We start from the raw sequence: 54289 nt of genomic DNA on the forward strand, positions 1-54289 counted from the left end.
TTGATGACGTAGTCCGCGGCCACGTTGAACAGGAACGGGTCGCGCCCGCCCCGGCGCTCGCCGTGGCGCAGGGCGGCGTGCAGCATCTCGTGGCCGAGGATGAAGCGCCACTCCTCGTCGGTGTGGCGGCGCAGCGGGTTGACGTAGATCTCGCCGGCGGAGGCGTCGACCGCGGCCACCGAGATGTCGTACGTGCGGGCGAGTTCGGCGTCGGCGACGACGGTGAGGCCGGCCGCGATCCCGCCGAGCAGCGGGTAGCTGGAGACGAACCAGTTGAGCGCCCTGGTCCACGGCCGTTCGGGCAGGCGCACACCGGCCTCGTCGACCCGGCCGCCGGCCTGGTCCATGGCGACGGACATGGCGCGGGTGAGCGCCGCGGCGAAGATCGTCTCCCAGTCGTCCGGGGGGTGGGCCTGGTCGCGCCACTCGACCAGCAGCTGGTCGCAGGCGCCGGCGCCCGCGGTGCCGGCCGTCCCGGCCTCCTCGGCGGGCGGCAGCCCGTCGCGGCGCCAGCGGTCGGCCAGCTCCTCCTCGTCCCCGCCGGGGAAGTTCTGGGGGAGCGGGACGGGAGAGCGGCCGACCTTGAAGGTGGCGAGGAAGCGGTTGACCACCGCGCAGCGGGCGGCGGCCAGTGCGGCGTCCGGCTGGGTGCGGGTGCCCCGGGCGGCCGGGACGTGCCCGAAGCCCAGGTGCAGCAGGCAGTGCGCCAGGGCCCAGGCCCACTCCTCGGGTTCGGCGCGGCGGTGGGGGTTGACGTGCAGGGTGCCGCTGGAGCTGATGGTCACCCAGCCGTCGGGCGGGTAGTGGGCGCAGTCCCGCTCCCGGCAGTAGGTGGCCTTCAGCGCGGCCAGCGCCGGGTTGCCGAGCAGCAGCCGGACGCCGTCGGTGAAGGCTTCGAGCGTGTGGTCCTTGGCGGGCGCGTCCTTGCTGTTCTGGCTGTTCTGGCTGTTCTGCTTCTTCGCGGGGCGTTTCACCGGCGGGCCTCGACCAGCCGGGGCATGTCCCGGGCGGCCTCGATCAGGAACCAGGCCGGCAGCACCGGGTTCCCGTCCGCGCCGTCCGCGATCACCGTCTGGGCCACCTCGACCGAGATCTCGGCCAGCTGCACCAGCAGCGACTTGGCCCGGAAGGCCGTCTGCCGCTGCGCCCCGGAGGCGTGCTCCTTGCGGGCGGGCAGCTCCTTGACGAGCCGGCCGCGGAAGGCGTCGGCCAGGTAGTAGAGCAGGTCGCGGTCCTCCAGCCGGTGCGGCCAGCGGGCGTCGCCCTTGAGGATCGCCTCCAGCCCGTAGGAGTTGCGGACGATCTTCGCGTAGCCGCAGAAGGCCACCGCGTGGTGGGGGGAGAGCAGGCCGTGGGCGACCACCTTGAGGGTGGCCTCGTCCACGGTGGGCCCGAAGGAGTGCAGCGCGTCGGAGAGCATGTGCCAGGCGCGCGGGGTGGAGAACGGCTCCTCGGACTTCGGCGGGGCGGACCACAGGTGGTCGGGCCGGTCGGTGAGGTGGTCGACGATCCACGGGTGGATGCCGGCCCCGGCCGCCCACAGCAGCCAGTCCCGGGCGCTGGCCCGCAGGTGGACGTGGACCAGGCGGTTGACCAGGGCGGAGGCCATCGGACGGGCGAGCGCGCCGTCGGTGGCGCGGTTCCCCGCGCCGATCACGATCGAGCCGGGCGGCAGCTCGTAGGAGCCGATCCGGCGGTCCAGGATCAGCGAGTAGAACGCCTTCTGGACGTCGGGCGAGGCCGCGTTGAGCTCGTCCAGGAACAGGCAGTACGGCTCGTCGCGGGCGATCTGCTCGGGCGGGCAGAACCGCGAGCGGCCCTCGGGGGTGAGCTGCGGGACGCCGATCAGGTCCTCCGGGGCGAGCTGGGTGCCGACCAGGCTCACGCACTCCAGGCCGAGCGACTCGGCGAACGCCCTGACCAGGGAGGACTTGCCGATACCGGGCGCGCCCCAGAGGAACACGGGGCGGACGGTGGCGAGACCGAGCAGCAGCTCGGGGATCTGGGCGGGCGAGACGCTGACTGCACCCTGCAAGGGGGTTCCTCCGGAATTCTTCGTCGAGTGACCGGGCCAGTGTGCTGCGGGAGTTGACGGTCGCGCACCCGGATTTCCGGTGGCCGCCGCAGCCGTGGAGGCCGTACGGTCCCGGGTATGAACGCGAAGCGCCCGCTGATCGCCGTGCTCACCGGCGCGGGCATCTCCACCGACTCAGGCATCCCCGACTACCGTGGCCCGCAAGGGGTTTGGCGCAAGGACCCGGGCGCCGAGGAACTCGTCACCATCGGCCCGTACCGGGACGACCCCGAGGTGCGCAGGCGCGCCTGGCGGATGCGCCTGGAGATCGGCGCCCTGGGCGCCGAGCCGAACGCGGGGCACCGGGCTCTGGTGGACCTGGAGCGCTCCGGGCTGCCGCTGCGGGTGCTCACCCAGAACATCGACGGGCTGCACCAGAAGGCCGGTTCGTCCGAGCGCAAGGTGCTCGAACTGCACGGCAACACCCGGCAGACGCAGTGCCTGCGCTGCAAGGTGGTCGGGGAGATGGCCGAGGCGCTGGAGCGGGTCGAGGCGGGGGAGGAGGACCCGGACTGCCGCGCGTGCGGCGGGGTCCTCAAGCCGCGGATCGTGATGTTCGGCGAGAACCTCGACCCGGAGGTGCTCGGGAAGGCCGACGACATCGCCCGGGCCTGCGACGTGTTCATCGCGATCGGCACCAGCCTCCAGGTGTTCCCGGTGGCCGGGCTGCCGTACAACGCGGTGCGGACGGGCGCGAAGCTGATCATCGTCAACGCCGAGGAGACCCCGTACGACGTGGCCGCGAGCGAGGTCATCCGGGAGCCGATCTCCACCGCGCTGCCCGCCCTGGTGCGGCGGCTGGTCATGGAAGGGGCCTGAACCGGAAAGGGGCTCAAGGACGGACGTACCGTCTGCGTACGATGATCCTTCCGGCTACCCCCTCACGGCCTGGAGTGATCGAGCGATGACGACGGCGAAGTTCGACCCCTGGTCGGCGGAGTTCGTGGCCCACCCGTACGACGCGTACGACGACCTGCGCGCCGCCGCGCCGGTGACGTACTTCGAGCCGACGAACCAGTGGCTCGTCCCGCGCCACGCGGACGTCAGCGCGCTGCTGCGCGACCGCCGCCTCGGGCGCACCTACACCCACCGGTTCAGCCACGAGGAGTTCGGCCGGCCCGCGCCCGACCCGGCGCACGAGCCGTTCCACACCCTCAACGACCACGGGCTGCTCGACCTGGAGGCCCCCGACCACACCCGCATCCGCCGGCTGGTCTCCAAGGCGTTCACCCCGCGCATGGTCGAGGGCCTGCGGCCGACCGTACGGCGCCTGGCGGGCGAGCTGGTCGACGCCCTGGTCGCGGACGGCGGCGGCGACCTCATCGCCGCCGTCGCCGAGCCGCTGCCCGTCGCCGTGATCGCCGAGATGCTCGGTGTCCCGGAGGCCGACCGGCACCTGCTGCGGCCCTGGTCCGCCGACATCACCGGGATGTTCGAGCTCAACCCCAGCGAGGAGACCGCCCGCCGGGCCGTCACCGCCAGCATCGAGTTCTCCGACTACCTGAGGGCCCTGATCCGCGAGCGCCGTGCCGCGCCCGGCGAGGACCTGATCAGCGCGCTGATCCAGGCCCAGGAGGGCTCCGACGCGCTCAGCGAGCAGGAGATGGTCTCCACCTGCGTGCTGCTGCTCAACGCCGGCCACGAGGCGACCGTCAACACCACCGGCAACGGCTGGTGGGCCCTGTTCCGCAACCCCGCCGAGCTGGCCCGGCTGCGCGCCTCCGTCGACGAACTGCTGCCCACCGCCGTCGAGGAACTGATGCGCTGGGACACCCCGCTGCAGATGTTCGAGCGGTGGGTGCTGGAGGACGTCGAGATCGGCGGCGTCACCGTGCCGCGCGGCGCCGAGATCGCCCTGCTCTTCGGCTCCGCCAACCGCGACCCGCAGCGCTTCGCCGACCCCGACCGGCTCGACCTCGGCCGCGCCGACAACCCGCACGTCACCTTCGGCGCGGGAATCCACTTCTGCCTGGGCGCGCCGCTTGCGAGACTGGAACTCACCGAGTCCTACGGCACGCTGCTGCGCCGGGCCCCGGGGCTGCGGCTCGTCCGCGAGCCCGAGTGGAACCCCGGGTACGTGATCCGGGGGCTCAAGGAACTGCTGGTCGAGCTGTAGCGGAAGAGGGGGGACGGCCGTGGGCAAGGCGACGGGGGCACTGCTGGGGCTGGCGATCGGGGACGCGCTGGGCAAGCACACCGAGTTCCAGGAGGTCGAGGAGATCGCCTGGAACTGTCCGGACTGGCGTCAACTCCCGCTGCCCAGACCGGCGTTGGTCACCGACGACACCCAGATGACCCTCGCCCTCGCCCGGGGCCTGCGCACCGCCCTGGAGCGCGGTCCGCTGACCCCGCTGCGGCTGGAGCGGCCCGTCCGCGAGGAGTTCGTCGAGTGGTGGCGCTCCCCGGAGAACAACCGCGCCCCCGGCATGACCTGCATGCGTTCCTGCTGGCGGCTCAGCGTCCCCGAGAAGCGCTGGCAGGACGCCAGCGACGCCAACTCCAAGGGCTGCGGCGCCAACATGCGCGTCGCCCCGATCGGGCTGGTCCGCGACCTGGACGCCCGCCAGCTCTCCGGCGCCGCCCAGCTGCAGTCCGCGCTCACCCACGGCCACCCCACCGCGCTCGCCGCCAGTGACCTCACCGCGTACGCCGTCCGCCGGCTCGCCGAGGGGGTCGCCCCGGCGGCGCTGCCCGCCGTGCTGCGCTCCTACGCGCTGGCGAGCCGGCACCGGTACGACGAGTTCTGGCTCGGCGACCTCGCCGCGCACTGGCAGGACCCCTCCCCGCAGGCGGCCGTCGAACGCGGCTGGGCGGAGTGCCTCGGCGTCCTCGACCGCCTGGACGCCGCCCTCGCCGCGCCCGACGTCGAGGCCGACCCCTGCCTGGCCACCGGCGAGGGCTGGATCGCCGAGGAGGCGTTCGCCACGGGCCTGCTCTGCTTCCTGCTGCTGCCCGACGACCCGGTGGCCGCCGTCCGCCGGGCCGCCTACTCCAGCGGCGACTCCGACTCCCTGGCCTGCCTCACCGGCGCCTTCGCGGGCGCCCACCACGGGGAGTCGGTCTGGCCGAAGGAGTGGGTGGAGCGCATCGAGCACCGGGACGAGTTGCTCGCGTTCGGGGCGCTCTGGGACTGACCCGTCAGGCCTCGCCGCGCAGGCGGCGTGCCACGGTCTCGACCAGCGTGCGGAACGCCGGCACCGGTGCCATCGCCGAGCCGCCGAGCCCGAGCGCGCCCTCGGGCAGGAAAGCGACATGGCAGCGCCGGCACAGGTAGGTGGCGCTCCAGGCCGTGGCCAGCGACGGCTGGACCACCGAGTACTCCTGGAACTCCCGGCGGAGGCGACGCCGCTCCTTGGCGCGCTTGAGGGTCAGGGCCACGGTCGCGATGAGGAACGGGCCGCCCAGGAGGCCGAAGACCAGCAGCGAGCTGCGGAGGGCATCGGGCTCGTTGGACGTCAGCAGCGCCGGCAGCACGATCACCGCGGCCCCCAGGACGAACGCGACCAGAATGGCGAGCCCGCACCCTCCGCCGGGTCTCGCCAGCCGCGGCACCGGCGGCGGGGCGATCTGGTCCGCCAGCCGGCTGCTGGTGGAGCCGGAGGTGTAGACGGTCGACCTGCCGAAGGTCGAGACGGGACCCACCCCGCGCGCGTACCCGACCCCGGAGCTGAAGCCCGTGCTCTGCCCCGAGTAGGTGCTGGTCTGTGACTCGTAGACGCTCGGAACGCTGCTCACCTGATCAAGCGTCCCGCACTGCGGGCAGTCGATTCTGCTCATGATCCCTCCCCCGGGGCCGGTCCTGCGGCAGCTGATCATGGCACAGCTCGGCGGCGGGGGAACCTCCTGGGCATCCGTCACGTCGAAGGGCCATGACGAACAGCAGCACCTCCGTACGCAGCGCGGCCCGCCGCCGCCCGGCGGCCCTGCTCCTGGCCGCCGCCCTCGCCGCGCCGCTGCTCACCGGCTGCGGCAGCACCGGAGCCGCCGCACCCCCGGTGGTGCGCGTCTCCGCGCCCAAGGACCGGCCGGCCGTCGACCCGGCCCGGAAGGAGGCCGTCGCCAAGGCCACCGACGCCTTCGGCCTCGACCTCCTGCACACCCTCGCCGCCGACCCCGCGGGCAGCGGGCGCAACATCGTCATCTCGCCGTCCGGCCTGGCCACCGCCCTCGCCATGCTGCTCCCCGGCGCCCGCGGCGCGACCGCCGAGGAACTCGCCAAGGCCCTGCACACCGACCTCGACCCCAAGCAGTACGCCCTGGCCACCGGCGCGCTCAACGCCCCCGTCGCGAAGACCGGCAAGACCCTCCTGCGCCAGAGCGACGACCTGTGGATGCAGAAGGACCTGGCCGTCGAACCCGACTACCTGACGACCCTCGCCACTGCCTTCGACACCGGCGTGCACACCGTCGACTTCCGCAAGAACCCGCAGGACGGCCGCAAGCAGATCAACGCGGCCGTCGAGAAGGCCACCGAGGGGCGGATCAAGGAGCTCTTCAACGACCAGCAGATCACCGACACCACCAGGCTCGTCCTCACCGACGCCCTCTACCTCGACGCGAAGTGGGCGTCCCCGTTCAAGCCCCAGGCCACCGCCGACCGCACCTTCCACAAGCTCGACGGCACCGGCCCCTCCGTCCCGACCATGAGCCGCCTGGACACCCTCAGGTACGCGGACGGCTCCGGCGGCATCGTCGGCGAGCCCTGGCAGGCCGTCGAACTGCCCTACGCGGACAGCACCCTGGTGATGGACCTGATCGTCCCCGCCCAGGGCGGCTTCGCGGCCTTCACCAAGGGGCTGGACCAGCCGCAGCTCGACCGCATCCTCGGCGCCCTCACCGAGCGGTCCGTCGACCTGCAGTTGCCGCGCTTCCACTTCGACACCGCCAACGAGCTCACCCCGGCGCTGCGGGCGCTCGGGGTGAAGGCGGCCTTCGACGACGCGGACCTGCACGGCATCGCCAAGGAGCCGCTCGCCGTCGGCACGGTGGTGCAGAAGGCCACCGTCCAGGTCGACGAGGACGGCACGGTCGCGGCCGCCGGCAGCGGCGTCGGGATCAAGGCCGCGGGCGCGCCCGCACCGCAGCAGCGCGCCGAGCTGCACATCGACCGGCCGTTCCTGTTCCTGATCCGGGACGCCTCCGGCGGGCGGCCGCTGTTCCTCGGCCAGGTCACCGACCCGCAGGCCGCCAAGTAGGCAGGCCGCCGCTACCAGGCCGCCCGCTACCAGGCCGGATAACGCCCGCCCAGCGCCGGGTGGTTCGGGTCGCGGCTGCCGAACAGCACCAGCAGGTCGTCCGCGACCGTCAGCAGCTCGGCCCGGCCCTCGATCGCCCCGACCCACTCCTCGGGCAGCGCCGAGGCGCCGTACGCGGCCCCGACCAGGTTGCCGCAGACGGCCCCGACCGAGTCGCTGTCCCCCGAGTGGTTGACCGACAGCCGCAGCGCGGTGCGCACCGGGTCCGGGTCCAGGGTGGCCGCCAGCAGCGCGTACACCGCCATCGCCAGGCACTCCTCGGCGACCCAGCCGAGCCCGACCCGCTCCACCGCCTCCGCCGAGGGCTCCGACTCCTGGGCGATCCGCACCGCCCGGGCCAGGGCCTGCACCGTCTCCTTGGAGGCGGGCAGCTCCCGGATCTGCTCCACCGTCCCGCCCACCGCCGCCCACGGCTCCACACCCTGCGCCAGCCGCTCGACCAGCGCCGCGAAGGCCCCCGCCGCCAGGTACCCGGTGGGGTGCCCGTGGGTCAGCTGGGCGCACTGCACGGCCAGCCCGAAGGACTGCTCCACACCCAGCCGGGCCAGCCCGAACGGCGCCGAACGCATCACCGTGCCGCAGCCCTTGGAGCCCGGGTTGATCGGCCCGGGCCGCCCGATCGCCGCCGGCGCCTCGAACTCCGGATGCTCGGACACCCCGCTCAGGCAGGCGTTGCCCGGCGCCCGGCGCGCGTACAGGAACGGCTGGCGCAGCAGCCAGCCGTCGTACGGGCGTTGCTGCGGCTCGGCGTCCGGCTGCGGCTGGTACTGCGTCCGCAGCCAGCGCCGGTAGGCGCCGTGGACGGCCTCCGGCACCGAGCCGCCGCCGCCCGACCAGCCGCGGACGAAGCCGCGGATCAGGCCCTCGGCGGTGAACAGCGTCATCTGGGTGTCGTCGGTGACCTCGACCGGGCCAGGCCCGGCGGGCAGCTCCCGGACCCCGTCCGGCCCGAACTTCTCCTGGATCTGGTGCAGTTGGAGGAACTCCACCGGCCAGCCCAGGGCATCGCCGATCGCGCCGCCGAGCAGCGCCCCGCGCACCCTGTCCCGGTGGCCTGAATCCGGATGGGCTGAATCCGGATAGGCCGACTCCGCCGTCAGGTCCGTCACGTCGAATCCCCCTTCGTTCGCGGCGGTGTACGTTCTACCAGGTTCAGCGCCTGATCTGCCCGGCGCGCCCGTGCAGGGCCGCCCGGTCCGCCGCCGCCCGTCCGGCCGCCCAGCCCCCGCCGTCGCTCACCCGCACCCGCTGCGAGACCAGCTTCGGGAACATCCGGTCGACCTGCTCGTCCACCGCCTCCGAGCGGGCCGCCAGCGCGGGCAGCAGCCGCTCGTCCGGCAGCAGCTGCTCCTCGGTGCCGTCCTCGCGCAGGTGCCGCCCGGCCGCCGCCGCGCGCGTCGCCCGCTCGGTCGCGGCGGTCAGCCGCTCGCGGATGCGGGCCGCGTACGCGACCAGGAAGGACTGGCGGAACGCCTTGCTGCGCGAATCCTTGCGCGAGCCCGCCTTGTTGAGCGCGTGGGTGGCCTGCACCAGCAGCGAGGTGTAGAGCAGTTCGACGCCGTCCAGGTCCCCGTCGAAGCCGATCACGGTGCAGAAGCCGAACTCCTTCGCCCACACCACCCGGCAGCGGTTCGCCGCCGCGACGGCGTCCAGCAGCATCGTCTTGGGGCCCTCGTACGGGTTGTCCACCCCGATGCGCACCGCCGCCGGGGCGTCCCGGTCGGCGCCCGCACCGGCGGCCGCGAGCAGCGCGTCGTCGATGCTGTGCTGGGCCATGAGCTGCTGCGCCTTCGCGGTCAGCGCCTCGGCCTCCTCCGGGAACTCGGTGGACTCGGCCTTCGCCAGCAGCGCCCGGATGCGGGCCAGCATCCGGGGCTCGCCCGTCACGGGCTCGGACGCGCGCCGCGTCCCGGAAGCCTGCCCCGGCGCCGGACCGACCGGGGCGATCGGAGGCAGCCGGCCCCAGGTCCGCAGCAGCTCCAGGGCGGCGGTGGCCAGCGCGAAGCGGTCCAGCCGGTGCCGCAGGGCGAAGGCGGCCAGGTACTCCCCGTCCTCGGACCACCACACCTCGACGGCCAGCTCGCGCAGCTGCTCCTGCCAGCGCCGGTCCAGGCCCGCGGCGCTGTGGCGGCGGCCCTCGGCGGCGATCAGGTCCACGGCCAGGGCCAGGTGGACGGGCTTGAGGTCCCGCCGCACCACCCGCACCACGTCCGCCGGGCGCCATCCGGCCGACCAGCAGCGGCCCACGGCGGTGTCCGCGAAGCCGAGCAGCGCCCGGGCGACCTCCGGCCACCGGTCGGCCGAGGCCGCCAGCGAGGAGGCCCCGGTGTCCAGCGCCACGTCCAGCATCTCGTCGGGCGCCGTCAGCACCGCCCGCACGGCCGTGTCCAGCAGCGCCCCGGCGCCCTCGTCCTGCTCCGCCCGCCTGCTCACGACCTGCCTCAGCTCTCCTCGACGACCCGTTCCATGATGCCGGAGCGGCCGGGGAGCCGACGGGGACGCCGGAACGCCCGGCCCCACCGAGGGGGCCGGGCGTTCCGTGGGGCGGGTGTCAGCGCTCGATGGCGCGGGCGAGGATCTCCGGGGTGCGCAGCAGCAGCCGGGTGGCGGCGAAGCGGATGCCGAGGGTGGCGATGAGCGCGCCGTAGAGGGGCCCGGCCAGGAGCAGGGGCCAGGTCGGGGCGTCGGTGCCGAGGGCGATGCCCAGGTAGGCGATGCCGGGCAGCGCCAGCACGCCGACGCCGAGCATCGAGCCGAACTGGTTGAGCAGGACCAGCCCGCTCTGCCCCGGCGCGGCGTTGCGCATCGGGCTGCTGTCGGCCGGCATCGCGTACGGCGCCAGCACGCTGAACACCGCGCCCAGGGCGACTCCGCAGCCGAGCAGGCACAGCGCCAGCCCGATCGCGGAGGGCAGGCCCGCCCAGTCGCCGGTCACGGCGGCCAGGACCAGCCCGAGCACCAGGACGACCGGCACGGCGTACGAGAGCACCGCGTACGCGCGGCCGCGCAGCTCGTCCCGGGCGTCGGCCGGGGTCCGCAGGGTGCTGGCGACGATCCAGAACGCGGAGCCGTCCATGCCGAACAGGTTGAGCATCTGGAGCCCGAGGAACACCCCGGTCATCGCGAGCAGGTAGACGCTCGACCAGCCCTGGACCACGGACATCACGCAGATCACCAGCGTCATGCCGATGCTGGTGAACACCGCGGCCTTGGCCCTCGGCTCCCGCCAGGCGTACCGCAGGTGGCGCTGCATCACCGCGCCGACGCGGCCCTCGGGCAGGAAGCGCCAGCCGCGCGACCGCTGCACGCCGCGGGCGACGTCCAGGGTGGAGGAGTCGCCGGTGACCATCAGCTCCTGGAGGCTCCGGCGCCACCAGCGCAGCAGCAGGAGGAGCAGGGCCGCGGTCGCGGCGAGCTGCAGCAGCGCGAGCCCGTACCGGCCCTCGCCGGCGGTGCGGCCGGCGTCGGTGGCGCTGATCGGCGGTATCCAGCGCAGCACCGAGGCGATCGGTTCGAGCGGGCTGAGGTCGAGGGTCCCGTCCTTGCCGGGGCGGCCGAAGATCGTCTGGGAGCCGAGGTTGGCGACCTGGACGAGCAGGGCGAAGGCGAGCCCGCCGAAGATCGCGAAGTCCTTGCCGCGCCGGCTGGAGAGCATCCGGGCGTTCCCGGCCGCGACGGAGCGGGAGAGCGTGACCAGGCAGAACAGGGTGAGCGGCACGCCGACCACCGCGAACACCGCGGAGGCGCCGCCGCTCGCGCCGGACAGCGCCGCGCCGGTCACCAGCACCAGGTTGATCACCGGCCCGGGCCCGACCAGCGCGGCCAGCAGCGAGCCGCGCAGCAGCGGGCCGGGCCGCAGCGGCAGCATGGTGAGCCGGGTGGGGTCGGCGCTCTCGTCGCTGGAGAACAGGAACAGCGGCAGCGCGGCCCAGCCGAGGGTCATCGTGCCGAGCAGCATCACCCCGGTGTCCCCGGAGCCGTCGAACTTCCCGTTCATCATGGCCATCGCGAAGGCGATGCCCCCGGCGAAGGCCAGGCCGACGAGGCCCCCGATGACGAAGACGGCGGTACGGCCGGGGCTGCGCCGCAGGCCGTTGCGCACCAGCCGCAGCTTGAGCGCGACCAGGGCGCGGACGACGGTCGGCCCGTCCGGCACCTGGTGGCGGTCGGCCGGGGCGGCCGCGCCCGGGGCCGCGGTCACTGCCCGCCCCCGAGCCAGCCGAGGGCCTGACCGTCGTCCTCGCGCACGCCGATCAGCCCGAGGAACGCCTCGTGCAGGCTGGTTTCGCCGCGGACGGCGTCCAGCGGGCCCTGGGCGATGACCCGGCCGGCGTTGACGACGGCGACCCAGTCGCAGAGCTGCTCGACGAGCTCCATCACGTGGCTGGAGAAGACGACCGTGGAGCCGGCGGCCGCGTACCGCTTGAGCACGCCGCGGATGGTCTGCGCGGAGACGGGGTCGACGCCCTCGAAGGGCTCGTCGAGGAAGAGCACGTCGGGGTTGTGCAGCAGCGCGGCGGCCAGGCCGATCTTCTTGCGCATGCCGGTGGAGTAGTCGGCGACGAGCTTGTCGGCGTCGCGCCCGAGGTCGAGGACGGTCAGCAGCTCCTCGGCCCGGCGGTCCACCTCGGCGCCGGGCAGGCCCCGCAGCCGGCCGACGTACTGGAGGAGCTCGCGCCCGCTGAGGCGCTCGAACAGCCGCAGGCCCTCGGGCAGGATGCCGATCCGGGCCTTGACGCTCACCGGGTCCGCCCAGACGTCGGTGCCGTGGACGAGCACGGTGCCCTGGTCGGGCCGGAGCAGCCCGGTGACCATGGACAGCGTGGTGGTCTTGCCCGCGCCGTTGGGGCCGACCAGCCCGATGAACGCACCGGCGGGCAGCTCCAGGCTGAGCCCGGCCACGGCGGCCTGGCTGCCGAAGTGCTTCCACAGGCCCTGGATGCTGACGGCGGACGGGGTGCCCGGCCCGGGCGGGTTCGACGACTGCGGCGCTGACGCCTGCATGGCTGCCTTCTTCTTCTTTTTCGTTGACCGCATTGACGGTGTCGACCGTGTTGACTTCGGTTCTGACCTGGTGTGACCGTATCCGTCGGGGTGACCGGTTGTCGTCCGAGTTGAGCGACATCGGAGCTTGCCGTCCGGCGGGTGACGGAGGAGCGGAAGCGGGATGTCCGTTTCTGCGGTGGTGAATTGGCAACTACTCAGCCGGGCCGTTCGTCCTGCACTATGAAACTCAGCGAGCACACGACCGCGACTGCGGTGCCGGAGGTGGCGGATGTCCGTTCAATCGTGGGGAGACCCCGGTTCCCAGCAGCCCGCAGGCCAGCACGGGATGCGCGCCGGGCACGCGGACCGGGACCGCACGGTGGACGTGCTGAAGGCGGCCTTCGCCGAGGGCCGGCTCTCCGTCCAGGAGTACGAGCACCGCCACGAGGCCGCGGCCGCCGCCCAGACCTACGGCCAGCTGGCCGCGCTGATCGCCGACCTGCCCTCCGGCCCGGTGCCGGGCCCCGCCCCCGCGGTGCAGAACGTCCCGTCGACGTTCCTGCCGCCCCCGATGCCCATGCCCATGCCCATGCCGATGCACATGCCGCGGCCCACCAACGGGCTGGCGATCGCCTCCTTCGTGTTCGCCCTGACGGGCATCGGCGCCCCGGTCGCCGTGATCGCCGGCCACATCGCCCGCGGGCAGATCCGCGAGCGGCACCAGGACGGGGACTGGGCGGCGGTCACCGGGCTGATCCTCGGCTACCTGGGCCTGGCGTTCTGGGGGCTGATCATCCTGCTGGGCATCGTCGCCGTCGCGTCCAGCGGCTCGCACCCCAGCCCGGGCTACTAGGCCCTGTCCGGGCGATCTTGCCGGGCGCGCGACGCCGGATCATCCCGCCTGGACGCACGGCCGAACCGCCCAAGTACGTCCAGTACGAGGGCGGTCCGGCCGCACGCCCAGCCGGGCGCCCGACGCCGCGCGCTGATCCGACAAGATCGCCCGGACAGGGCCTAGGCGCTCCTTCCCCGGGTGGCGGCCGCCACCCGGCTGTGGTAGAGCGGGTGAGAGGCGGTCCGACACCGCCCCGTCGCGTGGGGGACATCCCCGTGACACCCGCCCGAGGGCCGCGACCTGCGGCGTTGCATTTGTTTTGACCGCGCCCCATGCGCTAGGTACGCTCTGACCTTGTGCCTGGGGTGTCCCCGGGTCCTTGTGCGTGCATGCACACCGGTCGCCGCGCCGAGCCGGAGCGCCTCCAAGCTCTCCGCGCGTTGAGCGCCGTCGCTGTACATCAGCTCATGGGATTCCGTGCCGGAATAAAACCCAACACACCCGACCGCGTGGGTCGACCACGGGGCCGTGTGCGAGGGAGATGTCCGGATCACCGCAGGTTAGTTCCACCAAGCCTTGGCACACAGAAAACGGAGAAACGGTGCCTACGATCCAGCAGCTGGTCCGAAAGGGCCGGCAGGACAAGGTCGAGAAGAACAAGACTCCCGCGCTGAAGGGTTCCCCGCAGCGCCGTGGGGTCTGCACGCGTGTGTACACGACCACCCCGAAGAAGCCGAACTCGGCTCTCCGCAAGGTCGCCCGTGTGCGCCTCACCAGCGGGATCGAGGTCACCGCTTACATCCCGGGCGAGGGCCACAACCTGCAGGAGCACTCCATCGTGCTGGTTCGCGGTGGTCGTGTGAAGGACCTTCCTGGTGTCCGCTACAAGATCATCCGCGGTTCGCTCGACACCCAGGGTGTCAAGAACCGCAAGCAGGCCCGCAGCCGCTACGGCGCCAAGAAGGAGAAGTAAGAATGCCTCGTAAGGGCCCCGCCCCGAAGCGCCCGGTCATCATCGACCCGGTCTACGGCTCCCCGGTCGTCACGCAGCTGGTCAACAAGATCCTGCTGCACGGCAAGCGTTCCACCGCCGAGCGGATCGTCTACGGCGCCCTCGAGGGCGTCCGTGAGAAGACCGGTTCCGACCCGGTCGTCACGCTCAAGCGTGCGCTGGAGAACGTCAAGCCGGCCCTCGAGGTCAAGTCCCGCCGTGTCGGTGGCGCGACCTACCAGGTTCCGGTCGAGGTCCGTCCGGGCCGCGCCAGCACCCTGGCGCTGCGCTGGATGGTCGGGTACTCCCGCGCCCGTCGCGAGAAGACCATGACCGAGCGCCTCATGAACGAGATCCTCGACGCCAGCAACGGCCTGGGCGCTTCCGTGAAGCGTCGCGAGGACACCCACAAGATGGCCGAGTCCAACAAGGCCTTCGCGCACTACCGCTGGTAGTCCCTACCCCGTCACTAGACAGAGAGAGAACGAGCCACCATGGCTGCAACCTCCCTTGACCTCGCCAAGGTCCGCAACATCGGGATCATGGCGCACATCGACGCGGGCAAGACCACCACCACCGAGCGGATCCTGTTCTACACCGGTGTGTCGTACAAGATCGGTGAGGTCCACGATGGCGCTGCCACCATGGACTGGATGGAGCAGGAGCAGGAGCGCGGCATCACGATCACGTCGGCCGCGACGACCTGTCACTGGACGGTCGACGACGCTGACCACACCATCAACATCATCGACACCCCGGGTCACGTCGACTTCACCGTCGAGGTGGAGCGCTCGCTGCGCGTCCTCGACGGTGCCGTGACCGTGTTCGACGGTGTCGCCGGTGTCGAGCCCCAGTCCGAGACGGTGTGGCGTCAGGCCGACCGTTACGGCGTCCCGCGCATCTGCTTCATCAACAAGCTGGACCGCACGGGCGCGAACTTCTTCTTCTGCGTTCAGACCATCGTGGACCGCCTCGGCGCGACCCCGCTGGTCATGCAGCTCCCGATCGGTGCCGAGTCGGACTTCCAGGGCGTTGTCGACCTGGTCCGCATGAAGGCGCTGGTCTGGTCGGCCGAGGCCGCCAAGGGCGAGATGTACGACATCGTCGACATCCCGGCCGAGCTGCAGGAGCAGGCGGACGAGTACCGCGAGCAGCTGATCGACACCGTGTCCAACGTCAGCGACGAGATCATGGAGCTCGCCCTCGAGGGCGAGGAGATCCCGGTCGAGCTGCTGCAGGTCGCGATCCGCAAGGGCACCCTGAACTCGGACTTCACCCCGATCTTCTGCGGTACCGCCTTCAAGAACAAGGGCGTTCAGCCCCTGCTCGACGCGGTCGTCAAGTACCTCCCGTCGCCGCTGGACATCGAGTCCATCGAGGGCACCAAGCCCAACGACCCGGAGACCAAGATCTCGCGCAAGGCGTCGGACGAGGAGCCCCTCGCCGCCCTGGCGTTCAAGATCATGTCCGACCCGCACCTGGGCAAGCTCACCTTCGTCCGGATCTACTCCGGCCGCCTGGAGTCCGGCACCTCGGTGCTGAACGCCGTGAAGGGCAAGAAGGAGCGCATCGGCAAGATCTACCGCATGCACGCGAACAAGCGTGAGGAGATCGAGTCGGTGGGCGCCGGCGACATCGTCGCCGTCATGGGCCTGAAGCAGACCACCACCGGTGAGACGCTGTCCGACGAGAAGAACCCGGTCATCCTGGAGTCCATGGACTTCCCGGCCCCGGTCATCCGCGTCGCGATCGAGCCCAAGTCCAAGGGTGACCAGGAGAAGCTGGGTGTCGCCATCCAGCGTCTCGCCGAGGAGGACCCGTCCTTCCAGGTCAACACGGACGAGGAGACCGGCCAGACCATCATCGCGGGTATGGGCGAGCTGCACCTCGAGGTGCTGGTCGACCGTATGAAGCGTGAGTTCAAGGTCGAGGCCAACGTCGGCAAGCCGCAGGTCGCGTACCGCGAGACGATCCGTCAGGCCGTCGAGCGCATCGACTACACCCACAAGAAGCAGACCGGTGGTTCCGGTCAGTTCGCCAAGGTGCAGATCGCGATCGAGCCGCTCGAGCAGGCCGAGGGCTACGAGTTCGTCAACAAGGTCACCGGTGGCCGCGTTCCGCGCGAGTACATCCCGTCGGTCGACGCCGGCTGCCAGGAGGCCATGGAGTTCGGTATCCTCGCCGGCTACCCGCTCCAGGGTGTCCGCGTGAGCCTGCTGGACGGTGCGGCGCACGACGTCGACTCCTCCGAGCTCGCGTTCAAGATCGCCGGTTCGATGGCCTTCAAGGAAGGCGCGAAGAAGGCCAAGCCGGTCCTTCTCGAGCCGATGATGGCCGTCGAGGTCACCACGCCCGAGGACTACATGGGCGACGTGATCGGTGACATCAACTCTCGCCGTGGCCAGATCCGGTCCATGGACGAGCGTCACGGTGCCCGCGTCGTCACGGCGCTGGTGCCCCTCTCCGAGATGTTCGGCTACGTCGGTGACCTGCGCAGCAAGACCTCTGGTCGCGCGAGCTACTCGATGCAGTTCGACTCGTACGCCGAGGTCCCCAAGGCCGTGGCCGAGGAGATCATCGCCAAGTCCAAGGGTGAGTGAGTCCGGCTTCGCCGGCTCCGGATCAGCCCGATAATTCGGGATGATTCCGACCCCTTAGGCTATTAGGAGGCGACCCGGGGGAATCCGGACAGGATTCCCCCGGGGCCTCCGGCCCCCACCCGCGGGACGGTGCGAGGTGCTCACGCACCCGGACCAAGCCCGATCAAAGACCAACTGACGTCAGCACGGCGTACAGGAACTGTCCTCAGGAGGACTGCAGTGGCGAAGGCGAAGTTCGAGCGGACGAAGCCCCACGTCAACATCGGCACCATCGGTCACATTGACCACGGTAAGACGACCCTTACCGCGGCCATCACCAAGGTGCTGCACGACGCGTACCCGGAGATCAACCCCTTCACGCCGTTCGACCAGATCGACAAGGCGCCGGAGGAGCGGCAGCGCGGTATCACCATCTCGATCGCGCACGTCGAGTACCAGACCGAGGCGCGTCACTACGCCCACGTCGACTGCCCGGGTCACGCGGACTACATCAAGAACATGATCACCGGTGCGGCCCAGATGGACGGTGCGATCCTCGTCGTCGCCGCCACCGACGGCCCGATGCCGCAGACCAAGGAGCACGTCCTCCTGGCCCGCCAGGTCGGCGTCCCCTACATCGTCGTCGCCCTGAACAAGGCCGACATGGTGGACGACGAGGAGATCCTGGAGCTCGTCGAGCTCGAGGTCCGTGAGCTCCTCTCCGAGTACGAGTTCCCGGGCGACGACCTGCCGGTCGTCCGCGTCTCGGCGCTGAAGGCGCTCGAGGGCGACAAGGAGTGGGGCGAGAAGCTCCTCGGCCTCATGCACGCCGTCGACGAGAGCATCCCGACCCCGGCCCGCGCCGTGGACCAGCCGTTCCTGATGCCGATCGAGGACGTCTTCACGATCACCGGTCGTGGCACCGTCGTCACCGGCCGCATCGAGCGTGGCATCCTCAAGGTCAACGAGACTGTCGACATCATCGGCATCAAGGAGACCAAGACCACCACCACGGTCACCGGCATCGAGATGTTCCGCAAGCTGCTCGACGAGGGCCAGGCCGGTGAGAACGTCGGTCTGCTCCTCCGTGGCATCAAGCGCGAGGACGTCGAGCGCGGCCAGGTCATCATCAAGCCGGGTTCGGTCACGCCGCACACCGACTTCGAGGCCCAGTCGTACATCCTGTCGAAGGACGAGGGTGGCCGCCACACCCCGTTCTTCAACAACTACCGCCCGCAGTTCTACTTCCGTACCACGGACGTGACCGGCGTCGTGACCCTCCCCGAGGGCACCGAGATGGTCATGCCGGGCGACAACACCGCCATGACGGTCGCGCTGATCCAGCCGATCGCCATGGAGGAGGGCCTGAAGTTCGCCATCCGTGAGGGTGGCCGCACCGTCGGCGCCGGCCAGGTCACCAAGATCCTCAAGTAATTCGAGGTCTGACCTGCCTGCCCGTACAGGCTGACGAAGGGCCCCGCACACCTCAGGGTGGGCGGGGCCCTTCGGCGTGTCGGGTTGACCGGGGGCACCCCGAAGGTGGCCGTACCGCGCGCCCGATACACTGAGGCACCCGCCGCCGTCGCAGAGCGAGGCCGGCCGTGGCACTTCTCCGCCCCACTCGCCGAAAGCGCTCCGGAATGACCTCTGCCCCACCGCTGCCCAAGCCCTCCCTGCTCCGGCGCCGTTCGGCCAAGCGGGCCGAGCCGAGCGGTTCCCCGGCCAAGCGTCCGCGGCTCTACGCGCTGGACGGCATGCGGCTCTTCGCCGCCCTCAGCGTGCTCTCCTTCCACTGGACGGCGTACGTCGGCATCGGCGGCATCTGGTCGCCGGGGCACACCCCCAAGGAGGTGCTGCCCCTGCTGAACCGGATGGCGGCCTACGGGTGGCTGGGCGTCGAGCTGTTCTTCGTCATCAGCGGCTTCGTGATCTGCATGAGCTGCTGGGGCAAGAGGTCGGGCGAGTTCTTCGTCTCCCGGGTGGTGCGGCTCTACCCGGCCTACTGGGCGGGCATCGCGCTGACGAGCTTCGTCGTGCTGACCTTCACCCGGTACGCCCGCTCCGGCGCGGACGAGGGGCTCAACCTTCGCACCATCCTGGGCAACCTGACGATGATGCAGACCCCGATCGGCATGCGCCACGTGGACGGCGTGTACTGGACGCTCTGGGTCGAGATGCGGTTCTACCTGCTGTTCGCCCTGGTCGTGGCGATGGGGCTCACCTACCGCCGGGTGGTGGCCTTCTGCGGGATCTGGACGATACTCGCGCTCCTGGCCCCGCAGGCCGGGATCCCGCTGCTGACCACGATGGTCATGCCGAACGAGTCGCCGTTCTTCATCGCGGGCGTCGGGATGTTCCTCATGTACAGGTTCGGACAGAACCTGCTGCTGTGGGGGATCGTCGGCTTCTCCTGGATCCTGGCGCTCACCAGGCTGGACTCCATCAAGGGCATCTACGTCAACGTCCTGAACCACCAGCTGTCCTGGAGCGTGATGGCGGTCGCCGTGACCGCGGCCTTCGCGCTGGTCCTGGGCGCGGCGCTGGGGCTGTTCGACTGGGTCCAGTGGAAGTGGCTCACCGTCGCCGGTGCGCTCACCTACCCGCTGTACCTGATCCACCAGGAGGCCGGATGGACGGTCATCCACTTCCTGCTCACCAAGCACTTCAGCGTCCAGGCCGCCCTCGCCACGGCGCTCGCGGCGGTCCTGCTCACGGCCTGGCTGATCCACCGCCTGGTGGAGCGGCCGGTGTCGAAGGTGCTCAAGGGCGCGCTGGACCGCTCGATCGCGACCATGCGCAAGACTTCGGACGAGCCCGCCCCCGGAAAGCCCTGACGGCGCTGGGGCGTTCGGTGAACGATCCTTTCAAGGAGCGCTCATCGAATGGTAAAGACCTGCTGCTAGCCTGGCTGCCACCCGGCCCGGAGCGGTTCCGCAGCGTCCTCCGCACCCCTCCACGTCGTTCGGCCGCGGCGCCGGACGCCGCCCCCCGGCATCGATCGATCCTTCTCATTCACAAGGAAACAGGCGACAACTGATGTACACCGCAGCTGTATCGGCAGAGCCGGAGGCCATGGGCCCGGCGCCGCTGTTGTCGGTCGTCATGCCGATCTACAACGAGCAGGAGGCGCTGCCCCTGACCGTCGAGCGGCTGCGGCCGATCCTCGACGGCCTCGGTATCGGCTACGAGGTCGTCGGCATCGACGACGGCAGCACGGACGCGACCCCGGCGCTGATGCAGAAGATCCACCAGGACTGGCCGGAGTTCCGGATCGTCCGCTTCGCCCGCAACTCCGGGCACCAGGCCGCGCTGACCGCCGGTATCCACCGGGCCTTCGGCGACTACGTCGTCTCGATCGACGCCGACCTCCAGGACCCGCCGGAGAAGATCCCCGAGATGCTCGCGCTCGCCCAGGAGCGCAACCTCGACATCGTCTACGGCGTGCGCGGCGACCGCGGCACCGACACCGTGTTCAAGCGCCGCACCGCCGGCGCCTACTACTGGCTGATGCGCAAGCTCGTCGGCAAGAAGATGCCCAACCAGGCCGGCGACTTCCGTCTGCTGAGCCGGGCCGCCGTGGACGCGCTCAAGGCGATGCCCGAGCACCAGCCGGTCTACCGCCTGCTCGTGCCGTGGCTGGGCTTCCCCAGCGGCGAGGTCGTCTACGTCCGCGAGGAGCGCGTCGCCGGCAGCACCCACTACCCGCTGTCGAAGATGCTCCGCCTGGCCATCGACAGCATCACCAACTTCTCCGCCGCCCCGCTGCGGCTGGCGACCTACCTCGGCCTGCTGAGCTTCGTGCTCTGCTTCGCCCTGGGCATCTACACCACGGTCGAGTACGCCCTGGGCAAGACCGTTCCGGGCTGGTCGTCGTTGTTCATCGGGATGCTGTTCCTCGGCGCCGTCCAGCTGGTCTGCATGGGTCTGCTCGGCGAGTACGTCGGCCGGATCTACTCGGCGGCCCAGGCCCGTCCGGCCTACTTCGTGGGCTACGACTCGGCCGATGACCGCCGTGCGGGAACCCGGAAGGTCTCCGAGTACGTGGCATGAGACGGTCCGGTCCCGCACCGGGACCGGACCGTGCCACCGGCCTCCACGACACCGGACGCAGAACCCGCGGGAGAAGACGAGCGATGGGCACCACCGACAGCACCGCATCCGCACCCCGAACGCCCCCGGCGACCGGGAGACGGACCGGAGCCCCGGTGCCGGAGGCCGGCGGCGCCCCCCTGGGGGCGGCCGCACGGCTGGCGCGCTTCCTGCCGGCCCTGGCCGCGTACGGCCTGCTGGTCGCCCTGCTCCTCGCCTCCCACACCTCGGCCGGTGACATCGCCCGGTACACCTTCTACGCGGCCTGGGGCGTCCTGCTGCCGGGCACGCTGGTGTTCCGCGCGCTCCGCCGGCGCCCCCACACGCTGATCGAGGACCTTGCCTTCGGCGCGGTCGTCGGCCTCGTGCTGGAGCTGGTGGCCTGGGCGGTGCTGGTCGGGCTCGGCCTCCAGTCCGTGGCGACGGCCTGGCCGCTGGCCGTGGTCGTCCCGTTCGCGGCCGTGCCCCGGCTGCGGCGGCACTGGTTCCCGCGCGGCCACCGCCGGACGTCGACCGGTTGGAACTGGTCCGTGGCGGGCGTCGTGGGCGGCACGAGCGCCTACCTGTACGCCGTGGCGCTGAGCCGCAACCCGATCCTGCCGGACGCGGAGTCCACCCGGCAGTACATCGACCTGCCGTACCTGCTGTCGCTGGCCGGCAACGCCAAGCACAATGTCCCGCTGACCTTCCCCCAGGCCGCGGGCGAGCCGCTGCACTACCACTGGTTCACCTTCGTCCACATGGCGATGACCGACATGGTCGGCCACATCGACCTGCCGGTCGTCCAGATGCGGCTGATGGTGCCGGCCCTGGTCGCCCTCGCGATGGTGATCACGGCGGTGGTGGGGCACCGGCTGTCCGGGCGGGCCTGGGTGGGGCCGGTCGCCGCTCTGCTGGTCTTCGCGGTGGGCGAGTTCAACGCCGTCTACCCGCTCAACACCCAGAGCTGGCCGTTCGGCGCCCCGCTGGTACCGCTGATGGCCTGGACGAGCCTGTCGCTCACCTACAGCCAGCCGCTGCTGATGGCGCTGATCGGGGTGGTCGCCGACGCGCTGCGCCGCGATGGGGGCGGCTCGGACGACTCGGACGGTCCGGACGACTCGGATGACCCGGACGGTTCGGACGGTTCGGACGACGAGGCGGTGCCCCGGCTCGGGCGCGGCGGGTACGTGCTGGTCGCGATGTTCGCGCTCGCCTCCAGCGCCGCCAAGGCCAGCCTGCTGCCGGTCACCCTCGCGGGGCTGGCCTTCGCCGGCCTGATGGTGCTCCTCGCCACCCGGCGCATCCCCTGGACGATCGTGCGGCTCGGCGCGATCGTCGGCGGTGCCCAACTGTTCGCCACGGCCGTGCTCTTCCGGTTCGAGAGCTACGGCCTGGAGGTGCTGCCGTTCGGCAACATCGAGCGGTACTGGGCGGATCCGCAGAACTCCCGGGGCGCCGCCGTCCAGGCGGTGGTCGTCGCGGCGACGCTGGTCGCCTTCCTCCTCAACCACCAGCTCCGGCTGGTGGGCATGCTGCCGCTGATGTGGCGGCGCCGGCTGCGGCTGGAGCCGGTGCAGTGGTTCCTGCTGGGCGGCGCGGTGGCCGGTCCGGCCGCCTACCTGGTGGTCAACGGCTTCAACGCCAGCTACTTCACCCTGGCCGGCCTGCCCTTCGGCGTGCTCCTGTCGGCCTGGGGCTACTGCGAGGTGTTCGAACGGGCGGCACTGCCCGCCCGGGGCAAGGCCGCGCTGGCCGCCGGGACGCTCGTCTTCGTCGGCCTGCTGACCTACGGCGTCTACGAGTACTCGGGGGACTGGGCCCGGTTCGCGCTGGACGCGATCGGCGACTCCGCGGGCACCGAGTCGTACACCCTCCTGGTGCCGCTCCTGGCGGCCGCCGCGGCCCTGGCCGGGGTGGCGCTGGTCGGCGGCCTGCTCTGGTGGGCCGCCGGGCGGGCGCTGCCCGCGCTGCGGCGCCGGGGCGGACTGGTGCTGCTGACGGCCGCGTTGGTGGCCGGAGCGCCGTCCCTGCTGCTCGACGTCCAGCAGGCCCGGCAGGTGACCTGGGACGGCGCCTGGCCGATGCCGGCCAGCCAGGTCGAGGCGGCCCGCTGGGTCCGGGCGCACAGCCGTCCGTCCGACATCCTGGTCACCAACGACCACTACCGTTCCAACGCCGAGTACGGAGCCGCGGGCGAGGCGGGCTGGAACCCGCTCTCGTTCTGGCTCAGCGGTTACTCGGAGCGCTCGGTGCTGGTGGAGGGCTGGGCGTACTCGCCGCGGCTGATGTCGCAGAAGACCGCGGTCTTCTGGGACCAGCCGCTGCTGAAGCTGAACGACGACGCGATCTTCAGACCGACCGCCGACATCCTGCGGGAGCTGCGCGACCGGTACCACGTCCGGTACCTGGTGGCGGACCGGAAGCCGACACCGGAGTCCCCGCTGCTGAAGACCCTCGCCACCCCCGTCTTCGACAACGGCCGGATGGCCGTCTACGAACTCTCCTGACCCGACAAGCAGATCGCATGGGTTCCCACATGGCTTCCACGAACGAGTCGACCGGCGTGGCCGGCTTGACCGGCCCGCCGAGCGACGCCGGCCGGACGTCCTCCGGTGCCGGTACGACCAAGCGCCAGCTCCCGGCGTTCGCGATCATCGGTGTCCTGAGCACGCTGTTCTACCTCGGGCTGTACGTGGTGGCGCGGTGGGTCGTCGACCCGCAGATCGCCAACCTGATCGCGCTCGCGGTCAGCGCCGTCGCCAACACGGCCGCCAACCGGCGCTTCACCTTCGGCATCAAGGGGAGCGAGGGCGCCCTGCGCCACCAGCTCCAGGGGCTGGTCGCCTTCCTGATCGGCCTGGGGCTGAGCGCGGGCGTCCTCGCGCTGCTCGACCACGCGGTGCCGAACGCCTCCAAGGTCGTCGAGGTCGGCGGCCTGATCCTCGCCAACGGCCTGGCCACCGTGGTCCGCTTCCTGCTGATGAAGGTCTGGGTCTTCAGGAAGTGACGCCCGGCCGGGCGTCCTCCCGGTCCCGGCTCCCGTCCTGCTTCCCGCCGTCCCGCTTCCCGCCGTCCCGCTTCCCGTCCCGCTCCCCGCGCCACGGCGGGAACCGGGGCGTACGGTCGCGCAGCCGCATCGCCGGCCGCTCCACCGCGTACCAGGACAGGACGCCCAGGAGGGCCGTCACGGCCAGCGCGCAGGCGAGGAAGCCGAGCCGCCCGTACGCGGCGAAGCCGACCAGCGCCAGGGCCTGTTCCACCGGGAACCCGTAGACGTACACGCCGTACGAGAAGTCGCCGGCCGCGTCCACGGACCGGCACCACCCGGGAAGCCGGACGGCGGCCCAGAACAGCAGGTAGACCAGGGCCGGCTGGCCCAGGGCGGTGAACCCGCCCCAGCGGAGCGTGAGTGCCAGGACGAGGGCGGCGGCGGCCGCCGCCCGGTCGTCGACCGGGACGCGCCGGGCGTGGAGCCGGCAGGCGGCGCCGAGCAGGAAGGTGAAGCCCAGCCCGGCGAGGAGGTGCCAGGTGAGCCGGCCGACGACGGGCAGGGTGACCCCGGGACCGCCCGCCGGGGCCACACCGGGGGGCAGGTCGACGGCGCCGGAGACGATCAGCAGCCAGAGCGCGAGCAGCAGCGCGGGGACGGCCGCCCGTCGGCGCAGCAGGCCGGCGGCGGCGAGCAGCGCCGCCAGGAGGTAGCAGAGCAGCTCGTACTTGAGCGACCAGAGCGCGCCGTTGAGGCTCGGGTCGAAGTTGGTCCCGGCCCGGATGCCCCCGGCGATCACGCCCGAGACGTCCCAGCCGGCCATCGGACTCGTGCTGCCGAGGCTGGTCACGTAGCCGAGCGGCCCGTCGGGGCGGCCCCAGAAGCCGTCCAGGGTGCCGTGCTGCCACAGGAACAGCAGCGGGGTCAGGACGGTCGCGCAGAAGACCAGCGAGGCCAGGAGGCCGGGCACGATCCGCAGCATCCGGTGCCAGAGGAAGCGCCAGGGGCTCAGCCGCAGGGCGCTGCCGGTGATCACGAAGCCGGAGATCGCGAAGAAGCCGACCACCGCGCTCTTGCCGAGGTCGGTCTGCCGCCCGCTCCAGTCCCAGAGCGGGTCCGGCCGGCCCCAGCCGATCGGGTGGACGTGCGACACCACGACGGCGACCGCCAGCAGCAGGCGCAGCGCGCCTAAGGAGTTGGCCCGGCCGACCGTGAGGTCGGCCAGGGTGCGGCCCGCGGCGGGTGGTGCCGCGGGGGGTGCGGTTCGTCCGATGGCGTTTCCCCTACGCGGCCGGGGTGGCCGTCTGGGCGAGCCAGAGCTCGCGGACGGCCTCGCGCAGGGTGCGGCGGGGGGTCCAGCCGAGGCTCTCGCGGGCGACGGTGACGTCGAGCTGCTGCCACTCGGTCTCCGGGCCGGTGCCCGCCGGGGCCGGGACCTCGGTGATCTCGGTGGGCACGCCGCTCTCCTCGATGAGCAGCTCGACCAGGTGGCGGGCGGTGGAGGCGCTGCCGGTGCCGACGTTGACGACGGCCGGGGCCGAGGGGGCCGCGGCGGCGAGGAGGACGGCGTCGAGGGTGTCGGTGAGGTCGACGAAGTCGCGCAGGGCGGTGAGCGGCTGGAGCGAGAGCCGGGCGGTCTCGCCGGCCAGGCGGGCCTCGTCGAGCTTGGCGGCCATCACGCCGAGCAGGCTGTGGCCGGGCTGGCCGGCGCCGACGACGTTGCCCAGGCGCAGCACCACGCCGCTGATCCGGCCGGCCTCGACGGCGCGGACGACGGCCTCGGTGGCGGCGAGCTTGAGCTTGCCGTACTCCATCACCGGGGCGGCCGGGTCGCTCTCGTGCTGGCTGGTGCCGACCGGGGCCATGCCGTACTCGTGGACGGTGCCGAGGTGGACGAGCCGGGCGGGGGAGTCCATCGCGGCGACGGCCTCGATCAGCCGCTCGGTGAGGACGACGTTGGCCTGGTGCATCTGCTCGTCGTTGAGGCCCCACATGCCGCCGGCCGCGTTGACGACGGTGTCGACGCCCTCGCGCTCGAGCAGCGCTGTGAGCTCGGCCGGGTCCCCGGTGGACAGGTCGAAGGCGACGAAGCGGCCGGGCGCCGGGTCGGCGGGGGCCTTGCGGGCGAGGCTGACCACCTCGGCGCCCTGCGCGAGCAGGCGGGCGCCGAGCACCCGGCCGATGAAGCCGGTGCCGCCGAGGACGGCCACCCGGGCCGGGGCCGTGTGCGGTGCGCTCATTGCGGAGGTCTCCAGGGGTTCTCGAAGCCGGGGTTTCTCGGAGAAAGGGTTCTCGAGAGGGGAGGTGCTCGAAGAGGGGTCAGCGCGGCCGGCGGGCCGTGCTGGTGGCGTTGCGCAGCAGCGCCTTGGCGCCCTGCCACTGGCCGGCGCGCATCGCGCCGGGCACGAGGGTGAGGGCGTGGATGCGGGCGGACAGGTGCATCCGGGAGGCGCGGGCGGCCCGCGACCAGCCCTGGGCGTCGAGGCGGTCGGCGGCGTCGAGGAAGTAGCGCCGGGCCTCGGTGAAGCGGGTGCCGCTGAACGCGGAGGAGGAGGAGATGCTGACGGCGTGCCGGCGGTACTGGAAGACCCGCTTGTCGTCGATCACCATCTGCTCGCCGGCCTGCAGCAGGTCGATGACGAGGGCGAGGTCCTGGATGATCTCCAGGTTGTCGCGGAAGCCGGTGGTCTTCACGGCCTCGGTGCGCCAGCAGATCGACGGGAAGTACAGCCAGTTGCCCTTGAGCAGGCTGACGGCGAGGTCCTCGCCGCCCATCAGGACCCGGCCGCGCTCCTTGGGCGCGTAGATGCGGCGCTTGGACTCGTCCACCAGCGAGTTGCTGGGCCGGCCCTCGCCGTCGATGACCTGGACGCCGGGCTGGATCATCGAGACGCCCGGGTACTGGGTGAGGACCGAGCGGATCGTGGCGACGTACTCGGGCAGCATGACGTCGTCGGTGCCCATGAACACCAGGTGCTCGTGCTCGGCCAGGCCCAGGCACTTGCGGTAGTTGCCGGTGACGCCGAGGTTCTGCTCGTTGCGGAAGTACCGCACCCGGGGGTCGTCCAGCTCGGCGAACCACTCCGGGACCCCGGGCTCCTTGCCGTCGTCCACGACGGTCAGGCGCCAGTCCGGGTCGGTCTGGGCCAGCACGCTGCGGACCGCTTCCTGCATCAGTGCGACGTCACCGTAGTACGGCAGCAGGATTTCCAGGGTGGTCATGGTGGAGGCACATCCGGTGGTCGGTTCGGGGCCGGCGGGCGGGGCGGGGCCCCGCGGCGCGCCCATCATACTGAGCCCCGCGGGGGCCTCCGAAGACGGCGATGCCCGGACCGGCTCCGGCCCGGGCACCGGTCCGGTTCAGCGGTTGCGCAGGCCCTCGGTGTAGGCGCGGCACTTCTCGTACTCCGGCAGCAGACCGCTCGCGATCGCCTCGGCGAGCGTGGGCGCCGCGGCGTCCCGGGCGGACAGCTGCGGGGCGTCGGTGGGCCACTCGATGGCGAGGTCCGGGTCGAGCGGGTGCACCGCGTGCTCGCCGGTCGGGTTGTAGGTCTCGGAGCAGACGTACGACAGCGTGGCGTCGTCCGACAGCGCGCAGAACCCGTGGCCGAGGCCCTCGGCGATGTACACCGACTTGCGCTCGACGTCGTCGAGGCGCACGAACTCCCACTTCCCGAAGGTGGGGGAGCCGACCCGCAGGTCGACGATCACGTCGAGCACGGCGCCGCGCACGCAGCTGACGTACTTGGCCTGGCCGGGCGGGATGTCGGCGAAGTGGATGCCGCGCACGACGTCCTTGGCGGACACCGACAGGTTGCCCTGGGCGAGGCGCAGCGGGTGGCCGACGACCTCCTGGAGGTGGTCGAAGCGGTACCACTCCATGAACAGGCCGCGGGGGTCGCCGTGCTGCTGCGGGGTGACCTCGAAGGCGCCCTCGATGGACAGCTCGCGGAACTTCACTTGGCGGCCTCCTCGTCCAGCAGCGCGATCAGGTAGTCGCCGTAGCCGCTCTTGCACAGCGGCTCGGCCAGCTCGCGCAGTTGCGCGGAGTCGATCAGGCCGGCCCGCCAGGCGGCCTCCTCGATGCAGCCGATCTTGAAGCCCTGGCGCTCCTCGATGACGCGGACGAACTCGGAGGCCTGGACCATCGAGACGAACGTGCCGGTGTCCAGCCAGGCGGTGCCGCGGTCGAGGACGGTGACGTGCAGCTCGCCGAGCTTGAGGTACTCCTCGTTGACGGCGGTGATCTCCAGCTCGCCGCGGGCGCTCGGGGTCAGGCCGGAGGCGATCTCCACGACGCGGTTGTCGTAGAAGTACAGGCCCGGCACCGCGTAGCGGGACTTGGGGGCGGTCGGCTTCTCCTCGATGGAGATGACCTGGCCCTGGTCGTCGAACTCGACGACGCCGTAGGCGGTCGGGTCGGCGACGGGGTAGGCGAACACCATCCCGCCCTGCGGGGAGGTGCGCTCCGCGAGGCGGGTGCCCAGGCCACTGCCGTGGAAGATGTTGTCGCCCAGGATCAGCGCGACGGGCTCGTCGCCGATGAAGTCGGCGCCGAGGACGAAGGCCTGGGCGATGCCCTCGGGCTTCTCCTGGACGGCGTACTCCAGCTTCAGGCCGAACTGCGAGCCGTCGCCGAGCAGGCGCTGGAACTGGTCCTGGTCCTGGGGGGTCGTGATGATGAGGATCTCGCTGATCCCGGCCATCACCAGGGTCGACAGCGGGTAGTAGATCATCGGCTTGTCGAAGACCGGGAGGAGCTGCTTCGAGACAGCCCGGGTCAGCGGCCAGAGTCGGGAGCCGGTGCCGCCGGCCAGAAGGATTCCACGCATACCGCGCAGCTTAGACCGACCGGCGGATGGGGGCCCGCGGCCCCCCGTCGACCCGGGGCGGAGGGTTCACGCCACCCCGGTAGACTGCCCGCACTATGCGCATCCTCGTCACCGGCGGCGCCGGCTTCATCGGTTCAGAGTTCGTCCGCCAGCTGCTCGGCGCCGACGCAACGGACCAGATCACCGTCTTCGACAAGCTCACCTACTCCGGTGTCGAGGCCAACCTGGCCCCGGTCGCCGACCACAGCGGCTACGCCTTCGTGCGCGGCGACATCTGCGACGCCGAGGCCGTCGACCAGGTCATGCCCAGCCACGACGTCGTCGTCCACTTCGCGGCCGAGTCGCACGTCGACCGCTCGATCGAGGGCGCCGGCCCGTTCGTCGTGACGAACGTCCTGGGCACCCAGGTCCTGCTGGACGCGGCCCGCAAGCACGGCGTCGCCCGCTTCGTCCACGTCTCCACCGACGAGGTCTACGGCTCGATCTCCGAGGGCTCCTGGACGGAGGAGTGGCCGCTGGCCCCCAACTCCCCGTACTCCGCCTCCAAGGCCGGTTCCGACCTGCTGGCGCTCGCCTACCACCGCACCCACGGCATGGATGTGGTGGTCACCCGCTGCTCCAACAACTACGGGCACTACCAGTTCCCGGAGAAGGTCATCCCGCTGTTCACCACGAACCTGCTGGACGGCAAGAAGGTGCCGCTGTACGGCACCGGCGGCAACATCCGCGACTGGCTGCACGTCTCCGACCACTGCCGCGGCATCGAGCTCGCCATGCGCAAGGGCCGCGCCGGCGAGGTCTACAACATCGGCGGTGGCACCGAGCTGACCAACAAGGAGCTCACCGAGCTGCTGCTCCAGGCCGCCGGCGCGGACTGGTCCTCGGTCGAGCCGGTCGCCGACCGCAAGGGCCACGACCTGCGCTACTCGCTGGACATCACCAAGATCAGCGAGGAGCTGGGCTACGCCCCGCAGGTCCGCTTCGAGGACGGCCTCGCGGCCACCATCGCCTGGTACCGCGAGAACCGCGCCTGGTGGGAGCCGCTGAAGGCCAAGGCCTCCCTGCGATGACGAACCCGGTGGCCAGGCTGCTGGGGGCGCTGCCCCCCGGTGTGCGGCTCGTCGCGGGGGGCACCGTCGTGCTCGGTGCCTCCTCGTACATCTTCCTGGCGCTCGCCGGGCACGGCTTGGACACCACGCAGGTGGCCGGGGTCTCGATGCTGTGGACCCTGGTCATGTCCGTCGGATACGGCCTGTTCTCACCGGTCGAGCTGGAGCTGAACCGGCTGGTGGCCGCCCGCGACGTGGCCGGCCAGGGCCCCGGGCCGGCCATCCGCCGGGTGCTGCTGGCCACCGTCGTGGTGCTGGCCGTGGTGCTGGCCGGCGTCGCGGCAGCGGCCCGGCCGATCGCCGACCGGTTCTTCTCCGGCGATCTCGGCCTGGTGGCCGGCATGGGCGGCGCCCTGGTCGGCCTGGCCGTCAGCTCGGTGGCCCGCGGCGCGCTCGCGGGCCTCGGCAAGTTCGGCGCGTACGGCCTCCAGCTGGGCGTCGACGGCGGCCTGCGGATCGGCCTGGCCGCGCTGATCCCGCTGTTCGGCGTGCACTCGGCCTTCGCGTTCAGCCTGATCCTGGTGATCTCCCCGCTCGCCGCCTCGGCGATCGGGATGCGTTCGGTGCTCGCCGACCGCCGCGGCGGCCCGGCCCCCGCCTGGCGCGACGTCGTCACGGGCCTGGGCCTGCTGACCGGCTCCACGCTGCTGGCCCAGCTGATGGTCAACGCCGCGGTCGTCAGCGTCGGCGTGCTGTCGCCCTCCTCCAAGGCGCTGATCGCCGCACTGCTCAACGCCGTGGTCCTGGCCCGCGTGCCGCTGTTCGCGTACGCCGCCATCCAGGCGTCGCTGGTCTCCTCGCTCTCCGGCGCCGCCGCGGCCGGCAACCACGGGGAGTTCCGCAAGGTGCTGCTGCGCACCGGCGGCATCGTGGTGGTGATGTGCACGGCCGCCGGGCTGCCCACCGTGATCCTCGGCCCGTGGGCGATCCGGCTGTTCTTCAAGGCGCAGGACGTGCTCGGCCCGCTCGACTTCCTGTGGCTCTCGCTCGGCACGCTCTGCTACATGCTCGCCACCGTCTTCGGCCAGGCGCTGCTCTCGCTGGGCCGCCACCAGCGGCAGCTGCTCTCCTGGCTGGCCGGCACCGTGGTGCTGGTCGCGGTGACCATGGTGCCCGGGGCGATCGCCACCCGGGTCGAACTCGCCTACCTGGCTGGTGCCGCCGTGAGCGCGGCTGCCATGCTATGGGCGCTGAGCCGCTCCCTCGCCGCTCCGGTGGGGGCCGTGACGGATCAGCGGGCACCTCTGGCGGCGTCCCGGTCGTCCGAGGTCTGAGTCTCGAGGCGAGGTCCCGTCAACCCGGGCCCTAGCACAACCGGCGGCGGCAAGCGCGTTACGCCACGCCTTTTACACTGTGATTACTTGGCCACGCCACTGTCGCTGAAAGGCGCCCCCAGTCGTGCATCTCACCATCATCACCTCGATCACCGGCGTGCTGGTGCTCGTCTACATCCTGGAGCTGCTGCGCCGACAGCAGCTCCGGGAGAAGTACGCGGCGATCTGGCTCGCGATCGGTGTCGTCGTCGCACCGCTCGGGTTCTTCCCCACGATCCTGGACTCCACCGCCCGCAAGCTCGGCATCGCCTCCGGCGTCAGCCTGGTCCTCTTCGCGGGCTTCGTCCTCCTGCTGCTGGTCTCGCTGCACCTGAGCTGGGAGGCCTCCCGGCTGGAGGCCGAGACCCGCACCCTGGCCGAGGACGTGGCGATGATGCGCGCGTACCTGGCCGAGCACCACGACTACCCGATCGCGCGCAGCAACAACGACGCCACCAAGGCGACCGACCCCGGGGTGACGGCATGATCGACGGCAAGCGGGTACTGATCATCCTCCCGGCCTGGAACGAGGCCGAGGGGCTGCCCAAGATCCTCCGCGAGATCCAGCAGAAGCTGCCGGGCGCGGACACCCTGGTCGTCGACGACGGCTCGGTGGACGACACCGCGGCCGTGGCCGCCGCCCACGGCTCCAAGGTCGCGCAGCTGCCGTACAACCTCGGGGTCGGCGGCGCCATGCGCTTCGGCTACCGCTACGCGCACCTGCACGACTACGACATCGCCCTGCAGTGCGACGCCGACGGCCAGCACGACCCCAGCTACGTCCCCTCGCTGATCGCCAAGCTCGACGAGGCCGACCTGGTCATCGGCGCCCGCTTCGCCGGCGAGGGCTCCTACAAGGTGCGCGGCCCGCGCGCCTGGGCCATGAAGCTGCTCTCGGTGGTGCTCTCCCGCGTCGCCGGCACCAAGCTCACCGACACCACGTCGGGCTTCAAGGCGTGCAACAAGCCGATGATCGAGTTCTTCTCTCAGTGGTACCCGGTGGAGTACCTGGGCGACACGATCGAGAGCATGGTCGGCGCGGCCCGCTGCGGCTTCGTGATCCGGCAGGTGCCCGTCGCCATGCGCGAGCGCACCACCGGCACCCCCAGTGCCTCCCCGATCAAGGCGACCATCTACCTCGCCCGGGCGGGCCTGGTCCTCCTGCTGGCCATGATCCGCCGGATGCCCAAGCACATCAAGGAGATCCAGCCCGCCCCCAAGAAGGCTGCCGCGCCGAGCCGGGAGCTGGCCGGCCGCCGCTGAACCGGGCGGCGACGCAGGGGCGTGGAAGGCTGTGGGGCCGTATCTCTCACGGGTTCCGTACAACTTGTTAGCGTGAGCTCCACGAAACCGGTCGCGAAGGGCGGGCGTCCCCCGGGACGCCCGCCCCGAGCGCGATCCGGGCCGGACGGCCCGCCGGGTCTCTCGCAGAGCCGGACCATCCACGGGAAGAGTCGGACTTCAGTGCAGACATCAGCAGAGATCGTCGAGGAGCATCGCGGTGATGCCCGGGTGAGCACGTCACCGTCGGACGGGGAGCGCGCGCCGGAGTGGTTCCGCAGGGCCGCGGCGCGGTTCGACGAGCTCAGGACCCGCCGCTGGTTCTGGCCGGCGGCGCTGATCGTCGGCTACGCGCTGGAGGTGCTCTTCCGCCTGGCGCTCGTCAAGGGGCTGAGCTTCCCCACCGTGCACCCCGACGAGGACTCCTACCTCGTGCTGTCCCGGGTGCTGGCCGGCCGCTCGGTCACCGAGATCCCGGTCGGCGAGGTCATCCCCGCCGGGTACCCGCTGCTGATCTCCCCGGCCCTGCGGCTCACCTCCGACCCGGTGCTGGCCTACCAGCTGATACTCGGGCTCAACGCGCTGATGAACGCGCTGGTCTTCCCGCTGGCGTACGTGGCGCTGCGCCGCCTGGGCGTGCGCCGGCTGCTGGCGTACGTGTTCGGCGGTGTCACGGCGCTGCTGCCGCCGGTGGTCTTCTACTCGCAGTACGCGATGTCGGACGTCGTCCTGCCGGTGCTCGCGCTCGCCTGGCTGGTCTGCATGCACGGCTGGCTGAGCGAGGGCACCCTGAAGGCGCGCTGCTGGTACGCCGCCGGGATGGGCGCCGCGGCCGGGTACGCGATGGCCACGCACGACCGCGGCACCGTGATGGTCGCGGTGACGGCCGTGGTCCTGCTCGGTGTGCTGGTGCTGCGCTGGGCGCCCTGGCGGGCCTCGGTGGTGGGCCTGGTCGTGCTCGGGGCGGGCGCGGTCTTCGCGAAGGCGCTCGCCTGGTGGCTGCGGCGGACGTTCTCGGTGGGCAAGAGCAAGGTCAGTGACCACCTGGTCGAGGGCCTCACCAACGGCGACATCCTCCAGCGCACCCTGACCCGGACCGCCGGTCAGATCTGGTACTTCATCGTCTCCACCTGGGGCGTCGCGGGCCTGGCCATCGTGGTCTGCGCGTTCGCGGTGTTCAGCGGCCGGTTCAGGCGCCAGGACCGCGTGGTCGGCGGCGTCATGGTCGCCCTGCTGGTCGGCACGGCCTTCGCCGCCGCGGCGACGCTCCCGGACGACGGCCGCATCGACGACTGGGTCTACGCCCGGTACGTGTCCTACCTGGTCCCCGTCCTCTTCCTGACGGGCGCCGCCCTGCTCGCCCGCCTCGGCCGCAAGCGCATCGTCTACGCGGCGCTCGCGGCGGCCGGCCTCACCCTGGCACTCGCCCAGAGCGTGATCATGTCGGCCGGCTCGAAGCTGCACTCGCAGGTGTTCGTGCTGTGGGGCATGCCGGACGCCGCCTTCCTGGCGGGGGACTGGTCGAAGCTCAACATGCTGCGCTCGACCTTCGCCGCCTTCGTGATCCTGGCGGGCGTCGTCCTGATGCTGGTCACCGGCGGCCGCAAGGTGCTGTGGGCGCTCGGCGTCTCGCTGGCGCTGTTCGCCTGCTTCTCGACCTTCACGATCAGCTCGCAGATAACCCACCCGTACGCGAATGACCGCAAGGCCGGCGCCACCGGGTTCACCAAGGCCGCCGGGATCAGGCCGGGGGACAACGTGGTGTTCGCCTGGGACGTCGACTGGAACATCCGGTCGACGCAGGCGTACGAGGTCATGCCGGGCCGGATGTGGAGCAGGGACCCGCGCTGGCAGGAGGTGCCCGCCGAGACGACGGCGATCGTGACGCCGCTGCCGGCCGCCGGGATGCCGCCGGAGTCGTACTGGGCGGACCGGCCGAACGTCTGGTACGTCGACCGCGTCAACGAGGGCGGCAAGTGGATGGTCTGGCGCAAGAAGCACTGAGCCGGGCCTGTGCCGGGCCTGAGCTGGGCCTGAGCTGGGCCTGAGCTGGGCCTGGGCCGAGCAGTCCCTGAGCAGTCACCCCATCGGGGCCGGTGAGCTACCTCTCACCGGCCCCGATTGGTGTTTGGGCTGCTCCATGTGGCAGTATGTCCAAGTTGCTCGGTTGAGTGCCGATGCTGCGCGCCTCCCGCCGGGAGGACCGGAAGCGAGTCCCATGTACTCGTCGTTCCCGTGATGGCCGTCAAGCGTGAGTTCTACGCCACGGCAGCTGCGGGGCGGACGTACGGGAATCTTCCGGGAAGCGTGTGCGGGGCCTCGATCCGGCTTCCCCCATCCCGAAAGTTTGAAACCGACGAGTTCTTCGCCGGTTTTTTGCAAGCGCGAAGGCGACACGCCCGAGCGCGGGGGTCGGAGGGGGAGTCGTACAGCGACTAAGGACAAAGGACTACTGAGTAGCCATGGCGGGACAGAAGATCCGCATCCGGCTCAAGGCCTACGACCACGAGGTCATCGACTCCTCGGCGAAGAAGATCGTCGAGACGGTGATTCGTACTGGTGCGCAGGTCGCGGGCCCGGTGCCGCTGCCCACTGAGAAGAACGTGTACTGCGTCATCCGCTCGCCGCACAAGTACAAGGACTCGCGCGAGCACTTCGAGATGCGTACTCACAAGCGTCTGATCGACATCCTCGACCCCACGCCGAAGACGGTTGACTCGCTCATGCGTCTCGACCTGCCGGCTGGCGTCGACATCGAGATCAAGCTCTGAGAGGCGCACCGAAGATGGCTAAGCAGATTAAGGGCATCCTGGGCGAGAAGCTCGGCATGACCCAGGTCTGGGACGAGAACAACCGGGTCGTTCCGGTGACCGTCGTCAAGGCTGGGCCCAATGTCGTGACCCAGGTCCACACCGCCGACAGCCCGTCCGGCTACGACGCCGTGCAGATCGGCTTCGGCGAGATCGACCCCCGCAAGGTGAACAAGCCCCTCGCGGGTCACTTCGCCAAGGCCGGTGTCACCCCGCGCCGCCACCTGGTCGAGCTCCGTACCTCGGACGCGTCCGAGTACACCCTGGGCCAGGAGATCACCGCCGAGCTGTTCGAGGCGGGTGTCAAGGTCGACGTGACCGGCACCTCCAAGGGCAAGGGCTTCGCCGGTGTCATGAAGCGTCACAACTTCAAGGGCCTCGGCGCCGGTCACGGCACCCAGCGCAAGCACCGTTCGCCCGGCTCCATCGGTGGCTGCGCCACCCCGGGCCGCGTGTTCAAGGGCATGCGCATGGCGGGTCGGATGGGCCACGAGCGTGTGACCACCCAGAACCTGACCGTGCACGCGGTCGACGCGGAGAAGGGCCTGCTCCTCATCAAGGGCGCCGTCCCGGGCCCGAACGGCGGCCTCGTCCTCGTCCGCACCGCGGCGAAGGGGCTGTGAAGGATATGAGCACCATTGACATCCTGTCGCCGGCTGGCGACAAGACCGGCAGCATCGAGCTGCCGGCCGAGATCTTCGACGCGAAGGTCAGCGTTCCGCTGATGCACCAGGTCGTCGTGGCGCAGCTCGCTGCGGCCCGTCAGGGCACCCACAAGACCAAGACTCGTGGCGAGGTCCGCGGTGGCGGCAAGAAGCCGTACCGCCAGAAGGGCACCGGCCGCGCCCGTCAGGGCTCGACCCGTGCGCCGCAGTTCGCCGGCGGTGGCGTCGTGCACGGTCCCGTGCCGCGCGACTACTCGCAGCGGACCCCGAAGAAGATGATCGCCGCCGCCCTGCGCGGTGCGCTCACCGACCGGGCCCGCCACAACCGCATTCACGTCGTCACCGACGTGACCGCGACCGAGGCGCCGTCGACCAAGGCCGCCAGGAGCCTGTTCGGCAAGATCACCGAGCGCAAGAACGTCCTGCTGGTCGTCGAGCGCGAGGACGAGCTGGGCCTGAAGTCCGCTCGCAACCTGCCGCACGTGCACATCCTGGACGCCGGTCAGCTGAACACCTACGACGTGCTCGTCTCCGACGATGTGGTCTTCACCCAGGCCGCCTTCGAGCGTTTCGTGGCCGGTCCGGCCGCGTCCGCCAAGGCCGTTGCCGCTGAGGGCGAGCTCGAAGGGAGCGCCGCCTGATGAGCGACGTTACGAGCAAGACGTTCACGGACCCCCGTGACGTCCTGGTGAAGCCGGTTATCTCCGAGAAGAGCTACAGCCTTCTCGACGAGAACAAGTACACGTTCATCGTGTCGCCGGGCGCCAACAAGACCCAGATCAAGCAGGCCGTCGAGGCGGTCTTCTCGGTCAAGGTCGAGGCTGTCAACACGATCAACCGTCAGGGCAAGCGCAAGCGCTCCAAGACGGGCTTTGGCAAGCGCAAGGACACCAAGCGCGCCATCGTGACGCTGGCCGAGGGCAACCGCATCGACATCTTCGGTGGTCCGGTCTCCTGACTCAGGAGATCGTGACCGTCGATTAGGACGAGGACGAGAGAGCCAAATGGGCATCCGCAAGTACAAGCCGACTACGCCGGGCCGTCGTGGCTCCAGCGTGGCCGACTTCGTAGAAATCACGCGGTCCACCCCGGAGAAGTCGCTGGTTCGCCCCCTGCACAGCAAGGGCGGCCGTAACAACGCCGGTCGGATCACCGTTCGCCACCAGGGCGGCGGACACAAGCGCGCCTACCGCGTGATCGACTTCCGTCGTCACGACAAGGACGGCGTGCCGGCGAAGGTCGCGCACATCGAGTACGACCCGAACCGCACCGCGCGCATCGCGCTCCTGCACTACGCGGACGGCGAGAAGCGCTACATCATCGCCCCGCGCGGCATCACCCAGGGTGACCGGATTGAGAACGGCCCCGGCGCCGACATCAAGCCCGGCAACAACCTGCCGCTTCGCAACATCCCGGTCGGTACCACCATCCACGCGGTGGAGCTGCGTCCCGGTGGCGGTGCCAAGATGGCCCGCTCCGCCGGCTCCGGCATCCAGCTGCTGGCGCGTGAGGGCAAGATGGCGCACCTGCGCATGCCCTCCGGTGAGATCCGCCTGGTGGACGCGCGCTGCCGCGCGACCGTCGGCGAGGTCGGCAACGCCGAGCAGTCGAACATCAACTGGGGCAAGGCCGGCCGTATGCGCTGGAAGGGCGTCCGCCCGACCGTGCGTGGTGTGGCCATGAACCCGATCGACCACCCGCACGGTGGTGGTGAGGGTAAGACCTCCGGTGGTCGCCACCCGGTCTCGCCGTGGGGCCAGAAGGAGGGTCGCACCCGTCGCCCGAAGAAGGCGTCGGACGCTCTCATCGTGCGCCGCCGCAAGACCAACAAGAAGCGCTAGGAGCAGGTCAGATGCCGCGCAGTCTCAAGAAGGGCCCCTTCATCGACGGCCACCTTCTCAAGAAGGTGGACGCGCAGAACGAGGCGGGTACCCAGAACGTCATCAAGACCTGGTCCCGTCGTTCCGTGATCTTCCCGGCCATGCTCGGCCACACGATCGCGGTTCACGATGGCCGCAAGCACGTCCCGGTGTTCGTCACCGAGTCGATGGTCGGCCACAAGCTCGGCGAGTTCGCTCCGACCCGCACCTTCCGTGGCCACGTGAAGGATGACCGGAAGTCGAAGCGCCGCTAGAAGGCCCATCAGTGGTCACTGGCCACTGGGCTGAGCTTGCGCGCCAAGAAGACTCAATGACTTACTCCATTAAGGGGACAACCATGGAAGCCAGGGCACAGGCGCGGTACATCCGCGTGACGCCCATGAAGGCCCGCCGCGTGGTGGACCTCATCCGTGGCATGAATGCCACGGAGGCCCAGGCAGTCCTGCGTTTCGCTCCGCAGGCCGCCACCGTGCCGGTCGGCAAGGTGCTCGACAGCGCCATTGCCAACGCCGCGCACAACTACAACCACTCCAACGTGGAAGACCTCTTCATCTCCGAGGCCTACGTTGACGAGGGCCCGACCCTGAAGCGGTTCCGTCCGCGCGCCCAGGGCCGTGCCTACCGGATCCGCAAGCGGACCAGCCACATCACCGTGGTCGTCAGCAGCAAGGAAGGGACCCGGTAATGGGCCAGAAGGTTAACCCGCACGGGTTCCGGCTCGGCATCAGCACGGACTTCAAGTCCCGCTGGTACGCCGACAAGCTGTACAAGGACTACGTCAAGGAAGACGTCGCCATTCGTCGCATGATGACGAAGGGCATGGAGCGCGCCGGCATCTCGAAGGTTGAGATCGAGCGCACCCGCGACCGCGTCCGCGTCGACATCCACACCGCTCGTCCGGGCATCGTCATCGGTCGCCGCGGCGCGGAGGCCGACAAGATCCGGGGCAACCTGGAGAAGCTGACCGGCAAGCAGGTCCAGCTGAACATCCTCGAGGTCAAGAACCCCGAGCTGGACGCCCAGCTCGTGGCTCAGGGCGTCGCGGAGCAGCTGTCCTCCCGCGTGTCGTTCCGCCGTGCCATGCGCAAGTCGATGCAGGGCACCATGAAGTCCGGCGCCAAGGGCATCAAGGTCCAGTGCTCCGGTCGTCTCGGCGGCGCCGAGATGAGCCGTTCGGAGTTCTACCGCGAGGGCCGTGTGCCGCTGCACACCCTCCGCGCGAACGTCGACTACGGCTTCTTCGAGGCCAAGACGACCTTCGGCCGCATCGGCGTGAAGGTCTGGATCTACAAGGGCGACGTCAAGAACATCGCCGAGGTCCGCGCTGAGAACGCCGCTGCCCGCTCGGGCAACCGCCCGGCCCGTCCCGAGGGTGGTCGTCCCGCCCGCGGTGGCGAGCGCCGTGGTGGCGAGCGCGGTGGCCGTGGCCGTCGTCCCGCCGCTGCCGAGGCCCAGGCCCCGGCTGGCGCCGAGACTCCGGCTGCTGAGAACACCGGAACGGAGGCCTGACCCCCATGCTGATCCCCCGCAGGGTCAAGCACCGCAAGCAGCACCACCCGAAGCGCCGCGGCGCTTCGAAGGGTGGCACCGAGCTGGCGTTCGGCCAGTACGGCATCCAGGCCGTGACCCCGGCCTACGTGACGAACCGACAGATCGAGTCCGCTCGTATCGCGATCACCCGTCACATCCGTCGTGGTGGCAAGGTCTGGATCAACATCTACCCGGACCGCCCGCTTACCAAGAAGCCGGCCGAGACCCGCATGGGTTCCGGTAAGGGTTCGCCGGAGTGGTGGATCGCGAACGTGCACCCGGGTCGGGTCATGTTCGAGCTGTCGTACCCGAACGAGAAGACTGCGCGCGAGGCGCTCACGCGAGCCGCGCACAAGCTTCCGATGAAGTGCCGGATCGTCCGGCGCGAGGACGGTGAAAGCTGATGTCGGCCGCTACCAAGGCTGCTGAGCTTCGTCAGCTGGACAACGAGGCCCTCGTTGCCAAGCTTCGCGAAGCCAAGGAGGAGCTGTTCAACCTCCGCTTCCAGGCGGCGACCGGGCAGCTCGACAACCACGGCCGGCTCAAGCTGGTCCGTAAGGACATCGCGCGGATCTACACCCTGATGCGCGAGCGCGAGCTGGGCATCGAGACGGTGGAGAACGCCTGATGACTGAGAACACCAACGAGACGCGCGGTTTCCGCAAGACCCGTGAGGGTCTCGTCGTCAGCGACAAGATGGACAAGACCGTCGTCGTCGCCGTCGAGGACCGCGTCAAGCACGCGCTGTACGGCAAGGTCATCCGCCGTACCAACAAGCTGAAGGCGCACGACGAGCAGAACGCGTGCGGTGTCGGCGACCGTGTCCTCCTCATGGAGACCCGGCCGCTGTCCGCGACGAAGCGCTGGCGCGTCGTCGAGATCCTCGAGAAGGCCAAGTAACGAAGTTGATGCGGTACGGCCGTATGTGCATCGGGCTCCTTGCGAGCGCCGGTGTGAGCAGCGGCCGGCCCGTCAGCTCTCGTTGACGATCAGGAGAAAGCTGTGATCCAGCAGGAGTCGCGACTGCGCGTCGCCGACAACACGGGCGCGAAGGAAATCCTTTGCATCCGCGTTCTCGGTGGCTCCGGTCGCCGCTACGCCGGTATCGGGGACGTCATCGTCGCCACCGTCAAGGACGCGATCCCCGGCGGTTCGGTGAAGAAGGGTGACGTCGTCAAGTGCGTCGTCGTCCGTACCGTGAAGTCGCGCCGTCGTCCCGACGGTTCGTACATCCGGTTCGACGAGAACGCCGCCGTCGTCCTCAAGAACACCGATGGCGACCCCCGCGGTACCCGCATCTTCGGCCCGGTGGGCCGCGAGCTGCGCGACAAGAAGTTCATGAAGATCATCTCGCTGGCGCCGGAGGTGCTCTAACCCATGGCGAACAGCATGAAGATCAAGAAGGGTGACCTGGTCCAGGTCATCACCGGCAAGGACAAGGGCAAGCAGGGCAAGGTCATCCAGGCCATGCCGGCTGAGAACAAGGTCCTGGTCGAGGGTGTCAACCGGGTCAAGAAGCACACCAAGCCGGGCCCGGGCACCCAGGGTGGCATTGTCACCGTCGAGGCTCCCGTGCACGTCTCCAACGTCCAGCTGGTCGTGGAGAAGGACGGCAAGAAGGTCGTCACCCGCGTTGGTTACCGCTTCGACGACGAGGGCAACAAGATCCGCGTTGCCAAGCGAACCGGTGAGGACATCTGATGTCTGAGACGTCTGTTGAGAAGGTGACCCCCCGTCTCAAGGAGCGTTACAACTCCGAGATCAAGGGTCAGCTGCAGGAGCAGTTCTCGTACGAGAACGTCATGCTGACGCCCGGCCTGGTCAAGGTCGTCGTCAACATGGGTGTCGGCGAGGCCGCCCGTGACAGCAAGCTGATCGAGGGCGCGATCCGCGACCTGACCGCGATCACCGGTCAGAAGCCGGCCGTGACCAAGGCTCGTAAGTCCATCGCGCAGTTCAAGCTGCGCGAGGGCCAGCCGATCGGCACCCACGTCACCCTCCGTGGTGACCGCATGTGGGAGTTCCTGGACCGTCTGGTGTCGCTGGCTCTGCCGCGTATCCGTGACTTCCGTGGCCTCTCCCCGAAGCAGTTCGACGGCCGTGGCAACTACACCTTCGGTCTGACCGAGCAGGTTATGTTCCACGAGATCGACCAGGACAAGGTCGACCGTCAGCGCGGTATGGACATCACCGTCGTGACCACCGCTCAGACCGACGACGAGGGCCGGGCGCTCCTGCGCGCTCTGGGCTTCCCGTTCAAGGAGGCGTGAGCCAATGGCGAAGAAGTCCCTCATCGCGAAGGCCGAGCGGAAGCCGAAGTTCGGCGTCCGGGCCTACACCCGGTGCCAGCGCTGCGGTCGTCCGCACTCGGTGTACCGCAAGTTCGGCCTGTGCCGTGTGTGCCTCCGTGAGATGGCGCACCGCGGCGAGCTGCCGGGCGTGACCAAGAGCTCCTGGTAATCCCAGGTTCTAGGCACACCAGCGACGCAGAGGTGCCCGATCCCACAGGGCCCATTTTTGGGCTGCCGTACGGATTCCCGTAAGGTAGTGGGGTCGGGCCCCCTGCCACGGCTTCCCCATGGAAGCCAGTGGCCCTCCAAGAGAGGGCTCGCACCCAGTCTTACGACGCCGCAGGTCCCCTGCGTCTGTGCCCCCGCCGCACTCCTCGGAGTGCGGCGGGGGGACCTGGCGCGGAGAAACCACGGCGAGAGAGGCCTGAGGCCATCATGACCATGACCGACCCCATCGCAGACATGCTCACGCGTCTGCGTAACGCGAACTCGGCGTACCACGATTCCGTGGCGATGCCGGCCAGCAAGATCAAGGCGCACGTCGCCCAGATCCTGCAGCAGGAGGGTTACATCTCCTCCTACAAGGTTGAGGAGCCCGTTGAGGGCGAGGTCGGCAAGAAGCTGACCATCGAGCTCAAGTTCGGCCCCAACCGTGAGCGCTCCATCGCCGGCATCAAGCGCATCAGCAAGCCGGGTCTGCGCGTTTACGCAAAGTCCACCAACCTGCCGAAGGTTCTCGGCGGCCTGGGCGTGGCGATCATCTCCACGTCCTCCGGCCTCCTGACCGACAAGCAGGCCGCCAAGAAGGGCGTAGGCGGAGAAGTTCTCGCCTACGTCTGGTAATTCGGGAAACGGAGGTACAGCAATGTCGCGCATTGGACGGCTGCCCATCCAGGTCCCCGCTGGCGTGGACGTCACCATCGATGGCCAGGCGGTCTCGGTGAAGGGCCCGAAGGGCTCGCTCACCCACGTTGTCGCCGCGCCGATCGAGATCGGTAAGGGCGAGGACGGCAACCTGCTCGTCACCCGCCCCAACGACGAGCGTATGTCGAAGGCCCTGCACGGCCTTTCCCGCACGCTGGTGGCGAACATGATCACCGGCGTGACCGCGGGCTACCGCAAGTCGCTGGAGATCAGCGGTGTCGGCTACCGAGTTCTGGCGAAGGGCTCCGACATGGAGTTCCAGCTGGGCTACAGCCACCCGATCCTCGTCGAGGCCCCCGAGGGCATCTCCTTCGTCGTCGAGTCGGCCACCAAGTTCCACGTGGACGGCATCGACAAGCAGAAGGTCGGCGAGGTCGCTGCGAAGATCCGCAAGCTGCGCAAGCCCGACCCGTACAAGGCCAAGGGCGTCAAGTACGCGGGCGAGGTCATCCGCCGCAAGGTCGGAAAGAGTGGTAAGTAAGCGATGAGTGTCTCTGTCAAGATCGGCAAGGGCAACGCCTACAAGAGCGCCGCTCGCAAGCGCCGCGCGATCCGGGTTCGCAAGCGCGTCGTCGGCACCGAGGTGCGTCCGCGCCTCGTCGTGACGCGTTCGAACCGTCACATGGTCGCCCAGGTCATCGACGACGCCAAGGGTCACACCCTGGCGTCGGCGTCCACCCTCGACGTGTCCATCAAGGGCGCCGAGGGCGACAAGACCGAGCTGGCCAAGAAGGTCGGGAGCCTGGTCGCCGAGCGCGCCAAGGCCGCCGGCATCGAGTCGGTCGTCTTCGACCGCGCGGGCAACCGGTACGCCGGCCGCATCGCCGCCCTGGCGGACGCGGCCCGCGAGGCCGGGCTCGACTTCTAAGCCGCTCGTCGACTCTGTCGGCGGACGTAATCGAGAGAGGTAATTCCAATGGCTGGACCCCAGCGCCGCGGTAGCGGCGCCGGCGGCGGCACCGGTGGCGAGCGGCGTGACCGTAAGCGTGACGACCGGGGTAACGCCCCCGCCGTCGAGAAGACCGCTTACGTCGAGCGCGTCGTCGCGATCAACCGTGTCGCCAAGGTTGTCAAGGGTGGTCGTCGTTTCTCCTTCACCGCGCTGGTCGTGGTGGGCGATGGCGACGGCACCGTGGGTGTCGGTTACGGGAAGGCGAAGGAGGTTCCGGCCGCCATCGCCAAGGGTGTTGAGGAGGCCAAGAAGAACTTCTTCAAGGTCCCCCGTATCCAGGGCACCATCCCGCACCCCATCCAGGGTGAGAAGGCCGCCGGCGTCGTGCTCCTGAAGCCCGCCGCCCCCGGTACCGGTGTTATCGCCGGTGGTCCGGTGCGCGCCGTCCTGGAGTGCGCCGGCATCCACGACATCCTGTCGAAGTCGCTCGGCTCGGACAACGCGATCAACATCGTGCACGCCACCGTGGCTGCTCTGAAGGGCCTCGTGCGCCCCGAGGAGATCGCCGCTCGTCGTGGCCTGCCGCTGGAGGACGTGGCTCCCGCCGCTCTGCTGCGGGCGCGTGCTGCTGGGGTGAGCGCCTGATGGCTCGCCTGAAGATCACGCAGACCAAGTCGTACATCGGCAGCAAGCAGAACCACCGTGACACCCTGCGTTCGCTCGGTCTCAAGCGCATGCACGACGTCGTGGTGAAGGAGGACCGTCCCGAGATCCGCGGGATGGCCCACACGGTCCGTCACCTGGTGACGGTTGAGGAGGTGGACTGATCATGGGCGAGAACCCGATCAAGATCCACAACCTGCGTCCCGCCCCTGGTGCCAAGACCGACAAGATCCGTGTCGGTCGTGGTGAGGGCTCCAAGGGTAAGACCGCTGGTCGTGGTACCAAGGGCACCAAGGCCCGCTACCAGGTTCCGCAGCGCTTCGAGGGTGGCCAGATGCCCCTCCACATGCGCCTGCCGAAGCTGAAGGGCTTCAAGAACCCCTTCAAGGTGACCTTCCAGGTCGTCAACCTCGACAAGCTGGCCGAGCTCTACCCGCAGGGTGGAGAGGTCACCGTCGAGGACCTGGTCGCCAAGGGCGCGGTTCGCAAGAACTCGCTCGTCAAGGTGCTCGGCACCGGCGACATCGCGGTTGCCCTGCAGGTGACGGTCGACGCCGTCTCCGGCTCGGCCACCGAGAAGATCACCGCCGCCGGCGGTACGGTCACCGAGCTCATCTGAGCCCGCTGACTTCCGGCTTCGGGCCCCGCACCTCCTTCGGGAGGTGCGGGGCTCTTCGGCGTTCGCGCCCCGTTCACCGGGCGACCGGAAACCCGGTGGCTCGGGCCGTCGTTCTTTTGTGTGGCAAATCCGGGCATCCCGTACCCCGTGAGTGGGGGAGTGCCGGTGCACGCTTCTTCGGAGTGGCCGCGCACTGTTAGAGTCCGTGGAGTTCCCTTGTAGTCTGCGCGTAGGCTCGCCTGTGCCGTCTGTACGGGAGCTCCGAACCGCAAACTCCCCATTCAGGACCGACCCTCCCGCCGACGACGCGCGGGAGGCGCAGGAGGCACCGTGCTCAGTGCGTTCGCGCGGGCGTTCCAGACGCCCGACCTGCGCAAGAAGCTGCTGTTCACGCTGGGCATCATGGTGCTGTTCCGGCTGGGCTCGCACATCCCGATCCCGGGCGTCAACTTCGAGGCTGTCAACGTCTGTGTGAGTGACAGCAAGAAGAACGGCCTGTTCGGGCTCGTCAACCTGTTCAGCGGCGGCGCGCTGCTCCAGCTGACGATCTTCGCGCTCGGAATCATGCCGTACATCACGGCCAGCATCATCCTCCAGCTCCTCACCGTGGTGATCCCGCGGCTCGAGGCGCTGAAGAAGGAGGGGCAGGCCGGCACCGCGAAGATCACCCAGTACACCCGCTACCTGACCATCGCGCTCGCCATCCTCCAGGGGACCGGCATCGTCGCGACGGCCTCCAGCGGCGCGCTGTTCTCGGGCTGCCCGGTGGCCAACGAGATCGTGCCGGAGACCGGCGTCTTCCGGATCGCCGTCATGGTCATCACCATGACCGCCGGCACCTCGGTGATCATGTGGCTCGGTGAGCTGATCACCGACCGCGGCATCGGCAACGGCATGTCGCTGCTGATCTTCACCTCGATCGCCGCGCAGTTCCCGTCCTCGCTGTGGAACATCAAGCAGTCGGGCACCATCGGCGGCGGCTGGGTCGAGTTCCTCTCGGTCATCGCGGTCGGTGTGATCGTTGTGATGCTCGTCATCTTCGTCGAGCAGGCACAGCGCCGGATCCCGGTGCAGTACGCCAAGCGCATGATCGGGCGCCGTGCCTTCGGCGGCACCTCGACGTACATCCCGCTCAAGGTGAACCAGGCCGGTGTCATCCCGGTCATCTTCGCCTCGTCGCTGCTGTACATCCCGGCCCTGGTGGTCCAGCTGACCAACAGCCAGTCCGGGTGGGCCGTGTGGGTCAGCCGCCACTTCGTCAAGGGCGACCACCCGATCTACATGGCCACGTACTTCCTGCTGATCGTCTTCTTCGCCTTCTTCTACGTCGCCATCTCCTTCAACCCCGAAGAAGTTGCCGACAATATGAAGAAGTATGGTGGGTTCATCCCGGGTATCCGGGCCGGCCGCCCGACGGCCGAGTACCTGAACTACGTGCTCACCCGCATCACGTGGCCGGGTTCGCTCTACCTGGGCCTGATCGCGTTGATCCCGATGATCGCCCTGGTCGCCTTCGGACAGCAGACCAACTTCCCGTTCGGCGGCACCAGCGTGCTCATCGTCGTCGGCGTCGGACTCGAAACTGTGAAGCAGATCGAGAGCCAGCTCCAGCAGCGCAATTACGAAGGGTTCCTCCGCTGATGCGTATCGTCCTCGTTGGTCCTCCCGGGGCCGGGAAGGGTACTCAGGCGCACCTGCTCGCCAAGACCCTGTCCATTCCCCACATCTCCACCGGAGACCTGTTCCGCGCCAACATCGGTCAGGGCACCCCGCTGGGGCTCGAGGCCAAGAGCTACATGGACGCGGGTCGCCTGGTGCCGGATGAGGTCACCATCGGGATGGCCAATGACCGCATGCTCCAGGATGACGCCGCCGGCGGCTTCCTGCTCGACGGCTTCCCCCGCAACCTGGGCCAGGCCAAGGCGCTGGACGAGTTCCTCGCCGAGCAGGGCATCCAGCTGGACGGCGTGCTGGACCTGGAGGTCCCCGAGGACGAGGTCGTCAAGCGGATCGCCGGCCGGCGCCTGTGCCGCAACAACGGCAGCCACGTCTTCCATGTCGCATACAACCCGCCGAAGGTCGAGGGCGTCTGCGACCACTGCGGCGGCGAGCTGTACCAGCGCTCGGACGACACCGAGGAGGCCGTCCGCGTCCGCCTGGAGGAGTACCACTCCAAGACCGAGCCGATCATCGGGTACTACCAGGAGCAGGGCCTCCTGGTGACCATCCCGGCCCTCGGCAAGGTGGACGAGGTCACCTCGCGTGCGATCGAGGCGCTGAAGCAGGACAACTGAGTTTTCCGGCGTACCCGTACGGCCGCGCTCCCCGCTCCCGGGGCAGCGCGGCCGTACGGCGTCGTACGGTGGTAGACAGTGGCAAAACGGAACGTGGAAGGCGTGACCAGATGGTGGAGATCAAGACCCCCGACCAGATCGCGAAGATGCGAGCGGCCGGGCTGGTCGTCGCCGAGGCCCTCAAGGCGTGCCGGGAGGCCGTCGCTCCGGGGGTGACCACCCAGGAGCTCAACGACATCGCCGACAAGGTGATCACGGACCACGGCGCGACCTCGAACTTCCGGGCGCACCACGGCGGGCTCTGGTTCCCGGGCGTGATCTGCGCCTCGGTGAACAACGAGGTCGTCCACGGCATCCCGGGGGAGCGGGTGCTCCAGGAGGGCGACGTCATCTCGATCGACTGCGGCGCGATCCTGGACGGCTGGCACGGCGACGCGGCGATCACCGTCGCGGTCGGCGAGGTCCGCCCCGAGGTCGAGATGCTGAGCCGGGTGACCGAGGGCTCGATGTGGGCCGGCATCGCCCAGATGAAGAAGAACAACCGCCTGGTCGATGTCTCCAAGGCGATCGAGGGCTACATCCGCCGCCAGCCGCTGCCGCCCAAGGGCAAGTGGGGCATCACGGAGGGCTACGGCGGCCACGGCATCGGCACCGCGATGCACATGGAGCCGCACGTGCTGAACTACGTGGAGCGCGGCCGCGGCAAGGGCCCCAAGCTCGTCCCCGGCACCGTGCTGGCGATCGAGCCGATGGTCTCGCTCGGCACCCCGCACACCGCCGTGCTGGAGGACGACTGGACGGTCGTCACCAACGACGGCACCTGGGCCTCGCACTGGGAGCACTCGGTGGCCGTGACGGAGGAGGGCCCGCTGGTCCTGACCGCCTTCGACGGCGGGAAGGCCGAACTGGCCAAGCTGGGCATCACCGCAGCTCCGGACCCCCTGGCGTAGCCGTCGCGGAGTCGTTCGGGGCCCCAACTGGCCCGTCTGACAAGGGATCAGAGCCCTGGAGGTTTGGACCTCCAGGGCTTTTGTCCTATTTTTATCGGCTGGCAGAGGCAGTTCGGGTTAGCGAGCGAGCAGGAGAGAGTACGTGCTCAAGGGATTCCGCGACTTCATGATGCGCGGCAACGTCGTCGACATGGCCGTCGGTGTGGTCATCGGTGCCGCGTTCACGGCGGTGGTGACCGGCTTCGTGTCGGCCTTCCTCACCCCGCTGGTGGGTGTGGTGGTCGGCGCGGCCGGCGACTTCAGCTCCTACAAGGCCGAGATAGCCGGGGTGAAGTTCCCCTACGGCCAGTTCCTGAACGTCCTGATCGCCTTCTTCATGACCGCGGCGGTGCTGTACTTCTGCATCGTGCTGCCGATCACCAAGGCGACCGCGCGCTACATGCCCAAGAAGCCCGCCGCGCCCAAGCGCCCGTGCCCGGAGTGCCTCACCGAGATCCCCGAGGCCGCCCGCCGCTGCTCGGCCTGTACGGCCCACGTGGAGCCCCTGGCGGTCTCCGCGGGCGTCTGACCGGCGGTGTGACGGTGATCGCCTTCCGGGACCCCGGTTTTGGTCCACCCGAAGCACTGGCGTAGGATGAACCGTCGGCTCACTCGTAGCGTGCTTCAGCACGCCCTCTTCCCCTCGGGGGCGGGGTGGACCCAGGTTCGCACGAGCGTGCCGCATACGGTAGCCGGTCCCGGAAGGTGGATCTCGCAGTTCATGGCTAAGAAGCAAGGCGCCATTGAGATCGAGGGCACCGTGATCGAGTCTCTTCCGAACGCGATGTTCAAGGTCGAGCTGCAGAACGGTCACAAGGTCCTCGCGCACATCAGCGGCAAGATGCGCATGCACTACATCCGCATCCTGCCGGACGACCGGGTCGTCGTGGAGCTCAGCCCCTACGACCTCACGCGCGGCCGGATCGTCTACCGCTACAAGTAAGAACGCCAGATCTAGACCCGGAGAACCTGAACATGAAGGTCAAGCCGAGCGTCAAGAAGATCTGCGACAAGTGCAAGGTGATCCGCCGCCACGGCCGGGTCATGGTGATCTGCGACAACCTGCGCCACAAGCAGCGCCAGGGCTGATCCTCCCCAGCATTTCTCGTAGTACTTCGCGCGACGCGAAAACGTCATAAGCGGGCCATCCGATCCGTCCCACCCGGGACGGACTGCCGCCCCCGGCGCAGAGGCCGGGGCTCCCTCATCGAGAGATGAAGGAGTAGGTGGCACGCCAGACCTCTGAAAGAACCACAGGAGCCATGAATGGCACGCCTCGCCGGCGTTGATCTCCCCCGTGAGAAGCGGATCGAGATCGCCCTCACCTACGTGTACGGCATCGGCCGTACCCGCGCCCAGCAGACCCTGGCCGAGACCGGTGTCAGCCCGGATGTCCGCGTTCGCGACATCTCCGAGGAAGACCTCGTCAAGCTGAGCCAGTACATCGACGCCAACTACACGGTCGAGGGTGACCTCCGCCGTGAGGTCGCCTCCGACATCCGCCGCAAGGTCGAGATCGGTTGCTACGAGGGTCTGCGTCACCGCCGCGGCCTGCCGGTCCGCGGCCAGCGCACCCACACCAACGCGCGTACCCGCAAGGGCCCGCGTCGCGCGATCGCCGGTAAGAAGAAGCCGGGCAAGAAGTAGTCCGTCCCGTAACCGGACATCCCTCCGGCCCGCGGGTCAGCGGACCGACCACCTCAGTAGGAGAACAGACTTATGCCCCCCAAGGGTCGTCAGGCTGCCGGCGCGAAGAAGATCCGCCGCAAGGAAAAGAAGAACGTCGCTCACGGTCACGCGCACATCAAGAGCACGTTCAACAACACCATCGTTTCGATCACCGACCCCGCGGGCAACGTGATCTCCTGGGCCTCCGCCGGCCACGTCGGCTTCAAGGGCTCGCGCAAGTCCACCCCGTTCGCCGCGCAGATGGCCGCCGAGGCCGCTGCCCGTCGCGCGCAGGAGCACGGCATGCGCAAGGTCGACGTCTTCGTGAAGGGTCCGGGCTCCGGCCGCGAGACCGCGATCCGTTCGCTCCAGGCCACCGGCCTGGAGGTCGGCTCGATCCAGGACGTCACCCCCACCCCGCACAACGGCTGCCGTCCGCCGAAGCGCCGCCGCGTCTGACGCAGCGCCTTCGGGCACGCGGGTCTTGCTTTAAACCTCGTACGGGGTCTCGTTTCTTGCGGGACCCCGTACGCTTGGTCCTGTCGGCATCAAATAGTGGGTGCCGAAGACAACTGGAGGATTCTTCCCCATGCTTATCGCTCAGCGCCCCTCGCTGACCGAAGAGGTCGTCGACGAGTTCCGCTCGCGGTTCGTGATCGAGCCGCTGGAGCCGGGCTTCGGCTACACCCTCGGCAACTCCCTGCGCCGCACGCTCCTGTCGTCGATCCCGGGTGCCGCTGTCACCAGCATCCGCATCGACGGCGTCCTGCACGAGTTCACCACCGTGCCGGGCGTCAAGGAGGACGTGACCGACCTCATCCTCAACATCAAGCAGCTGGTCGTCTCCTCGGAGCACGACGAGCCGGTCGTGATGTACCTGCGCAAGCAGGGTCCGGGTGTCGTCACCGCCGCCGACATCGCCCCGCCGGCGGGTGTCGAGGTGCACAACCCCGAGCTGGTCCTCGCCACGCTGAACGGCAAGGGCAAGCTGGAGATGGAGCTGACCGTCGAGCGCGGTCGCGGCTACGTCTCCGCCGTGCAGAACAAGGCCTCCGGCCAGGAGATCGGCCGCATCCCGGTCGACTCGATCTACAGCCCCGTGCTGAAGGTCACCTACAAGGTCGAGGCCACCCGCGTCGAGCAGCGGACCGACTTCGACAAGCTGATCGTCGACGTCGAGACCAAGCCCGCCATGCGTCCCCGCGACGCCATGGCCTCGGCCGGCAAGACCCTGGTGGAGCTGTTCGGTCTCGCCCGCGAGCTGAACATCGACGCCGAGGGCATCGACATGGGCCCGTCCCCGACGGACGCCGCCCTGGCCGCCGACCTGGCGCTGCCGATCGAGGAGCTGGAGCTCACGGTCCGCTCCTACAACTGCCTCAAGCGCGAGGGCATCCACACCGTGGGTGAGCTCGTCGCCCGCTCCGAGGCCGACCTGCTCGACATCCGCAACTTCGGTGCGAAGTCGATCGACGAGGTCAAGGCGAAGCTGGCCGGCATGGGCCTGGCCCTCAAGGACAGCCCGCCCGGATTCGACCCGACCGCCGCCGCCGACGCCTTCGGCGCCGACGACCTGGACGACGCGGGTTACGCGGAGACCGAGCAGTACTGAGAGACTTGACCGCGGGGCGGTTCCCCGGAACCGCCCCGCTGTCGTGAAAGTCGTGCGGGCACAGTGCCCGTACGCCCGTTGCGGTACCTGGTACGGCCGCAGTCGGAGATTCGAGGAGTAATTCCATGCCGCGTCCCACCAAGGGTGCCCGCCTCGGCGGCGGCCCGCACCACGAGCCGCTGCTGCTCGCCGGTCTGTGCCGGGAGCTCTTCCAGCACGGCCGCATCACCACGACCGAGGCCAAGGCCCGTCGGATGCGCCCGCTGGCGGAGAAGCTGATCACCAAGGCGAAGAAGGGCGACCTGCACAACCGTCGCCTGGTGCGTAAGACCATCACCGACGTGTCGGTCCTGCACACCCTCTTCACCGAGATCGCGCCGCGCTACGAGAACCGCCCGGGTGGTTACACCCGTATCACCAAGATCGGCCCCCGTCGTGGCGACAACGCCCCGATGGCCGTGATCGAGCTGGTCGAGGCGCTCACCGTCGCGCAGAACGCCGTCGGCGAGGCCGAGGCCGCCACCAAGCGTGCCGTCAAGGAGGCCGACGCCAAGGTCGAGGCCACCGAGACCGCCGAGGTCGAGGCCACCGAGCAGGCCTGACACCGCTAGGTGCAGCACGGGCCCGCTCTCCCATCCGTGGGGGAGCGGGCCCGTTCCTTCTGTCCGGACCTTCTGGAGTGGATTGTGGTCAACGATTGCGCCGAGCAGCCGCCGGTGAAGGACGGCCCGGCCGACGGGTACGTCCGGGTGCGGCTCGATCTCGCCTACCAGGGCGCCGAGTTCTCCGGCTGGGCCCGGCAGAAGGGCGGCCGCCGCACCGTCCAGGAGGAGATCGAGAGCGCGCTGCAGATCGTCACCCGCAGCCCCGAGTTCTTCCCGCTGACCGTCGCCGGCCGCACCGACGCCGGGGTGCACGCCCGCGGCCAGGTGGCCCACGTCGACCTGCCGGCCGAGCTGTGGGAGGCCCACCGGGAGAAGCTGCTGCGGCGCCTCGCCGGCCGGCTCCCCGGGGACGTGCGGATCTACCGGGTCGGGGAGGCTCCGGCGGGCTTCGACGCCCGCTTCTCGGCGATCTGGCGCCGCTACGCCTACCGCGTCGCCGACCACCCCGGCGGCGTCGACCCGCTGCTGCGCGGGCACGTGCTCTGGCACGACCGGCCCCTGGACGTGGAGCGGATGAACGCCGCGGCGAAGCTGCTGCTCGGCGAGCACGACTTCGCCGCGTACTGCAAGAAGCGCGAGGGCGCCACCACGATCCGCACCCTGCTGGAGCTGCGCTGGGACCGCGTCCCGGTGGACACCTACGCCAGCCAGGAGGGCTCGCTGGCGGTCGCCACCGTCCGGGCCGACGCCTTCTGCCACAACATGGTCCGGGCGCTGGTCGGCGCGATGCTGCTGGTCGGCGACGGCCACCGGCCGGTGGAGTTCCCCGGCGAGGTCCTGGCGGGCGGCGTCCGCAACTCCGCCGTCAACGTGATCCGGCCGTACGGGCTGACGCTGGAGGAGGTCGGCTACCCGCCGGACGACCAGCTCGCCGAGCGCAACCGGCAGGCCCGCCGCATGCGCACCCTGCCGGGGCAGCCCGTCGCTTAATCGGTTTTGGTGTGGCGCGTCCGCTTGGGACAATCCTCCGTATGGGACACGTCGAGATTTCGCACCTTGAGTACTACCTGCCGGACGGGCGGGTGCTGTTCGACGACGCGTCCTTCCGGGTCGGCGAGGGCTCCGCGGTCGCCCTGGTCGGCGCCAACGGGGCCGGGAAGACCACCCTGCTGCGCATGATCGCGGGCGACATCCAGCCGCACGGCGGCTCGGTGACGATCAGCGGCGGGCTCGGCGTGATGCGCCAGTTCGTCGGCACCACCGGCCGCGAGGACCAGCAGAACACCCCGGGCGCCCTGCCCGCCGACGCCTCGGTGCGCGACCTGCTGGTCTCCGTCGCCCCCGAGCGCATCGCCGTGGCCGCCCGCGCGGTGGACGCGGCCGAGCTGGCCATGATCGCCCAGGACGACGAGAAGACGCAGATGGCCTACGCCCAGGCGCTCTCCGACTGGGCCGACGTCGGCGGCTACGACTACGAGACCGACTGGGACGTCTGCACCATGGCGGCCCTCGGCGTGCCCTTCGACAAGGCCCAGTGGCGCGGCCTGAACACCCTCTCGGGCGGCGAGCAGAAGCGCCTGGTCCTGGAGTCCCTGCTGCGGGGCCCCGAGGAGGTGCTGCTGCTCGACGAGCCCGACAACTACCTGGACGTCCCGGCCAAGCGCTGGCTGGAGGAGGCCATCAAGGCCACCTCGAAGACCGTCCTGTACATCTCGCACGACCGCGAGCTGCTCTCCAGGACCGCCGACAAGATCATCTCGGTGGAGTCCGGCGCGGCCGGCAGCAGCGTCTGGGTGCACGGCGGCGGCTTCGACTCCTTCCACGACGCCCGCAAGGACCGCTTCGCGCGCTTCGAGGAGCTGGGCCGGCGCTGGGACGAGGAGCACGCCAAGCTCAAGAAGCTGGTCGTCACCCTGCGCCAGGCCGCGTCCGTCAGCCACGCGCTGGCCACCCGCTACGCCGCCGCCCAGACCCGTCTCAAGAAGTTCGAGGAGGCCGGGCGGCCGGAGGAGCCCCCGCGCGAGCAGAGCATCACCATGCGCCTCAAGGGCGGCCGTACGGGCGTGCGGGCCTTCACCATGGAGCGGCTGGAGCTCACCGGGCTGATGCAGCCCTTCGACCTGGAGGTCTTCTACGGCGAGCGGGTCGGTGTGCTGGGCGCCAACGGCGCCGGCAAGTCGCACCTGCTGCGGCTGCTGGCCGGGGACGAGACGGTCGCCCACAGCGGCTCCTGGAAGCTCGGCGCCCGCGTCGTCCCCGGGCACTTCCGGCAGACCCACGCCCACCCGGAGCTGTTCGGCCGCACCGTCCGCTCGATCATCGAGGAGGAGCACGCGCTCAGCCGCGGCGCCGCGATGGGCGCGCTGCGCCGGTACGAGCTGGACCGGCAGGAGGAGCAGAAGTTCGAGTCGCTGTCCGGCGGGCAGCAGGCCCGGCTGATGATCCTCAAGCTCGAACTCGACGGTGTGACGGCCCTGTTGCTCGACGAGCCGACCGACAACCTGGACCTGGAGAGCGCCGAGGCGCTGCAGG

Annotated in this window: 63 protein-coding genes (2 of these 63 cut by a window edge); 51 read left to right on the forward strand and 12 right to left on the reverse strand. The window is 70.0% G+C overall.

Translation table 11 applies throughout. The annotated features are described in order from the left end of the window. Both ACIBCA_RS11760 and ACIBCA_RS11765 read right to left on the reverse strand, forming a co-directional pair. On the reverse strand, positions 1-974 hold the 5' portion of the coding sequence (locus ACIBCA_RS11760; protein WP_396282702.1) for a hypothetical protein. Its footprint begins 862 nt before the window's first position; only the first 974 of its 1836 coding nucleotides appear in the window; the start codon lies at positions 972-974; its stop codon lies off the left edge, out of view. Beyond that, entirely contained in the window at positions 971-2035 is a 1065-nt protein-coding gene (locus tag ACIBCA_RS11765) for an ATP-binding protein (protein ID WP_396282703.1), read from the reverse strand. The genes ACIBCA_RS11760 and ACIBCA_RS11765 overlap by 4 nt, the downstream gene beginning before the upstream one ends. 117 nt (positions 2036-2152) lie before the next feature. Between ACIBCA_RS11765 and ACIBCA_RS11770 the strand changes: the two genes are divergently transcribed. The 3 genes from ACIBCA_RS11770 to ACIBCA_RS11780 all read left to right on the forward strand — a co-directional run bounded on the left by ACIBCA_RS11770 (position 2153) and on the right by ACIBCA_RS11780 (position 5208). Then, positions 2153-2893: an SIR2 family NAD-dependent protein deacylase gene (locus ACIBCA_RS11770; protein WP_396282704.1), complete on the forward strand. Its 741-nt coding sequence runs from the start codon at positions 2153-2155 to the stop codon at positions 2891-2893. Between the two features lie 85 nt (positions 2894-2978). Further along, a complete protein-coding gene (locus ACIBCA_RS11775) occupies positions 2979-4190 on the forward strand; it encodes a cytochrome P450 (RefSeq protein WP_396282705.1) in 1212 nt (403 codons plus the stop codon). Between the two features lie 19 nt (positions 4191-4209). Further along, positions 4210-5208: an ADP-ribosylglycohydrolase family protein gene (locus ACIBCA_RS11780; protein ID WP_396282706.1), complete on the forward strand. Its 999-nt coding sequence runs from the start codon at positions 4210-4212 to the stop codon at positions 5206-5208. A 4-nt stretch (positions 5209-5212) separates the two neighbouring features. On the opposite strand, the gene ACIBCA_RS11785 is transcribed toward ACIBCA_RS11780, so the two are convergent. Beyond that, positions 5213-5851, reverse strand: a complete 639-nt coding sequence (locus tag ACIBCA_RS11785) for a hypothetical protein (protein WP_396282707.1) — start codon at positions 5849-5851, stop codon at positions 5213-5215. 92 nt (positions 5852-5943) lie between these two features. Between ACIBCA_RS11785 and ACIBCA_RS11790 the strand changes: the two genes are divergently transcribed. After that, positions 5944-7269, forward strand: a complete 1326-nt coding sequence (locus ACIBCA_RS11790) for a serpin family protein (RefSeq protein ID WP_396282708.1) — start codon at positions 5944-5946, stop codon at positions 7267-7269. Between the two features lie 26 nt (positions 7270-7295). Here ACIBCA_RS11790 and ACIBCA_RS11795 read toward each other — a convergent pair whose 3' ends face one another. From ACIBCA_RS11795 to ACIBCA_RS11810, 4 genes are all read right to left on the reverse strand, one after another. Further along, on the reverse strand, positions 7296-8438 hold the full coding sequence (locus tag ACIBCA_RS11795) for an ADP-ribosylglycohydrolase family protein (RefSeq protein WP_396282709.1): 1143 nt from the start codon (positions 8436-8438) through the stop codon (positions 7296-7298). A gap of 43 nt (positions 8439-8481) precedes the next feature. After that, positions 8482-9762 carry a DUF2786 domain-containing protein gene (locus tag ACIBCA_RS11800; RefSeq protein ID WP_396282710.1) on the reverse strand — a complete coding sequence of 427 codons (1281 nt, stop codon included), beginning with the start codon at positions 9760-9762 and terminating at the stop codon, positions 8482-8484. 118 nt (positions 9763-9880) lie between these two features. After that, positions 9881-11530 (reverse strand): transporter, encoded by a 1650-nt coding sequence (locus ACIBCA_RS11805; protein WP_396282711.1) that lies wholly within the window; start codon positions 11528-11530, stop codon positions 9881-9883. After that, positions 11527-12333, reverse strand: coding sequence for an ABC transporter ATP-binding protein (locus tag ACIBCA_RS11810; RefSeq protein WP_396282712.1), 807 nt, complete (start codon positions 12331-12333; stop codon positions 11527-11529). The genes ACIBCA_RS11805 and ACIBCA_RS11810 overlap by 4 nt, the downstream gene beginning before the upstream one ends. A gap of 271 nt (positions 12334-12604) precedes the next feature. Between ACIBCA_RS11810 and ACIBCA_RS11815 the strand changes: the two genes are divergently transcribed. From ACIBCA_RS11815 to ACIBCA_RS11855, 9 genes are all read left to right on the forward strand, one after another. Then, a complete protein-coding gene (locus tag ACIBCA_RS11815; RefSeq protein ID WP_396282713.1) occupies positions 12605-13168 on the forward strand; it encodes a DUF1707 and DUF4190 domain-containing protein in 564 nt (187 codons plus the stop codon). 583 nt (positions 13169-13751) lie between these two features. Next, on the forward strand, positions 13752-14123 hold the full coding sequence (rpsL, locus tag ACIBCA_RS11820; RefSeq protein WP_014144289.1) for a 30S ribosomal protein S12: 372 nt from the start codon (positions 13752-13754) through the stop codon (positions 14121-14123). Between the two features lie 2 nt (positions 14124-14125). Then, positions 14126-14596, forward strand: coding sequence for a 30S ribosomal protein S7 (rpsG, locus tag ACIBCA_RS11825; protein ID WP_030055803.1), 471 nt, complete (start codon positions 14126-14128; stop codon positions 14594-14596). A 39-nt stretch (positions 14597-14635) separates the two neighbouring features. Continuing rightward, positions 14636-16741, forward strand: coding sequence for an elongation factor G (gene fusA / locus ACIBCA_RS11830; protein WP_396282714.1), 2106 nt, complete (start codon positions 14636-14638; stop codon positions 16739-16741). Between the two features lie 219 nt (positions 16742-16960). Beyond that, positions 16961-18154, forward strand: a complete 1194-nt coding sequence (gene tuf / locus ACIBCA_RS11835; RefSeq protein ID WP_363570130.1) for an elongation factor Tu — start codon at positions 16961-16963, stop codon at positions 18152-18154. A 206-nt stretch (positions 18155-18360) separates the two neighbouring features. Continuing rightward, positions 18361-19554 carry an acyltransferase family protein gene (locus ACIBCA_RS11840; RefSeq protein ID WP_396282715.1) on the forward strand — a complete coding sequence of 398 codons (1194 nt, stop codon included), beginning with the start codon at positions 18361-18363 and terminating at the stop codon, positions 19552-19554. A 202-nt stretch (positions 19555-19756) separates the two neighbouring features. Beyond that, positions 19757-20770: a glycosyltransferase family 2 protein gene (locus ACIBCA_RS11845; protein ID WP_396282716.1), complete on the forward strand. Its 1014-nt coding sequence runs from the start codon at positions 19757-19759 to the stop codon at positions 20768-20770. Between the two features lie 83 nt (positions 20771-20853). Further along, positions 20854-23298, forward strand: a complete 2445-nt coding sequence (locus ACIBCA_RS11850; protein ID WP_396282717.1) for a hypothetical protein — start codon at positions 20854-20856, stop codon at positions 23296-23298. 29 nt (positions 23299-23327) lie between these two features. Beyond that, positions 23328-23798 carry a GtrA family protein gene (locus ACIBCA_RS11855; protein WP_396282718.1) on the forward strand — a complete coding sequence of 157 codons (471 nt, stop codon included), beginning with the start codon at positions 23328-23330 and terminating at the stop codon, positions 23796-23798. On the opposite strand, the gene ACIBCA_RS11860 is transcribed toward ACIBCA_RS11855, so the two are convergent. From ACIBCA_RS11860 to rfbA, 5 genes are all read right to left on the reverse strand, one after another. Further along, positions 23788-25053 (reverse strand): acyltransferase family protein, encoded by a 1266-nt coding sequence (locus ACIBCA_RS11860; RefSeq protein ID WP_396282940.1) that lies wholly within the window; start codon positions 25051-25053, stop codon positions 23788-23790. The two genes, ACIBCA_RS11855 and ACIBCA_RS11860, sit on opposite strands and share 11 nt — an antisense overlap. 10 nt (positions 25054-25063) lie before the next feature. Further along, the gene (locus ACIBCA_RS11865) at positions 25064-26020 is read right to left on the reverse strand and encodes an NAD-dependent epimerase/dehydratase family protein (RefSeq protein ID WP_396282719.1); all 957 of its coding nucleotides are present in this window, start codon (positions 26018-26020) and stop codon (positions 25064-25066) included. A 79-nt stretch (positions 26021-26099) separates the two neighbouring features. Further along, on the reverse strand, positions 26100-27002 hold the full coding sequence (locus ACIBCA_RS11870; protein ID WP_396282720.1) for a glycosyltransferase family 2 protein: 903 nt from the start codon (positions 27000-27002) through the stop codon (positions 26100-26102). A 138-nt stretch (positions 27003-27140) separates the two neighbouring features. Beyond that, the gene (rfbC, locus tag ACIBCA_RS11875; protein ID WP_396282721.1) at positions 27141-27740 is read right to left on the reverse strand and encodes a dTDP-4-dehydrorhamnose 3,5-epimerase; all 600 of its coding nucleotides are present in this window, start codon (positions 27738-27740) and stop codon (positions 27141-27143) included. After that, positions 27737-28612: a glucose-1-phosphate thymidylyltransferase RfbA gene (gene rfbA / locus ACIBCA_RS11880; RefSeq protein ID WP_396282722.1), complete on the reverse strand. Its 876-nt coding sequence runs from the start codon at positions 28610-28612 to the stop codon at positions 27737-27739. The genes rfbC and rfbA overlap by 4 nt, the downstream gene beginning before the upstream one ends. 95 nt (positions 28613-28707) lie before the next feature. Here rfbA and rfbB point away from each other — a divergent pair, with 95 nt between their 5' ends. The 38 genes from rfbB to ACIBCA_RS12070 form a co-directional block, all read left to right on the forward strand. Beyond that, positions 28708-29682 carry a dTDP-glucose 4,6-dehydratase gene (gene rfbB, locus ACIBCA_RS11885; protein ID WP_396282723.1) on the forward strand — a complete coding sequence of 325 codons (975 nt, stop codon included), beginning with the start codon at positions 28708-28710 and terminating at the stop codon, positions 29680-29682. Next, a complete protein-coding gene (locus ACIBCA_RS11890) occupies positions 29679-30995 on the forward strand; it encodes a hypothetical protein (RefSeq protein WP_396282724.1) in 1317 nt (438 codons plus the stop codon). Before rfbB ends, ACIBCA_RS11890 begins: the two co-directional genes overlap by 4 nt. A gap of 124 nt (positions 30996-31119) precedes the next feature. Next, the gene (locus ACIBCA_RS11895) at positions 31120-31521 is read left to right on the forward strand and encodes a DUF2304 domain-containing protein (RefSeq protein WP_396282725.1); all 402 of its coding nucleotides are present in this window, start codon (positions 31120-31122) and stop codon (positions 31519-31521) included. Next, positions 31518-32297 carry a glycosyltransferase family 2 protein gene (locus tag ACIBCA_RS11900; protein ID WP_396282726.1) on the forward strand — a complete coding sequence of 260 codons (780 nt, stop codon included), beginning with the start codon at positions 31518-31520 and terminating at the stop codon, positions 32295-32297. The genes ACIBCA_RS11895 and ACIBCA_RS11900 overlap by 4 nt, the downstream gene beginning before the upstream one ends. A 249-nt stretch (positions 32298-32546) precedes the next feature. Next, a complete protein-coding gene (locus ACIBCA_RS11905; RefSeq protein ID WP_396282727.1) occupies positions 32547-34319 on the forward strand; it encodes a hypothetical protein in 1773 nt (590 codons plus the stop codon). Positions 34320-34777: 458 nt separating this feature from the next. Continuing rightward, positions 34778-35086 carry a 30S ribosomal protein S10 gene (gene rpsJ, locus ACIBCA_RS11910; protein WP_012785157.1) on the forward strand — a complete coding sequence of 103 codons (309 nt, stop codon included), beginning with the start codon at positions 34778-34780 and terminating at the stop codon, positions 35084-35086. 14 nt (positions 35087-35100) lie between these two features. After that, the gene (gene rplC / locus ACIBCA_RS11915) at positions 35101-35748 is read left to right on the forward strand and encodes a 50S ribosomal protein L3 (protein WP_396282728.1); all 648 of its coding nucleotides are present in this window, start codon (positions 35101-35103) and stop codon (positions 35746-35748) included. A gap of 5 nt (positions 35749-35753) precedes the next feature. After that, on the forward strand, positions 35754-36431 hold the full coding sequence (gene rplD, locus ACIBCA_RS11920; protein WP_396282729.1) for a 50S ribosomal protein L4: 678 nt from the start codon (positions 35754-35756) through the stop codon (positions 36429-36431). Continuing rightward, the gene (rplW, locus tag ACIBCA_RS11925; RefSeq protein WP_030280768.1) at positions 36431-36748 is read left to right on the forward strand and encodes a 50S ribosomal protein L23; all 318 of its coding nucleotides are present in this window, start codon (positions 36431-36433) and stop codon (positions 36746-36748) included. The genes rplD and rplW overlap by 1 nt, the downstream gene beginning before the upstream one ends. A gap of 46 nt (positions 36749-36794) precedes the next feature. Continuing rightward, complete coding sequence (gene rplB, locus ACIBCA_RS11930) at positions 36795-37631, forward strand: 50S ribosomal protein L2 (RefSeq protein WP_031063050.1); 837 nt, start codon at positions 36795-36797, stop codon at positions 37629-37631. Between the two features lie 11 nt (positions 37632-37642). After that, a complete protein-coding gene (gene rpsS / locus ACIBCA_RS11935) occupies positions 37643-37924 on the forward strand; it encodes a 30S ribosomal protein S19 (RefSeq protein WP_030055821.1) in 282 nt (93 codons plus the stop codon). Between the two features lie 83 nt (positions 37925-38007). Beyond that, positions 38008-38355 carry a 50S ribosomal protein L22 gene (rplV, locus tag ACIBCA_RS11940; RefSeq protein WP_396282730.1) on the forward strand — a complete coding sequence of 116 codons (348 nt, stop codon included), beginning with the start codon at positions 38008-38010 and terminating at the stop codon, positions 38353-38355. Beyond that, positions 38355-39179, forward strand: coding sequence for a 30S ribosomal protein S3 (gene rpsC / locus ACIBCA_RS11945; RefSeq protein ID WP_396282731.1), 825 nt, complete (start codon positions 38355-38357; stop codon positions 39177-39179). The genes rplV and rpsC overlap by 1 nt, the downstream gene beginning before the upstream one ends. A 5-nt stretch (positions 39180-39184) precedes the next feature. Next, the gene (gene rplP, locus ACIBCA_RS11950; protein ID WP_045693044.1) at positions 39185-39604 is read left to right on the forward strand and encodes a 50S ribosomal protein L16; all 420 of its coding nucleotides are present in this window, start codon (positions 39185-39187) and stop codon (positions 39602-39604) included. Then, entirely contained in the window at positions 39604-39828 is a 225-nt protein-coding gene (gene rpmC / locus ACIBCA_RS11955) for a 50S ribosomal protein L29 (protein ID WP_031063040.1), read from the forward strand. Before rplP ends, rpmC begins: the two co-directional genes overlap by 1 nt. Continuing rightward, positions 39828-40100, forward strand: coding sequence for a 30S ribosomal protein S17 (gene rpsQ / locus ACIBCA_RS11960; protein WP_014136278.1), 273 nt, complete (start codon positions 39828-39830; stop codon positions 40098-40100). The genes rpmC and rpsQ overlap by 1 nt, the downstream gene beginning before the upstream one ends. Before the next feature lie 102 nt (positions 40101-40202). Further along, positions 40203-40574: a 50S ribosomal protein L14 gene (gene rplN, locus ACIBCA_RS11965; protein ID WP_030393301.1), complete on the forward strand. Its 372-nt coding sequence runs from the start codon at positions 40203-40205 to the stop codon at positions 40572-40574. A 15-nt stretch (positions 40575-40589) separates the two neighbouring features. Continuing rightward, entirely contained in the window at positions 40590-40901 is a 312-nt protein-coding gene (gene rplX, locus ACIBCA_RS11970; RefSeq protein ID WP_030232484.1) for a 50S ribosomal protein L24, read from the forward strand. Continuing rightward, positions 40901-41470 (forward strand): 50S ribosomal protein L5, encoded by a 570-nt coding sequence (gene rplE / locus ACIBCA_RS11975; RefSeq protein WP_030300393.1) that lies wholly within the window; start codon positions 40901-40903, stop codon positions 41468-41470. The genes rplX and rplE overlap by 1 nt, the downstream gene beginning before the upstream one ends. 4 nt (positions 41471-41474) lie before the next feature. Further along, positions 41475-41660, forward strand: a complete 186-nt coding sequence (locus ACIBCA_RS11980) for a type Z 30S ribosomal protein S14 (protein WP_030393303.1) — start codon at positions 41475-41477, stop codon at positions 41658-41660. 266 nt (positions 41661-41926) lie between these two features. Beyond that, positions 41927-42334 (forward strand): 30S ribosomal protein S8, encoded by a 408-nt coding sequence (gene rpsH, locus ACIBCA_RS11985; RefSeq protein WP_031063036.1) that lies wholly within the window; start codon positions 41927-41929, stop codon positions 42332-42334. A gap of 22 nt (positions 42335-42356) precedes the next feature. Beyond that, on the forward strand, positions 42357-42896 hold the full coding sequence (rplF, locus tag ACIBCA_RS11990) for a 50S ribosomal protein L6 (RefSeq protein ID WP_380649287.1): 540 nt from the start codon (positions 42357-42359) through the stop codon (positions 42894-42896). Positions 42897-42899: 3 nt separating this feature from the next. Then, positions 42900-43283, forward strand: a complete 384-nt coding sequence (gene rplR / locus ACIBCA_RS11995; protein ID WP_030280785.1) for a 50S ribosomal protein L18 — start codon at positions 42900-42902, stop codon at positions 43281-43283. Between the two features lie 48 nt (positions 43284-43331). Further along, complete coding sequence (rpsE, locus tag ACIBCA_RS12000; RefSeq protein ID WP_030393306.1) at positions 43332-43952, forward strand: 30S ribosomal protein S5; 621 nt, start codon at positions 43332-43334, stop codon at positions 43950-43952. After that, the gene (gene rpmD / locus ACIBCA_RS12005; protein ID WP_030055835.1) at positions 43952-44134 is read left to right on the forward strand and encodes a 50S ribosomal protein L30; all 183 of its coding nucleotides are present in this window, start codon (positions 43952-43954) and stop codon (positions 44132-44134) included. Before rpsE ends, rpmD begins: the two co-directional genes overlap by 1 nt. Before the next feature lie 2 nt (positions 44135-44136). After that, the gene (rplO, locus tag ACIBCA_RS12010) at positions 44137-44589 is read left to right on the forward strand and encodes a 50S ribosomal protein L15 (RefSeq protein WP_396282732.1); all 453 of its coding nucleotides are present in this window, start codon (positions 44137-44139) and stop codon (positions 44587-44589) included. A 330-nt stretch (positions 44590-44919) separates the two neighbouring features. Further along, positions 44920-46230, forward strand: a complete 1311-nt coding sequence (gene secY / locus ACIBCA_RS12015) for a preprotein translocase subunit SecY (RefSeq protein ID WP_396282733.1) — start codon at positions 44920-44922, stop codon at positions 46228-46230. Then, on the forward strand, positions 46230-46883 hold the full coding sequence (locus ACIBCA_RS12020) for an adenylate kinase (protein ID WP_396282734.1): 654 nt from the start codon (positions 46230-46232) through the stop codon (positions 46881-46883). Before secY ends, ACIBCA_RS12020 begins: the two co-directional genes overlap by 1 nt. A gap of 110 nt (positions 46884-46993) precedes the next feature. Further along, the gene (gene map, locus ACIBCA_RS12025) at positions 46994-47833 is read left to right on the forward strand and encodes a type I methionyl aminopeptidase (RefSeq protein ID WP_396282735.1); all 840 of its coding nucleotides are present in this window, start codon (positions 46994-46996) and stop codon (positions 47831-47833) included. Positions 47834-47975: 142 nt separating this feature from the next. Then, entirely contained in the window at positions 47976-48401 is a 426-nt protein-coding gene (gene mscL, locus ACIBCA_RS12030) for a large conductance mechanosensitive channel protein MscL (RefSeq protein WP_396282736.1), read from the forward strand. A gap of 192 nt (positions 48402-48593) precedes the next feature. Further along, the gene (gene infA / locus ACIBCA_RS12035) at positions 48594-48815 is read left to right on the forward strand and encodes a translation initiation factor IF-1 (RefSeq protein ID WP_003956442.1); all 222 of its coding nucleotides are present in this window, start codon (positions 48594-48596) and stop codon (positions 48813-48815) included. 32 nt (positions 48816-48847) lie between these two features. Beyond that, complete coding sequence (rpmJ, locus tag ACIBCA_RS12040) at positions 48848-48961, forward strand: 50S ribosomal protein L36 (RefSeq protein WP_003956441.1); 114 nt, start codon at positions 48848-48850, stop codon at positions 48959-48961. 177 nt (positions 48962-49138) lie between these two features. Further along, the gene (gene rpsM, locus ACIBCA_RS12045; protein WP_396282737.1) at positions 49139-49519 is read left to right on the forward strand and encodes a 30S ribosomal protein S13; all 381 of its coding nucleotides are present in this window, start codon (positions 49139-49141) and stop codon (positions 49517-49519) included. A 72-nt stretch (positions 49520-49591) separates the two neighbouring features. Further along, positions 49592-49999, forward strand: a complete 408-nt coding sequence (gene rpsK, locus ACIBCA_RS12050) for a 30S ribosomal protein S11 (protein ID WP_030232513.1) — start codon at positions 49592-49594, stop codon at positions 49997-49999. Positions 50000-50129: 130 nt separating this feature from the next. After that, positions 50130-51152: a DNA-directed RNA polymerase subunit alpha gene (locus ACIBCA_RS12055; protein ID WP_030055844.1), complete on the forward strand. Its 1023-nt coding sequence runs from the start codon at positions 50130-50132 to the stop codon at positions 51150-51152. A 125-nt stretch (positions 51153-51277) separates the two neighbouring features. Next, the gene (rplQ, locus tag ACIBCA_RS12060) at positions 51278-51754 is read left to right on the forward strand and encodes a 50S ribosomal protein L17 (protein ID WP_396282738.1); all 477 of its coding nucleotides are present in this window, start codon (positions 51278-51280) and stop codon (positions 51752-51754) included. A gap of 84 nt (positions 51755-51838) precedes the next feature. Next, the gene (gene truA, locus ACIBCA_RS12065) at positions 51839-52747 is read left to right on the forward strand and encodes a tRNA pseudouridine(38-40) synthase TruA (RefSeq protein WP_396282739.1); all 909 of its coding nucleotides are present in this window, start codon (positions 51839-51841) and stop codon (positions 52745-52747) included. A 41-nt stretch (positions 52748-52788) separates the two neighbouring features. Beyond that, on the forward strand, positions 52789-54289 hold the 5' portion of the coding sequence (locus ACIBCA_RS12070; RefSeq protein ID WP_396282740.1) for an ABC-F family ATP-binding cassette domain-containing protein. It continues 158 nt past the right edge of the window; the window shows 1501 of its 1659 coding nt (coding positions 1-1501); it begins with the start codon at positions 52789-52791; the stop codon falls past the right edge of the window.

Source organism: Kitasatospora sp. NPDC051170, assembly GCF_044455705.1.
In the GTDB taxonomy this organism is placed as follows: Bacteria; Actinomycetota; Actinomycetes; order Streptomycetales; family Streptomycetaceae; genus Kitasatospora.

Coding starts and splice junctions, on each gene's coding strand:
- ACIBCA_RS11770 (WP_396282704.1), top strand. CDS start 2,153: ATGAACGCGAAGCGCCCGCTGATCGCCGTGCTCACCGGCGCGGGCATC.
- ACIBCA_RS11775 (WP_396282705.1), top strand. CDS start 2,979: ATGACGACGGCGAAGTTCGACCCCTGGTCGGCGGAGTTCGTGGCCCAC.
- ACIBCA_RS11785 (WP_396282707.1), bottom strand. CDS start 5,851: ATGAGCAGAATCGACTGCCCGCAGTGCGGGACGCTTGATCAGGTGAGC.
- ACIBCA_RS11790 (WP_396282708.1), top strand. CDS start 5,944: ATGACGAACAGCAGCACCTCCGTACGCAGCGCGGCCCGCCGCCGCCCG.
- ACIBCA_RS11810 (WP_396282712.1), bottom strand. CDS start 12,333: ATGCAGGCGTCAGCGCCGCAGTCGTCGAACCCGCCCGGGCCGGGCACC.
- ACIBCA_RS11815 (WP_396282713.1), top strand. CDS start 12,605: ATGTCCGTTCAATCGTGGGGAGACCCCGGTTCCCAGCAGCCCGCAGGC.
- rpsG (WP_030055803.1), top strand. CDS start 14,126: ATGCCTCGTAAGGGCCCCGCCCCGAAGCGCCCGGTCATCATCGACCCG.
- fusA (WP_396282714.1), top strand. CDS start 14,636: ATGGCTGCAACCTCCCTTGACCTCGCCAAGGTCCGCAACATCGGGATC.
- ACIBCA_RS11840 (WP_396282715.1), top strand. CDS start 18,361: ATGACCTCTGCCCCACCGCTGCCCAAGCCCTCCCTGCTCCGGCGCCGT.
- ACIBCA_RS11845 (WP_396282716.1), top strand. CDS start 19,757: ATGTACACCGCAGCTGTATCGGCAGAGCCGGAGGCCATGGGCCCGGCG.
- ACIBCA_RS11850 (WP_396282717.1), top strand. CDS start 20,854: ATGGGCACCACCGACAGCACCGCATCCGCACCCCGAACGCCCCCGGCG.
- ACIBCA_RS11855 (WP_396282718.1), top strand. CDS start 23,328: ATGGCTTCCACGAACGAGTCGACCGGCGTGGCCGGCTTGACCGGCCCG.
- ACIBCA_RS11865 (WP_396282719.1), bottom strand. CDS start 26,020: ATGAGCGCACCGCACACGGCCCCGGCCCGGGTGGCCGTCCTCGGCGGC.
- ACIBCA_RS11870 (WP_396282720.1), bottom strand. CDS start 27,002: ATGACCACCCTGGAAATCCTGCTGCCGTACTACGGTGACGTCGCACTG.
- rfbA (WP_396282722.1), bottom strand. CDS start 28,612: ATGCGTGGAATCCTTCTGGCCGGCGGCACCGGCTCCCGACTCTGGCCG.
- rfbB (WP_396282723.1), top strand. CDS start 28,708: ATGCGCATCCTCGTCACCGGCGGCGCCGGCTTCATCGGTTCAGAGTTC.
- ACIBCA_RS11890 (WP_396282724.1), top strand. CDS start 29,679: ATGACGAACCCGGTGGCCAGGCTGCTGGGGGCGCTGCCCCCCGGTGTG.
- ACIBCA_RS11900 (WP_396282726.1), top strand. CDS start 31,518: ATGATCGACGGCAAGCGGGTACTGATCATCCTCCCGGCCTGGAACGAG.
- rpsJ (WP_012785157.1), top strand. CDS start 34,778: ATGGCGGGACAGAAGATCCGCATCCGGCTCAAGGCCTACGACCACGAG.
- rplC (WP_396282728.1), top strand. CDS start 35,101: ATGGCTAAGCAGATTAAGGGCATCCTGGGCGAGAAGCTCGGCATGACC.
- rplD (WP_396282729.1), top strand. CDS start 35,754: ATGAGCACCATTGACATCCTGTCGCCGGCTGGCGACAAGACCGGCAGC.
- rplW (WP_030280768.1), top strand. CDS start 36,431: ATGAGCGACGTTACGAGCAAGACGTTCACGGACCCCCGTGACGTCCTG.
- rplB (WP_031063050.1), top strand. CDS start 36,795: ATGGGCATCCGCAAGTACAAGCCGACTACGCCGGGCCGTCGTGGCTCC.
- rpsS (WP_030055821.1), top strand. CDS start 37,643: ATGCCGCGCAGTCTCAAGAAGGGCCCCTTCATCGACGGCCACCTTCTC.
- rplV (WP_396282730.1), top strand. CDS start 38,008: ATGGAAGCCAGGGCACAGGCGCGGTACATCCGCGTGACGCCCATGAAG.
- rpsC (WP_396282731.1), top strand. CDS start 38,355: ATGGGCCAGAAGGTTAACCCGCACGGGTTCCGGCTCGGCATCAGCACG.
- rplP (WP_045693044.1), top strand. CDS start 39,185: ATGCTGATCCCCCGCAGGGTCAAGCACCGCAAGCAGCACCACCCGAAG.
- rpmC (WP_031063040.1), top strand. CDS start 39,604: ATGTCGGCCGCTACCAAGGCTGCTGAGCTTCGTCAGCTGGACAACGAG.
- rpsQ (WP_014136278.1), top strand. CDS start 39,828: ATGACTGAGAACACCAACGAGACGCGCGGTTTCCGCAAGACCCGTGAG.
- rplX (WP_030232484.1), top strand. CDS start 40,590: ATGAAGATCAAGAAGGGTGACCTGGTCCAGGTCATCACCGGCAAGGAC.
- rplE (WP_030300393.1), top strand. CDS start 40,901: ATGTCTGAGACGTCTGTTGAGAAGGTGACCCCCCGTCTCAAGGAGCGT.
- ACIBCA_RS11980 (WP_030393303.1), top strand. CDS start 41,475: ATGGCGAAGAAGTCCCTCATCGCGAAGGCCGAGCGGAAGCCGAAGTTC.
- rpsH (WP_031063036.1), top strand. CDS start 41,927: ATGACCATGACCGACCCCATCGCAGACATGCTCACGCGTCTGCGTAAC.
- rplF (WP_380649287.1), top strand. CDS start 42,357: ATGTCGCGCATTGGACGGCTGCCCATCCAGGTCCCCGCTGGCGTGGAC.
- rplR (WP_030280785.1), top strand. CDS start 42,900: ATGAGTGTCTCTGTCAAGATCGGCAAGGGCAACGCCTACAAGAGCGCC.
- rpsE (WP_030393306.1), top strand. CDS start 43,332: ATGGCTGGACCCCAGCGCCGCGGTAGCGGCGCCGGCGGCGGCACCGGT.
- rpmD (WP_030055835.1), top strand. CDS start 43,952: ATGGCTCGCCTGAAGATCACGCAGACCAAGTCGTACATCGGCAGCAAG.
- rplO (WP_396282732.1), top strand. CDS start 44,137: ATGGGCGAGAACCCGATCAAGATCCACAACCTGCGTCCCGCCCCTGGT.
- ACIBCA_RS12020 (WP_396282734.1), top strand. CDS start 46,230: ATGCGTATCGTCCTCGTTGGTCCTCCCGGGGCCGGGAAGGGTACTCAG.
- map (WP_396282735.1), top strand. CDS start 46,994: ATGGTGGAGATCAAGACCCCCGACCAGATCGCGAAGATGCGAGCGGCC.
- infA (WP_003956442.1), top strand. CDS start 48,594: ATGGCTAAGAAGCAAGGCGCCATTGAGATCGAGGGCACCGTGATCGAG.
- rpmJ (WP_003956441.1), top strand. CDS start 48,848: ATGAAGGTCAAGCCGAGCGTCAAGAAGATCTGCGACAAGTGCAAGGTG.
- rpsM (WP_396282737.1), top strand. CDS start 49,139: ATGGCACGCCTCGCCGGCGTTGATCTCCCCCGTGAGAAGCGGATCGAG.
- rpsK (WP_030232513.1), top strand. CDS start 49,592: ATGCCCCCCAAGGGTCGTCAGGCTGCCGGCGCGAAGAAGATCCGCCGC.
- ACIBCA_RS12055 (WP_030055844.1), top strand. CDS start 50,130: ATGCTTATCGCTCAGCGCCCCTCGCTGACCGAAGAGGTCGTCGACGAG.
- rplQ (WP_396282738.1), top strand. CDS start 51,278: ATGCCGCGTCCCACCAAGGGTGCCCGCCTCGGCGGCGGCCCGCACCAC.